General features: G+C 54.9%; 61 protein-coding genes and 1 pseudogene (1 of these 62 only partly in view). 29 read left to right on the top strand and 33 right to left on the bottom strand.

The window, feature by feature from the left end:
* The 15 genes from G5154_RS03730 to G5154_RS03660 form a co-directional block, all read right to left on the bottom strand.
* Positions 1–53, bottom strand: the beginning of a protein-coding gene (locus G5154_RS03730) for a DUF6890 family protein (protein ID WP_421263899.1). It extends 82 nt beyond the left edge of the window; the window shows 53 of its 135 coding nt (coding positions 1–53); its start codon is at positions 51–53; its stop codon lies beyond the left edge, outside the window.
* Positions 54–103: 50 nt separating this feature from the next.
* Complete coding sequence (locus G5154_RS03725; protein WP_029299933.1) at positions 104–367, bottom strand: putative phage tail assembly chaperone; 264 nt, start codon at positions 365–367, stop codon at positions 104–106.
* Entirely contained in the window at positions 364–558 is a 195-nt protein-coding gene (gene lysC, locus G5154_RS03720; RefSeq protein WP_421260259.1) for an Rz1-like lysis system protein LysC, read from the bottom strand. Before lysC ends, G5154_RS03725 begins: the two co-directional genes overlap by 4 nt.
* Positions 491–934: a hypothetical protein gene (locus G5154_RS03715; protein WP_421263876.1), complete on the bottom strand. Its 444-nt coding sequence runs from the start codon at positions 932–934 to the stop codon at positions 491–493. The genes lysC and G5154_RS03715 overlap by 68 nt, the downstream gene beginning before the upstream one ends.
* Positions 931–1392 carry a glycoside hydrolase family 104 protein gene (locus tag G5154_RS03710; RefSeq protein WP_421260261.1) on the bottom strand — a complete coding sequence of 154 codons (462 nt, stop codon included), beginning with the start codon at positions 1390–1392 and terminating at the stop codon, positions 931–933. The genes G5154_RS03715 and G5154_RS03710 overlap by 4 nt, the downstream gene beginning before the upstream one ends.
* Positions 1382–1705 carry a phage holin, lambda family gene (locus G5154_RS03705; RefSeq protein ID WP_421260295.1) on the bottom strand — a complete coding sequence of 108 codons (324 nt, stop codon included), beginning with the start codon at positions 1703–1705 and terminating at the stop codon, positions 1382–1384. The genes G5154_RS03710 and G5154_RS03705 overlap by 11 nt, the downstream gene beginning before the upstream one ends.
* A gap of 21 nt (positions 1706–1726) precedes the next feature.
* Positions 1727–1936: a TraR/DksA family transcriptional regulator gene (locus G5154_RS03700; protein WP_421260262.1), complete on the bottom strand. Its 210-nt coding sequence runs from the start codon at positions 1934–1936 to the stop codon at positions 1727–1729.
* 9 nt (positions 1937–1945) lie between these two features.
* Complete coding sequence (locus G5154_RS03695) at positions 1946–2401, bottom strand: phage protein (protein WP_099358949.1); 456 nt, start codon at positions 2399–2401, stop codon at positions 1946–1948.
* A gap of 3 nt (positions 2402–2404) precedes the next feature.
* The gene (locus G5154_RS03690; protein WP_421263875.1) at positions 2405–3529 is read right to left on the bottom strand and encodes a DUF2586 domain-containing protein; all 1125 of its coding nucleotides are present in this window, start codon (positions 3527–3529) and stop codon (positions 2405–2407) included.
* Positions 3530–3533: 4 nt separating this feature from the next.
* A complete protein-coding gene (locus tag G5154_RS03685; protein WP_421263874.1) occupies positions 3534–4220 on the bottom strand; it encodes a phage virion morphogenesis protein in 687 nt (228 codons plus the stop codon).
* Positions 4217–4729 carry a phage tail protein gene (locus tag G5154_RS03680; RefSeq protein WP_421263873.1) on the bottom strand — a complete coding sequence of 171 codons (513 nt, stop codon included), beginning with the start codon at positions 4727–4729 and terminating at the stop codon, positions 4217–4219. Before G5154_RS03680 ends, G5154_RS03685 begins: the two co-directional genes overlap by 4 nt.
* An 8-nt stretch (positions 4730–4737) precedes the next feature.
* The gene (locus G5154_RS03675) at positions 4738–5199 is read right to left on the bottom strand and encodes a head completion/stabilization protein (RefSeq protein WP_421263872.1); all 462 of its coding nucleotides are present in this window, start codon (positions 5197–5199) and stop codon (positions 4738–4740) included.
* Positions 5200–5315: 116 nt separating this feature from the next.
* Complete coding sequence (locus G5154_RS03670; RefSeq protein WP_421263871.1) at positions 5316–6041, bottom strand: terminase endonuclease subunit; 726 nt, start codon at positions 6039–6041, stop codon at positions 5316–5318.
* A gap of 3 nt (positions 6042–6044) precedes the next feature.
* Complete coding sequence (locus G5154_RS03665) at positions 6045–7142, bottom strand: phage major capsid protein, P2 family (RefSeq protein ID WP_421251942.1); 1098 nt, start codon at positions 7140–7142, stop codon at positions 6045–6047.
* A 9-nt stretch (positions 7143–7151) separates the two neighbouring features.
* Complete coding sequence (locus tag G5154_RS03660; protein WP_421251941.1) at positions 7152–8024, bottom strand: GPO family capsid scaffolding protein; 873 nt, start codon at positions 8022–8024, stop codon at positions 7152–7154.
* Positions 8025–8197: 173 nt separating this feature from the next.
* Here G5154_RS03660 and G5154_RS03655 point away from each other — a divergent pair, with 173 nt between their 5' ends.
* From G5154_RS03655 to G5154_RS03645, 3 genes are read left to right on the top strand one after another with little or no spacing between them, the layout of a single operon-like run.
* Positions 8198–10009 (top strand): terminase large subunit domain-containing protein, encoded by a 1812-nt coding sequence (locus G5154_RS03655; protein ID WP_421263870.1) that lies wholly within the window; start codon positions 8198–8200, stop codon positions 10007–10009.
* The gene (locus tag G5154_RS03650; RefSeq protein ID WP_411623701.1) at positions 10006–11019 is read left to right on the top strand and encodes a phage portal protein; all 1014 of its coding nucleotides are present in this window, start codon (positions 10006–10008) and stop codon (positions 11017–11019) included. Before G5154_RS03655 ends, G5154_RS03650 begins: the two co-directional genes overlap by 4 nt.
* Before the next feature lie 58 nt (positions 11020–11077).
* Positions 11078–11329, top strand: coding sequence for an ogr/Delta-like zinc finger family protein (locus G5154_RS03645; RefSeq protein ID WP_421263869.1), 252 nt, complete (start codon positions 11078–11080; stop codon positions 11327–11329).
* Between the two features lie 7 nt (positions 11330–11336).
* Here the strand turns inward: G5154_RS03645 and G5154_RS03640 are convergent, their stop codons facing one another.
* The 12 genes from G5154_RS03640 to G5154_RS03585 all read right to left on the bottom strand — a co-directional run bounded on the left by G5154_RS03640 (position 11337) and on the right by G5154_RS03585 (position 19290).
* A complete protein-coding gene (locus tag G5154_RS03640; RefSeq protein WP_421263868.1) occupies positions 11337–11708 on the bottom strand; it encodes a DUF6232 family protein in 372 nt (123 codons plus the stop codon).
* Between the two features lie 1224 nt (positions 11709–12932).
* Complete coding sequence (locus G5154_RS03635) at positions 12933–13985, bottom strand: PAAR domain-containing protein (protein ID WP_421263867.1); 1053 nt, start codon at positions 13983–13985, stop codon at positions 12933–12935.
* 184 nt (positions 13986–14169) lie between these two features.
* Positions 14170–16437 carry a replication endonuclease gene (locus G5154_RS03630; RefSeq protein WP_421263866.1) on the bottom strand — a complete coding sequence of 756 codons (2268 nt, stop codon included), beginning with the start codon at positions 16435–16437 and terminating at the stop codon, positions 14170–14172.
* Positions 16438–16440: 3 nt separating this feature from the next.
* Complete coding sequence (locus G5154_RS03625) at positions 16441–16686, bottom strand: hypothetical protein (protein WP_421263865.1); 246 nt, start codon at positions 16684–16686, stop codon at positions 16441–16443.
* A complete protein-coding gene (locus tag G5154_RS03620; protein ID WP_245094329.1) occupies positions 16683–17132 on the bottom strand; it encodes a hypothetical protein in 450 nt (149 codons plus the stop codon). Before G5154_RS03620 ends, G5154_RS03625 begins: the two co-directional genes overlap by 4 nt.
* A complete protein-coding gene (locus G5154_RS03615; RefSeq protein ID WP_245094326.1) occupies positions 17129–17326 on the bottom strand; it encodes a hypothetical protein in 198 nt (65 codons plus the stop codon). Before G5154_RS03615 ends, G5154_RS03620 begins: the two co-directional genes overlap by 4 nt.
* Entirely contained in the window at positions 17323–17583 is a 261-nt protein-coding gene (locus G5154_RS03610) for a helix-turn-helix domain-containing protein (protein WP_024943315.1), read from the bottom strand. Before G5154_RS03610 ends, G5154_RS03615 begins: the two co-directional genes overlap by 4 nt.
* 2 nt (positions 17584–17585) lie before the next feature.
* Positions 17586–17774, bottom strand: coding sequence for a hypothetical protein (locus G5154_RS03605; protein ID WP_041204794.1), 189 nt, complete (start codon positions 17772–17774; stop codon positions 17586–17588).
* Between the two features lie 65 nt (positions 17775–17839).
* Positions 17840–18298: a hypothetical protein gene (locus tag G5154_RS03600; RefSeq protein WP_065402397.1), complete on the bottom strand. Its 459-nt coding sequence runs from the start codon at positions 18296–18298 to the stop codon at positions 17840–17842.
* Positions 18299–18308: 10 nt separating this feature from the next.
* A complete protein-coding gene (locus G5154_RS03595) occupies positions 18309–18818 on the bottom strand; it encodes a phage regulatory CII family protein (RefSeq protein WP_421263864.1) in 510 nt (169 codons plus the stop codon).
* A complete protein-coding gene (locus G5154_RS03590; RefSeq protein ID WP_058056134.1) occupies positions 18811–19080 on the bottom strand; it encodes a hypothetical protein in 270 nt (89 codons plus the stop codon). The genes G5154_RS03595 and G5154_RS03590 overlap by 8 nt, the downstream gene beginning before the upstream one ends.
* A 21-nt stretch (positions 19081–19101) precedes the next feature.
* Positions 19102–19290, bottom strand: coding sequence for a Cro/CI family transcriptional regulator (locus tag G5154_RS03585; RefSeq protein ID WP_041915415.1), 189 nt, complete (start codon positions 19288–19290; stop codon positions 19102–19104).
* A gap of 118 nt (positions 19291–19408) precedes the next feature.
* Here G5154_RS03585 and G5154_RS03580 point away from each other — a divergent pair, with 118 nt between their 5' ends.
* The 14 genes from G5154_RS03580 (at position 19409) to G5154_RS03515 (ending at position 37415) form a co-directional block, all read left to right on the top strand.
* The gene (locus tag G5154_RS03580) at positions 19409–20107 is read left to right on the top strand and encodes a LexA family protein (protein WP_421226825.1); all 699 of its coding nucleotides are present in this window, start codon (positions 19409–19411) and stop codon (positions 20105–20107) included.
* A 51-nt stretch (positions 20108–20158) separates the two neighbouring features.
* A complete protein-coding gene (locus tag G5154_RS03575) occupies positions 20159–21841 on the top strand; it encodes a DUF262 domain-containing protein (RefSeq protein WP_421263863.1) in 1683 nt (560 codons plus the stop codon).
* A gap of 250 nt (positions 21842–22091) precedes the next feature.
* The gene (locus tag G5154_RS03570) at positions 22092–23147 is read left to right on the top strand and encodes a phage integrase (RefSeq protein WP_421263862.1); all 1056 of its coding nucleotides are present in this window, start codon (positions 22092–22094) and stop codon (positions 23145–23147) included.
* Positions 23148–23177: 30 nt separating this feature from the next.
* Positions 23178–23540: a DUF7079 family protein gene (locus tag G5154_RS03565; RefSeq protein ID WP_421263861.1), complete on the top strand. Its 363-nt coding sequence runs from the start codon at positions 23178–23180 to the stop codon at positions 23538–23540.
* Positions 23541–23972: 432 nt separating this feature from the next.
* Positions 23973–25181, top strand: coding sequence for a tyrosine-type recombinase/integrase (locus G5154_RS03560; protein WP_158111200.1), 1209 nt, complete (start codon positions 23973–23975; stop codon positions 25179–25181).
* Positions 25182–25423: 242 nt separating this feature from the next.
* Entirely contained in the window at positions 25424–25633 is a 210-nt protein-coding gene (locus tag G5154_RS03555) for a helix-turn-helix transcriptional regulator (protein WP_016351246.1), read from the top strand.
* Positions 25634–25643: 10 nt separating this feature from the next.
* On the top strand, positions 25644–26057 hold the full coding sequence (locus G5154_RS03550) for a hypothetical protein (protein WP_421250354.1): 414 nt from the start codon (positions 25644–25646) through the stop codon (positions 26055–26057).
* Between the two features lie 14 nt (positions 26058–26071).
* Positions 26072–26611, top strand: a complete 540-nt coding sequence (locus G5154_RS03545) for an ash family protein (RefSeq protein ID WP_421250353.1) — start codon at positions 26072–26074, stop codon at positions 26609–26611.
* Between the two features lie 151 nt (positions 26612–26762).
* Positions 26763–27023, top strand: coding sequence for a hypothetical protein (locus G5154_RS03540; RefSeq protein ID WP_421250352.1), 261 nt, complete (start codon positions 26763–26765; stop codon positions 27021–27023).
* 123 nt (positions 27024–27146) lie between these two features.
* Complete coding sequence (locus G5154_RS03535) at positions 27147–29411, top strand: DUF927 domain-containing protein (RefSeq protein WP_421250351.1); 2265 nt, start codon at positions 27147–27149, stop codon at positions 29409–29411.
* Positions 29412–30124: 713 nt separating this feature from the next.
* Positions 30125–31063 carry a restriction endonuclease gene (locus G5154_RS03530; RefSeq protein ID WP_421250350.1) on the top strand — a complete coding sequence of 313 codons (939 nt, stop codon included), beginning with the start codon at positions 30125–30127 and terminating at the stop codon, positions 31061–31063.
* A gap of 5 nt (positions 31064–31068) precedes the next feature.
* On the top strand, positions 31069–34473 hold the full coding sequence (locus G5154_RS03525) for a DEAD/DEAH box helicase family protein (protein WP_421250349.1): 3405 nt from the start codon (positions 31069–31071) through the stop codon (positions 34471–34473).
* Positions 34474–34605: 132 nt separating this feature from the next.
* Positions 34606–36246 (top strand): type I restriction-modification system subunit M, encoded by a 1641-nt coding sequence (locus G5154_RS03520; protein ID WP_421250348.1) that lies wholly within the window; start codon positions 34606–34608, stop codon positions 36244–36246.
* Entirely contained in the window at positions 36243–37415 is a 1173-nt protein-coding gene (locus tag G5154_RS03515; protein ID WP_421250347.1) for a restriction endonuclease subunit S, read from the top strand. The genes G5154_RS03520 and G5154_RS03515 overlap by 4 nt, the downstream gene beginning before the upstream one ends.
* A 27-nt stretch (positions 37416–37442) precedes the next feature.
* Here G5154_RS03515 and G5154_RS03510 read toward each other — a convergent pair whose 3' ends face one another.
* Both G5154_RS03510 and G5154_RS03505 read right to left on the bottom strand, forming a co-directional pair.
* The gene (locus tag G5154_RS03510) at positions 37443–38645 is read right to left on the bottom strand and encodes an ImmA/IrrE family metallo-endopeptidase (RefSeq protein WP_421250346.1); all 1203 of its coding nucleotides are present in this window, start codon (positions 38643–38645) and stop codon (positions 37443–37445) included.
* 9 nt (positions 38646–38654) lie between these two features.
* Positions 38655–38945, bottom strand: coding sequence for a type II toxin-antitoxin system HigB family toxin (locus G5154_RS03505; RefSeq protein WP_096117733.1), 291 nt, complete (start codon positions 38943–38945; stop codon positions 38655–38657).
* Between the two features lie 335 nt (positions 38946–39280).
* On the opposite strand from G5154_RS03505, the gene G5154_RS03500 reads away from it, so the two are divergent.
* From G5154_RS03500 to G5154_RS03490, 3 genes are all read left to right on the top strand, one after another.
* Positions 39281–39433 carry a hypothetical protein gene (locus tag G5154_RS03500; RefSeq protein WP_265435483.1) on the top strand — a complete coding sequence of 51 codons (153 nt, stop codon included), beginning with the start codon at positions 39281–39283 and terminating at the stop codon, positions 39431–39433.
* A 42-nt stretch (positions 39434–39475) separates the two neighbouring features.
* On the top strand, positions 39476–41020 hold the full coding sequence (locus G5154_RS03495) for a hypothetical protein (RefSeq protein WP_421250345.1): 1545 nt from the start codon (positions 39476–39478) through the stop codon (positions 41018–41020).
* A gap of 115 nt (positions 41021–41135) precedes the next feature.
* Complete coding sequence (locus G5154_RS03490) at positions 41136–41681, top strand: M949_RS01915 family surface polysaccharide biosynthesis protein (protein WP_421250344.1); 546 nt, start codon at positions 41136–41138, stop codon at positions 41679–41681.
* A gap of 367 nt (positions 41682–42048) precedes the next feature.
* On the opposite strand, the gene G5154_RS03485 is transcribed toward G5154_RS03490, so the two are convergent.
* Complete coding sequence (locus G5154_RS03485) at positions 42049–42885, bottom strand: cupin domain-containing protein (RefSeq protein WP_421250343.1); 837 nt, start codon at positions 42883–42885, stop codon at positions 42049–42051.
* A gap of 103 nt (positions 42886–42988) precedes the next feature.
* Between G5154_RS03485 and G5154_RS03480 the strand changes: the two genes are divergently transcribed.
* Complete coding sequence (locus G5154_RS03480; RefSeq protein WP_421250342.1) at positions 42989–43522, top strand: carboxymuconolactone decarboxylase family protein; 534 nt, start codon at positions 42989–42991, stop codon at positions 43520–43522.
* Positions 43523–43535: 13 nt separating this feature from the next.
* Entirely contained in the window at positions 43536–43970 is a 435-nt protein-coding gene (locus G5154_RS03475) for a DUF417 family protein (protein WP_421250341.1), read from the top strand.
* Positions 43971–45824: 1854 nt separating this feature from the next.
* Here the strand turns inward: G5154_RS03475 and G5154_RS03470 are convergent.
* Positions 45825–46019, bottom strand: coding sequence for a hypothetical protein (locus G5154_RS03470; protein ID WP_279490633.1), 195 nt, complete (start codon positions 46017–46019; stop codon positions 45825–45827).
* A 663-nt stretch (positions 46020–46682) separates the two neighbouring features.
* Here G5154_RS03470 and G5154_RS03465 point away from each other — a divergent pair.
* The 3 genes from G5154_RS03465 to drt4 all read left to right on the top strand — a co-directional run bounded on the left by G5154_RS03465 (position 46683) and on the right by drt4 (position 50249).
* Positions 46683–47384 carry a hypothetical protein gene (locus G5154_RS03465; protein WP_005346840.1) on the top strand — a complete coding sequence of 234 codons (702 nt, stop codon included), beginning with the start codon at positions 46683–46685 and terminating at the stop codon, positions 47382–47384.
* A gap of 225 nt (positions 47385–47609) precedes the next feature.
* Entirely contained in the window at positions 47610–48167 is a 558-nt protein-coding gene (locus G5154_RS03460) for a hypothetical protein (RefSeq protein ID WP_421250340.1), read from the top strand.
* Positions 48168–48620: 453 nt separating this feature from the next.
* Complete coding sequence (drt4, locus tag G5154_RS03455; protein WP_421250339.1) at positions 48621–50249, top strand: antiviral reverse transcriptase Drt4; 1629 nt, start codon at positions 48621–48623, stop codon at positions 50247–50249.
* 256 nt (positions 50250–50505) lie between these two features.
* Here the strand turns inward: drt4 and G5154_RS03450 are convergent, their stop codons facing one another.
* Both G5154_RS03450 and cysS read right to left on the bottom strand, forming a co-directional pair.
* The gene (locus G5154_RS03450) at positions 50506–51147 is read right to left on the bottom strand and encodes a hypothetical protein (protein ID WP_421250338.1); all 642 of its coding nucleotides are present in this window, start codon (positions 51145–51147) and stop codon (positions 50506–50508) included.
* A 119-nt stretch (positions 51148–51266) separates the two neighbouring features.
* Positions 51267–52643 carry a cysteine--tRNA ligase gene (gene cysS / locus G5154_RS03445; protein ID WP_041208491.1) on the bottom strand — a complete coding sequence of 459 codons (1377 nt, stop codon included), beginning with the start codon at positions 52641–52643 and terminating at the stop codon, positions 51267–51269.
* Positions 52644–52855: 212 nt separating this feature from the next.
* On the opposite strand from cysS, the gene G5154_RS03440 reads away from it, so the two are divergent.
* The 4 genes and pseudogenes from G5154_RS03440 to G5154_RS03425 form a co-directional block, all read left to right on the top strand.
* A complete protein-coding gene (locus tag G5154_RS03440; protein WP_005337417.1) occupies positions 52856–53353 on the top strand; it encodes a peptidylprolyl isomerase in 498 nt (165 codons plus the stop codon).
* A complete protein-coding gene (locus G5154_RS03435) occupies positions 53343–54140 on the top strand; it encodes a DUF4269 domain-containing protein (protein WP_421250337.1) in 798 nt (265 codons plus the stop codon). Before G5154_RS03440 ends, G5154_RS03435 begins: the two co-directional genes overlap by 11 nt.
* A complete protein-coding gene (gene lpxH / locus G5154_RS03430) occupies positions 54137–54892 on the top strand; it encodes a UDP-2,3-diacylglucosamine diphosphatase (protein WP_421250336.1) in 756 nt (251 codons plus the stop codon). Before G5154_RS03435 ends, lpxH begins: the two co-directional genes overlap by 4 nt.
* A gap of 279 nt (positions 54893–55171) precedes the next feature.
* Positions 55172–55545: pseudogene (locus tag G5154_RS03425) on the top strand (hypothetical protein); the annotation flags it as partial.

The following is a 55545-nucleotide window of genomic DNA, read 5'->3' as shown; positions in this document are numbered from 1 at the left end:
CGGGCCAAGCTGTCGATGTCGTCTTCGTCATGGGGCAGGTAGTGGCGCCGCAGCGCCAGCGCCTGCTCCAGGTGATTGCGCTCGATAGCCTCGGCGCGCGCCGTCAGTTTTTTACGGTGATCTCCAGATCGGGGGCGAACTGCTGGTTAATGGCACCGGCCAGCTGCAGCGCCGCGCCCGGGCGTTTGAGCAGCTCATCGAGCGCCTCTTTGCTCTCCTGGCAGACGATCTTTTTCAGGTAGTTGTGGGCCGGCGCCACCTTGTCGCTTGGCATCATGTCGTTGATAAAGCCGTTGTAGGCCACCATGGTGGGGGCGAACTTCAGCTCTTTGCCGGCGACGTCCAGGGTGATGATGGGAGTGGTCATGGGGTGTTTTCCTCTTGTTCAATCCAATGGTTCAGGGTGTTGATTTGTGTTTGGCAGCGGCGCAGCGCCATCTGCAGGGTGGGGATAAACCGCACGGCATCGCCGTAGGTGCGCCCCTTGAAATCAGGCTCCGGGCAGTGGGGCACCAGTCCCGGCGGTGGTAGCCGCTTTACCAGCTGCGTTTGCACCACGGTTTGGGGCTGGCTGGAGCAGGCGCAGAGCAGCGTCAGGCAGAGGCTCGCGAGCGCAGTCCGGGCGGCCCGCCGGCGGCGTGGCCAGCGCTTGTTGCAGTTCATCGGCGGTTTTCCTCTGTTGTTGGTCGAGCTCGGCCAGGGCGGCGTTCTGGGTATCCAGCAACTTGCGCAGCCCCGCGGCATCGCGCAGCAGTGTCGCCAGCTGACTGGCCTGCAGCTGGTTGGTCTGCTGCAGGGTGTTGATGGTCTCGTTGGCGGTGGCGAGCGCTTTGCCCCGGCTCTCCAGCATTCGGCTGCCAAGAAGCAGGGCGGCGCCCATCACCAACACCAGGATGAGCAGCACATTGGAGAGCAGTGCCTTGAAGGTGTTCATGCCAGTACCCCGCCGAACTCGGTGAATTTGGCCTGCAGGTCGGCCAGCTGGTGCTCGCGCTGACCGTAGCCGGCCCCCGGCAGGCTGGCCCAGATATTGGCGCATTTGGAGATAGCCTCGCGGATACGACCCTTGAGCACATCGTCCAGCGCCTTGCGCTCGCGAATAAGCTGGATTGCCCAGGCATCTTGCGACTCGGGGCCAAAGTCCGGCAGGCCGAGCTGGTCGCGGTAGTGGGCCCAGTGCTTTGACAGGAACTGATAGCGGCCAGCCGCGGTGCTGCTCAGGGTCTTGTTGACCTGCACCAGCACGTTCGGGTGGGTGGTGTAGCTCTCAAAGAACCCCGCCGGATTGACCAGCTTGTTGTACCCGTCATCGCCCCGGCCCTTGGTGCCTTCGGCATAGGCCAGCATGTCGAGAAACGCAGCCACCTGCGGGTGGCAGTGACTACGCGGCATCGTTGCTCCCCCTTTTGCTCAGTACTGTCTTGGCCTTTTCGCGGATGATGTCCACCCCGAGCAGCCCCACCACACCGCCGATAAAGGGGGCCGCCTCATAGGGGACGCCGAGCAGGGTGGTGCCCGACGCCGCGGCCAGGGTAATGAGGCCGCACAGGGTGGACTCGATCAGACGGCGACGCCCGCTGCCGCCGTCATAGGTGATGCGCATGAAAGAGATGCTCAGCGCCAGCAATGCCCCGGACACGGCGGGCCAGTTGTCCATCAGCCAGGCCATCAGGGCGGCCCAGAGGGTGGGGTCTTTGTTCGGCATAGATTTCATATCCCGTTCTCGTTATCGCCCGTGTCGCTCGGCACGGCTCTGGCAGGGGACGCACAGCCGCACCCCCGGCACATGTTGACGGCGTGCTGCCGGGATGGGGTCGTCGCACTCTTCGCAGCGGTGCCGGCTCTCCCCCTGGTAGCGCCCTTTGCCCACCTGGTTGGCCAGATGTACGGCCAGCATTCGGGCGGCGTGACTGTTTGCGCGGTCGATATCGTCCACCTGGCCCCCTTACCCTTTGAGGTGGCGGGTGTCGTCATCCGAGAGGTACGGCACGCCATTGATGTGAACGAAGTCGGGGGAGGTGACGATGCCCTTGAGCTTGTGCACCCCCTTGCTGCCCCCTTTGGGGTCGATGTCGAGCAGGTCGGCGATCTGCAACTTCACCCCGAAGGCCTCCACCTTCATGGTTTCGTCGCCGGTGTCGGCGTAGAACAGCACATCGTCCGGTTTCAGCCCGCGCCAGCTGCCGGCCCGTTTGGCGGCATCACTCAGCAGCTTGAAGTTCTTGGCATCGAGCTCGAACTCGCACTCGGCCGATACCTCGCCATCCACATAGCCGTCAGGGATGCCGCGGGTTTGCGCCACGGCGCTGCTGTCGGTGATGGTGAGGCTGGCCTTCTCGACGTGCACCATGGTGCCCAGTAGTTCAATGTCGAAGCTCTGCCCTGAAATGCGTCTGGTCATGGCTTAGCCCTCCCCATTGGTGAGGCTCAGATCGAGCATGATGTTGATGGTTATCCCCTTGGGGCAGTCCACGGTGCGGATCACCACGTAGATGGAGACGTGGTTTTTGTCGGTCCACTGGATAGCGATATCGCCATCCCGAGGGGAGGTGATCTCGCCCGGGAACGGCTGGCCGTTGATGGTGGTGGTCCTGGCCATCTCGCGCAGGTCTTTGCCAAAGTAGAGAATGGCGGCGGCCGTGCTGCCCGGGGTGGAGTTGAACGAGCGATCGCCGATACGGGCAATGGCGCGTACCCGCATCCGGCGCGCCACCTTGTAGGCCACCCGCAGGTTTTCGATCACCTGGTAGTCGCCGCCCTCGGCGTCCAGAGTGCGGCCGTCGGCCCAATAGATGCCGTCATAGTCCGGGTACCACATCGGCACCGAATAGCGGTTTTGTTCCAGGGTTTGCAGGGTGGCCAGCGGCAGCTCGATCCCGTCCTTGTCCTTGGGCTTGTTGCCAAGGCCGACCAGGGCACCGGTTTTGACCCGGCACGGGGTATCGGCAATGCTCACCGCCCGGTTGCACAGACGTCCGGCGTAGGCGCCGGCGAGGTTGGGCCACAGCTGCGGCAGCAGGGTGACGGATTCGGCCTTGATGCCATCTTGGAGGGTGACCAGGGCGGCCTCGTAGTCGCTCCAGCTCTGGCCATCCTGCTCGGCGGCATTGATCCCCGCGACCGCCAGCAGCATGAACTGCCAGCGACCCCACTTGGCGATCAGCTCCTGGTTCAGCGCGTGGGCGGCGTTGATCTTGGCCTCATCCCACTCTTGCCCCAGTACCACCACCCCTTCAAAGGATTGGGTCTTCTGGGCCTCACGGACTGCATCTTTCCAGTCCATGTCGGTGGGCAGCACATAGGCGGCTGCCGTCCAGTTCTGGCCAGCGTTGGCCATGGCGGCCTGCAGGTTGGTTTTGAGCTCGCTGTCAGCGGCGCCCAGCAGTTGGTCAAAGTCGCTCTGGGTGTTGAGGGAGAGCAGCTTGCCGGTATTGCTTGGCGCCGTGCCGACAAACAGCAGGTGGCGCTCGACCTCGGTCACTGGCCCCTGCATCTGGTTCAAGTTGTTGATCTGTACATAAGGCCACATGGCGTTATTTCCCCTTCATCTCTTGCTTGTTGACGTCCCAGCCGTAGTCGATGCTCTGCAGGGCACGGGCAAAGGCTTGCTCCCGTTGTTTGGCGTTGGCGCCGAGGAACGGGCGGGCAGGGAGCTCAATCTCCCAGCGTGTTTTCACCGGTTCATCCTTGAGCTTCCTGATGAGCAATCCCGCCTGGGCGTAGTTGAGATTGCCGGTGATCCAGCCGAGCGACGCCGAGCGGTATGACCCCTTGCGCGCCCCCGGGCGCTTGAACCCGAGCTCGCGCAGCTTGCGGGCCTGCGCCTTGGTCGCCGGTTTTTGCTTACCGCCTTCACTGGGGGCAATGCGGCGCCGGCTGGCCGCGGTCACCTGATAGGTGTGCCCCTTTTGGTGGGTGTTGGCGATAACCCCCGCGTGGGCGTTCATCGTCCCCCGTTTGAACCCGAGCTCGGCCACGTCCTGATTGGGTGTGTGGATCTCCAGCAGCTTGGGCAGGCCGCGCAGCATCTTGCGTTTGCCCCGCTTGCGCGGTGCCCAGGGCTTGCCGTTGGGGTCCTGCTGCTGGCGCACATGACGAGCCGCCAGCTTTTTGAGCTCGGCCGCGGCGCGCCACACCAGGCGCTTGCGCTTCTGGGGTGGCAGGGCCAGCAGGTTGAGCTGGTCCTGGCTGCGGCGGGCGTCCAGGGTGATGGTGATCATGCCGGGCCACCTACCTGGTGATGGCCGGTGTCACCGACGTTCATGTCGATGTGGTCGGCCACCCAGATCTCATAGGGGGCCACCTGCCAACGCTTGCCGAGCCAGTTGATAGGGCCGCTCGGGTGCTCGATAAGGCGCAGCGGCTCGGTAAAGGCGAGCTGGATCTCGAGATCGGCGCTCTTCTCATCGTTCGGGGTTACCGCATATTCAGGGTCGGCCAGCGCAAACTGTTCGCGAAACGAGTCGTGCTCCTGCACCCAGGCGGCCACGGCGGCCAAGACGATGGCCGGATCCAGCTCACGAAAGGGCAGTTGTTCAACGATGAACACCGCCTGATAGGTGAGCCAGGCCACGTCCACACCGGTGGGGCCCATGTTGCGGGATTCGAGCCGGATCGTTCCGTTCTCCATCCAGCTGTCGAGGGTCTTGCGGCACTTGGCCGGCAGCACCCGGTTGAGCTCGGCGTGGAGGGCGTGCAGGAAATAGCCCTGGGCCTGCTGTTCACTCATCTCTTTACTCATATCAACGAGACCCCCGCCCGATGTTTGCCCTTGATGCTGCGTACCAGTTGCTGGCTCTCGGCCAGCAGTTGGGCCCGTTGCTCCAGCGCCCGCTCGGCCAGGTTGTTGGCTGCCGGCCGCTCGGTGACGCTGGCGAACTCCGGCAAGAGGGCAGCCTTGGCGCGGGCGAACACGGCGGCCAGATACTGCTCGGTTAGCGCATTAGTGCCACCTTCAAGGCTTGGCCCCGGTACCTCGGCGGCACTGGCATAGCCCTCGGCCATCAGCGCAGCCTGGCGCATCGCCAGTTGCAGGTTGATTTCCGAGATGGCCGCCAGTAGCGCGGCGCCGGTGGTTTGCGGGTCAAGGTCGGCAGGCAGGGCGCGGCGGCGCTCAAAATCGGCCACGGCCACATCGGGCCAAAACCCGTCATTGCGGATAGTGGCGGCGCTGTAGTCGATATCCTTGCCTGCAAACATCAGTGACCTCGCTGGTTGAATAGGTGCACCCCTGTTGCCACGCAATTGCCGCTGGATTCACCAAAGGCGCTCCATGGCATTCGCGCCGGGGTGCGACGGCGCGGAGAGTCGGTTGGTTATTCGGGATTGAGCACCCGCAGGCGCATGGCAATCTTCTGGCGCAGGGTGTTGACCCCCACCTTGCTGTGCAGCTTCTCTGCTTGGGCCAGCCAGTGGTCGGCTTGCTCCAGCGTTGCGCTGTCACCCACGGCACTGGGGCGTGGCTGACCGTCCTGGTCACGTAGCAGCAGACAGCCCGCTGCCTTGAACCACTTGGCGGTGAGCTTCTCGTTAAGGCGCCAGTCACCCCGCACCTTGTCGAATACCCGGGAGAACCAGGGCTCGACCGCATGGCCCTCGGCCGCTTGCTTCTCGGCCCACTCCAGCACGGTGTCGGCCACAAAGTGGGCCCAGTCCCGCTTGATGTTGTTCGGGGTGCGCTGGCCTTGAGCGATAGCGAGCTCGGCCCAGGCGATGCCGGTGTCGAAATCGCCCACATCGAAGGCCCAGACGGTGAGCAGCTGAAACAGCTCGTTCTGATAGGGCTGGTTGGACTGCGCGACGCTTGCCAGATAGCGCTCCACATAGGGGCGGTATTTGGGCATCAGCTCGCTGCGCTTCATGTTCACCCGATCGCCAATGCGGGCCAGCTTGCGCAGGCGCACGATGTCCTGCTCCAGGGCAATCATCTGCAGGTGCAGGCTGTCCGCCACCGCGCCGGTGGCCATGCCCGTGCAGGCGGCTTGCGCGGCCCCCTTCATGGCTTGTACCCGTTGCTTGTGGCGTTGACCCGGTGAACTCATGGCTTAGCCTTGCTGCTCTGCAGCATCTTTTTTCTTGGCTGCAGCCTCAGCAGCTGCCGCAACCACTGCCGGATCGGCACCAATCTCGATGTCGGCCTCTTCAAAGCCGCCATAGGCCAGATACTCACCGATGGCGTAGCCTTCCATCCGCCAGTACTGGTTATCGAAGCACTTCTTGTCCTGGTTATCGTCGGCCTTGCGCTTGCGGGTGCCGCGCTGGGTGTAGATGTGCAGGTTGTCGAGGGTGGTGACCACCATCCGCTTGCCCGGGAAGAAGGGCGGGATGTAGGCCTTGCGCCCGGCGATGGACTCGGCCAGCTTCTGGGCGGCGATCTGCTCGGTCGGTTTGGTCGCTTCGCTGTAGAGCTTGGCTTGAGCCGAGGCCACCAGATCGGTACCGACCAGCACGACCAGGCGCGGGTCCTGGCGAAACAGCGGATCGATGGTGTTGTTGATAAGGTCTGAGGCCATTTCGTCCAGGGTCTTGTAGTTCCCCTGGCCGTTCGGGTCGAAGTAAATCTTTTGGCCGTCATCGGCCTTGATGATCTGGCTGCCGTCGTTCCACTCGCGGGCCAGCTGGTGCCAGCCTTTGTTGACGTCTTCACCCAGCGGATGGGCGGTCGGGTCGGTGTCGTCGGCCGCTTCCACGCCGTTCCAGCCGACGCGCAGCATGTCTAGGGCAAACGCCTTGTTGATGAAATCGCCCACCAGGCGCAGGAACTCGCCCTCGCTGCCGGCGTTGGCCCAGACGCACAGGGTGGCCCAGTCGAGCGAGGCACAGGAATCAGTCTCGTTCAGATCGTAGGTGTTGCCGGCGACGCCGATCTTGCCGTTAAAGCGGCCATCCTTCTTGCGGCCGGTAAACAGCTTGCCGATGCCCACTTGCACTACCTGGCCCTTGATCTGGTCTACGTCGAGGCAAGTGATAAGGCCCAAGAACTCGACGGAGGCGAGCAGCGCAGCGCGAAGGCCGGTTTCCACCGGACCGGTGACGCTGAACTGCTTGGCCAGCGCGTTGACGGGGATGCCGTAGGCCTTGGCCAGGGCGTTGCTGTATTGCTCCAGGCGCTGCATGGCCTGGACGGTAAGGGTCTGGCTCACGGTCGCTCCTTAATAGACTGCGGGGGTATCGTCACCGCCGAGGGCGCCCGGGCGCTGGCCCGGCTTCTCGACAGAGAACTGGTCGATCTTGCTGTTCAGCTCGCCGAACTTGTCGGTCAGGCTGGCCAGGGTCTGTTCCAGCTTGCTGAACTGCTCGGTGGTGATGCCGGGTTGCTCGTCCACCTTGGCGGGCTCGGTGACCGGTTGGGTGGTGTCGTCGGTGGCCGGTTTGGCGTCCAGCTTGGCGCTGAAGGCATCGATCTTGGTGCCAAGGCCGTTGAGGGCCCCCAGCATCTGATCGAACTGTTCTGGTTTCATTTCCTCATCCTCGGGTTGGCTGGGGGGAGTCGTGGGCGCTTGCTCGCCATGGCTGGCCAGGAAGCTGAAAAACTTGGCGATCAGGCCATCGGCCTTCTCGTGCTTGGGTAGCTTGAACATGGAGAGGTCCAGCGGCTCGCTGGTGCCAACGGCCTGTCCCTTGTTGCTGTTGCTGAACTTGAGATGGGTGGTCCCGGTGCTGGCAGGCTCGTCGGTGACACCGAGGCCCAGCAGGTAGGTACGCCCCAGATCGGCGAAGTTCTCGAAGGGTTCGATGGAGCAGAACTGATACTGGCCGTTCTGGTTGTAGTAGATAAGGTCGCGATTCGGGCAGAGGATGGCGAACAGTTTGAGCTTGCCATCCACCTCTTCGGTCTTGAGCGCCTGCACCGTGCCATAGCTGGACCAGCGGTCGTGCTCCGGCCAGATGACGGCGGTGTAATAGGTCGGATCGTAGGTCTCGGCCATGTCGGTGAGCCAGTCGCGGGTAATATCCCGCCCATCCACCGCTTTGCCTTCGGTGGCGATACAGACCCAGCCAGTTCTCAAGGTTGATTCGTTCATGCCTGCTCCCAATAGATGCGGGGTCAGGCTATCGGGTCAGCAAGGGGGTTTCATCCAGTTGTGTTCGTGGCGATTCGGATCTGGCAGATATCCGAATTGCGTGGAACATCAGTGAGATAAGCAAGGGGAGGGGCTGGCTATGATGGCGCCATCATTCACCTGATGGAGGCGCCGTGGCGTATCCCGAAGAGATCCGCAATGCCGCGCGGGGACTCTACCTTAAACGATGGACACCCCAGGAGATCAAGGACGAACTGGGGCTCAACTCCTGCCGTGTGGTTTACTTTTGGGCCGAGAAGTACGGTTGGCGCGATCTGCTGACCGAAGAGGCGGTGGAGGATGCCATTGCCCGCCGGGTGCAGTCGCTGCTCGGGCGGGAGAAGAAAACCAGCGCTGAGCTGGACGAACTGGACCGACTTATCGGCCACCATGTCAGCCTCAAAGAGAAGGCCATCAAGTGGGCCGAGCGCCAGCAGGCCATCAAGGCCCAACGTGAAGTAGGAGAGGAACCCGCCCCGCAGCGAACCCCACGGGGGCGGGGTGGCCAGGATGGTGGCCGCAAGGGCGGCAAGAAGTGCAAGAACGAGGTCAGCCACCTGACGGCCGATGACTTTGCCGAGTGGCTGGGTACCCTATTTGGCTATCAGTTGCGCTGCCGGGAGGCGAAGAACGACCCGACGCTACCGCGTACCCGCAACATCCTCAAATCCCGCCAGATCGGCATGACCTACTACTTCGCCGGCGAGGCGCTGGAAGATGCGGTGCTGACCGGCGGCAACCAGATATTCCTGTCCGCCACCCGCGCCCAGGCCGAGGTGTTTCGCTCCTACATCTGCAAGATTGCCCAGACCTTCCTCGGCGTCACCTTGACCGGCAACCCCATTGTCCTGTCGAACGGGGCCGAGCTGCATTTTTGCTCCACCAACTCCAACAGCGCCCAGTCCCGCTCTGGCAACGTCTATATCGACGAGTATTTCTGGATCCCCAACTTCGAGAAGCTCTCCGACGTGGCCAGCGCCATGGCGACCCAATCGCGTTGGCGCAAGACCTACTTCTCGACCCCGTCGAGCAAGGTGCACGAAGCGTACCGGTTCTGGACCGGGGATCGCTGGAAGGGGCAACGCCCGAGCCGGGTGGCCATCGATTTCCCGGGCGAAAATGACCTGCGCGACGGTGGCCGCGTCTGCCCCGATAGGCAGTGGCGTTACGTCATCACCATCGAGGATGCCATTCGCCTTGGCTGTAACCTCATCGACATCGAGGAGCTGAAAGACGAGTACCCGGAGGAGGTGTTCGACAGGCTCTACATGTGCCGCTTTATCGACGATGCGCTGTCGGTGTTCAAGTTCCAGGACATGGAGCGGGCCGGGGTAGACCCCAGCCGGTGGGAGGACTACAAGCCCGGGCGGTCTGACCCGTTCGGCCGGCGCGAGGTGTGGCTGGGCTACGACCCGAGCCGCACCCGCGATAACGCCACCCTGGTGGTGGTCGCACCGCCCATGGTGGCCGGCGAGCGGTTCCGTGTGCTGGAGAAGCACTACTGGCGCGGGCTCAACTTCCAGTACCAGGCGCAGGAGATCGAGCGCATCGCCAAGAAGTTTCGGGTCACCTATCTCGGGGTCGATGTCTCCGGCATCGGCGCCGGGGTGTATGACCTCTTGAAGCCCACCTTCAAAGGGATATGCCACCCCATCAACTACAGCATCGAGAGCAAATCGCGGCTGGTGCTCAAGATGATCGACGTGGTCGAGGCCAACCGCATCGAGTGGGACAGCGCAGATCGGGATATACCGCTGGCGTTCCTCGCCATCAAGCGCAGCACCACTGGCGGCGGCCAGATGACGTTTCGGGCAGCCCGCGACAATGTGACCGGTCACGCCGACGTCTTTTTTGCCATCGCCCACGCCGTGGCTAACGAGCCGCTCGATACCACCCGAAAACGTAAATCCACCTGGGCAACCAGCCAGGAGAGAAAGGCAGCATGACCAAGCGACACAAACCCCAACCGGCCCGGGCGGCCACCCCAGCAAAGAGCGCGGTGGCGTTCAGCATGCCGGAGGCCATCGACCCCACGGCCTGGATGACCGATTACACCGGGGTGTTCTACAACCCCTATGGCGAGTATTACCAGCCGCCCATCGAGCGCAAGGGGCTGGCCAAGGTGGTGCGAGCCAATGCCCACCACGGTGCCATCCTGATGGCACGCCGCAATATGGTGGCGGGGCGCTTTACCAACCAGCGCACCACGGTCACCGCCTTTGCCCACAACTACCTACAGTTTGGGGACGCGGGCCTGCTTAAACTGCGCAACGGCTTTAACCAGGTGGTAGGGCTGTTGCCGCTTTCGAGCGTCTACCTGCGCCGGCGCGAGGATGGCTGCTTTGTCTACCTGCAGCAGGGCAAGCCGAACCTGATTTACCGGCCGGAGGACATCATCTGGCTGGCCCAGTACGACCCCGAGCAGCAGATCTACGGTATGCCCGACTACCTGGGCGGCCTGCAGTCAGCGCTGCTCAATCAGGACGCCACCCTGTTTCGGCGCAAATACTTCCTCAACGGTGCCCATATGGGGTTCATCTTCTACGCAACCGACCCGAACATGGACGACGACACCGAGGAGGAGATGAAGGAGATGATCGCGAGCAGCAAGGGGGTGGGAAACTTCCGCTCGATGTTCGTGAACATCCCGGACGGTAAGCCCGATGGCATCAAGCTGATTCCCGTGGGGGATATTGCCACCAAGGACGAGTTCGCCGCCATTAAGGGGATCACCGCCCAAGATGTACTGACCTCTCACCGCTTCCCGGCGGCGCTTGCCGGCATCATTCCGACCAATGGCGGGGGAGGGCTCGGGGATCCCGAGAAGTACGATGCGACCTATGCCCGCAACGAGGTGCTGCCGCTGTGCGAGCTTATCCAGGATGCCATCAACAGCGCGGGACTCCCCCGATCCCTCTGGGTCGATTTTCGGGAGAATATCGGCTCAGCTGTATAAACAAACAGTGTTTGCTGTGGCAAGATAGGCTGTTGATTTGGATAGAAAAGGGGGCGTAATGCGGGTTTATTGCAAAGTGTGTGGCCAGCGGGGCCGCATTACCAAGACCAACCGACTGAGCGATGATGTCTCGGATCTCTACTGCCAGTGCACCGATGCCGAGTGTGGCCACAGCTGGGTGGCCACACTCTCGTTTAGTCATACCTTGAGCCCATCTTCCCGAACAACCAGCCAGTTAGCATTAAGCCTGATTAGTTCACTGACCCCGGAGGCGCGTCAGATGGTTATTGGTCATTTAGGAATAAAATAATGATGCATTACCCACGACTAACAATTGCATCATTGAGAGAGTTAATAACCGTCCTAATGTAGGATTCGTCTGGGCTTGCTAATGCTTGGTTTTCACCTGAGGATGTATGTAGGAGGACAGTATATTGCTTTTTATTACCCATCCATGAAAGCACTGCAATTACTAACAGGACAAGTCCACCTATAAACACTCCGCCGCTTCCACTCAGCATCATCGCTAAGCCTATGAGTCCCATAATAATTGAACCGAGTCTATTTGGTTTGATAACTCCAGACTTTACGGAGGTAACATTGTTCATTGCGTAAGTTTGCCCATCTACAATGAATCTGCTGTTACTCACACTGACATTTCCCTGATTGAAAAAAATCTTTTCTTCCATTTTCTCCCCCATAACTTGTGACAATATTGTTTACAGCTATAAAACGAATTTTGAACTAGTCGAATAGACGCGATTGGCAATCATTAGATTGCATATTTTAGTTATGGTGGTCAATTGAGTTATGTAAAAACTACGGGTTAAAAGCTGTTTTTACGTTTGGTCATAACTGGTATACAGCAACGATGTTGCTCTGAACTTGGCTTCTTCTATTGTCTTATGCCATCTCGCTCTAAATCGTGTGTGCTGGCGGTGCCATTGCTAGGGGCTTTGAGTGGTTCATGGTTGGCAGGCACGTCTTGGGGGGCGGTTGTATCCCCCTTTCCATCCTGCTGCGGCTTATCCAGAAAGCCCCCCTCTACCAGCTCGCCTTTCACCTGGTACTGTGGCGAACCGAACAGGACACCCACTCCATGACTGGAGGGGGTGATACCTGGTCTTTCCGCCTTCGGTAGGTCTGCCATGGTGTAAAACAAGGTGGCTATGGCCAAGACCCCTACTGTCGCCAGGAGAGTGACAGTCCAGCGAGCTCTCATTTATCTACACCTATCGCCTCGCTCGGCTTGCCCTCATTAGGTACAACTTCTCCATATCGGTTGAGGGTCATCTTTTCCCAGCGGTCCTCTGGGAGAGTCACTTTAAAGTCCGGGCTATCAACTAGCCTCCCTGGCAGTGTGTAATCGGGGTTTGGCTTGCCAAAAAGGACGCCAAATCCATGAGCCGACTCACTGATGACCCGTTCCTCTGGCGGCTTATGGCGCTGTTTCTCCTTGGGCTTGAGTCCATGAGCTACGCAGTCACGAGAGAGAATGCCTTTGCTGAACTTCCATGTGCCTTGGCGTACCTCGCATGATTGCCAGCCCAAACGCTCTGTTGCAGAACTGGCGAGCCACCAGCCAAACAACCCAGCAAGGATGGTCAGTCCAGCGCACACCATGACAATGCGGCTGTTACGTTGAACGGTACTTGCTGATGTGTCGGGCGCTGGCCGGTACTTCCCAAGTGTCAGCCTGGCGCCTAGATATAGGCAGAAAGGTACACCAGCCGCGGTGAATGCGGTTGCAATCCATCCTCGCCAGTCCTGGGTCGCCAAAGGGTCTGGTGGGGTGCCTGTGACTAATGCCAGTAGTTCACAAGTAGCGTTTCCAGCCGACCATGCAAGCAAGGCGCTGGTACATAACATGAAAAGGCCGCCAACCCTTAAAGTTAGCGGCATTGGTTCGCGTGTCATTCCTTAACGTTCTCTCTGATCGTGTCGGTCAGTCTTTCCGTGAGTTTGAACTGGTCATCGAGTTGGTCTATCGCCCAGCCTGCACCTATGGAGCCGGCAACGAAGTAGATCCCACTAGCCATGACTGTGACCGGCAAAACGGACATGGCAAATCCAGTCAGGGCCAGCGCTATGCCAGATGCAATCAGTCCCTTTGTAATGTCGGCCCCAATGTTACCGAATAGCGCCATAGTGTCGCGCTCATCGCTGGCCCAGTATTGGATCAGATTCACCGAGACGGTGAAGTAAATGTCGGCAACGATCCCCATCTTAACCAGGTGTGTGTTTGCCCTGGCCCCAATCCCCAGCCTCAATATGTTCGGATTGCCGGCCTTCCAGATGTTGCCTGGGATGGTTTTTCTTACAAGCTGGTAGTTTTTGACGATGGTGTAAGGCTCACCATTTATCACTTTGGTGTATGCAAGGACCCCAAGGCCGCCCAGTCCTTTGGCGGTGTCATGGGCCAATTTTATGCGCTCGGCGGAGTCTTTGACTGTCTTGATGTTGCCAGCAACCTCTTTGCCGTTGAGCTGGTTCCATAGCTCCCTGGCCTCATCCAGAGTTAGGAATGCGATAACCTGCTCTTTGTGGGTATAGGTAACATCAAGTTTTTTGCCGGTGATCGGGTTGTACGGCGGCCAGAACCCTGGAGCGTTGGCGGGCAACTCAACGGGTGATTGGGTGCTGGCGGGGGCCGCTGCTGCTCTTGCTTTTGTTCCGCCGCCCTGATTGTCACCGACAGTTGTCCCTTGGACGGGCTGAATGGTGTTGCTCATCGGTGGGCAGCCGCAAGCTACATAATCGCCCTGCAGTGCGACCGGCCCGCCCGGGCCGATGATGGAACGGGGGCCGACGGCGACGATAGGGCCCTGTCCGACTTTGCAAGCAGGGCAGGTCGCGATCATCCCGATATACGTGGTTGGGGAGCCTTCGCTGAGCCAGCTGCTGTCCCCGTCTTGGATCGCGCCACCAGTGCTGGTGGGATCGCCTTTCCTTGCAACATTTCTCATATCACTCCTCCATACTGGGATATCCATCGTACCTCAAATGAAGACGTTTTATGCTGAGTGAGGTTGAGTTATGAGCTGTATCCGTCTATTTTCGACACATCAAATTTAGGGATATGAGAAAGGAGCACACTAAATCGCCTTTGAAAGCGGCGGTACTCTTCGCGGCAGATGTTCCGCTTGATGTTCAGGCCCAATCCTCGCTGTAGACGTCCTGTTCTTGCAGCCACTCCGGGGTGTCCAGCTTCTCCAGTTCAGCCCACATGTGTGACTGATAGGGCTCCGGCAGTATCTCGATCCAGCGGTGCGCCCCGGTGTGGCCTTGTGCTTGGTAGATCTCACCGCACAGTTCAACCAGCATCGGCCAGTCCGGATCGCCTTCCGGTACCGCGTACTCATCCGGGTGGTCCTGTTCGGCGGGCCGTAGTCCTTCTGGCTGCCAATCCGGTTCACTTGGTAGCGTTCGGCTCGATTGCACCTGGCCATTCTCCAGCCAAAGGGTGAAACCGTCCGTGCTGACACTGGCGCCAGCCCGCAAACGGTCGATGGAGAAGGGCGATAATCCCCATTGTTCCCTCATGATCTGGTCTGCGAAGGCATCAGGATCCGGTAGCGTACAGTTATTGTCAGAGCTCCAAGGTGCCGGGCTGTCGCCCGTCTTAACCCCAACCCCACTCGCTGCAGCCTGGCCAGCTTTCCTGGCTTCATGAGTACCGGCAGGCACAATTTCCCACCCTTGCAGGCGGGTCTTGATGCCCAGGCGAGCAGAGGTAATGCCCATCAGGCGCTTGATGTCTTCGCCATAGCTGTTGGCCTGCTCCTCGATAAGGTGGGCCAGCTTGATAGGGTGTTCGGCGCGGGTCGCCAGTGCACCGCCCATGGCGTGCAGATAGCAGCGAAAGATGCCGTTATCTGCGGCAAAGCGGGCGGCCTCAAAGCGTGGGTCTTGCAGCACTGGCTTGGGTGGGCCAACCAGTTCGGCATTCTTCTTGGCGTTGCTGATGCGGCGCAGCTCACGCCATACCCCGACCGGGGCGCCGCCGATCTGCTGGAAGGTGCGAATGCCCCACCAACTGGCCCAAGCCACGGCATGCAGGGCGCCCTCATCGGCGGCGGTGCCAGCCTCTTCGTCGTCGTCCAGGTAGGCGCCGTCGATGTTCTTGGCAATGTATTTGGCGATATAGCCCGCGGCATCGCCCTTGGCCGGGTCTATCTCTTTCCAGTCGAAGCGGGGAGTAAAGTCGGTAAAGGGTGGGGCGCCCTTGATATCCCGTACCAATTCTTCATGGTCATCGGTCAGGGCATAGCGTTGCAGGATGCCGATCACCCGGTTGCGATCTTCCGGGCGCATAAATAGCAGCAGATGCCAGTGCGGGGTGCCGTCGTGGTGAGCCTCGCAAACGCGAAATCCATAAACGGGCGCGTTCCACCGTTTGAGGGCGGCCCTGGCGCGGCTCCAGAGTTTAGCCAGATAGGCGCAGGTTTCCCGCGGCGTGGCCCCTTGATAGCGTTTGTTCTCTACCGCTTTGCCGTTGTGCTTTTGTGTCCAGGCATGAAAGCGGCTCGGGGCTGTCCAGGTGAAGAAGACCCCCACATGACCCTGCTCCTCGGCATAGTCATTGAACCCCCGAGCACGCACCATCATTTCGTTGCGGCGGTTCACCGGGTTGGCGTTGCTGGCCTCCCAGCAATCCTTCATCGACACGACCAGGTCATACTGCTCGTTGACCACTTCCGACTCGGCCAGCCAGCGCATCATGGCCCGCTTGCGTTCACGCACCACCTTCATGGTGGCGTTCGATACATAAGCCGACACGCCCTTGCGTACCTTGCCGAGCAGAATGTTGATCTGCTCCTGCAGCCGATCCCAGCAGCGGTTGACGCGCTTCTCCCACCACTTGGCAGAGAGCAGGCGCACCAGCACGCTCAGGATCCAGTTATCCCGCACTTCGTTGGTTTTGAACTTGGGCATCTTGCCGATAAAGCCCCACTGATCGGCCGGTTGACGCATTAGCTCCCAGGTCTGCAGCAGATCCGGCTCTGCGCCGTCTTTGATGTCCTGTTCGATGTTCTTGTAAATGGCTGCGGTCTGGTTGGCGAATTGGTGGGCAACCTTTTTGCGGCCATCTTCATCGCGCATCTCCCTTGGGTTGACCGGGATGGAGTGGAGCTGCTGGCGCACCCAGCGGGTTCGCTCACGCAGCCAGATATTGGCCGCCCGGCAATGGGTGAAGCTGCAATCCTTGCGGCGTCGTGCGTATTGCTTGAACAGGTCGCGGGTTAACTCGGGGGAAAGGCCATCGAGCAACTGGATAGCCCACAGCAGATCGTATTGGCCGCGTGGGCCGCCGAAAACGGCGTCAAAGTTGACGCCGGGCAGAGAGTTGCAAAGGGTGTTGACGCGCTGCAGCTGTGCTTTCCTCGACAGCGGCAGCCGGGTGGTGAGCTTGGTCATGCGTTAAGCGGATAACGTCTTGATGCGAAACAGGCATCCACTGATGCGCTGCTGAGCATGGGTTTTCATTCGACGGGCGGCCGCACACTGGCGCAGCAACAGCTTAATGCTGACGCGGGGGCGTGCAGGTAGCCGGCGCGCATGGGCCAGCTCCCGTTGATAAAGACGCAGCCGCGCTGCGTCCTCCCGATAGGTCTCTTGCCAGCGAACCATCAGGCTGGTCAGTTCCTGCTGCAGGTGATGGGTCACTTGATCACCTCACCTTGCCCATGCAGTGGCGCGCACTCCTGCCACCACTCGCCGATCTCTTTGGCCAGCGCGGTTTCGCCCTGACCCAGTGCCAGCCAATAGACAGAGCGCACCGCACCGAGTGCCAGCAGCTCTCGGGGGATATCCCGATCGCCTCTGGCCTCACCACCGGCGGCGATAAACTCGGCGCGGGCTGCCAGCCAGTGGGTGGTCAGCTGGTTGTGAGCGGGGAGTAGTGCCGCCTCTTCATCGTCTTCATCGCCGTCATCATCGAGCAGATCAGCCGGGTTGCTGGTCGCAACCAGCTGTAGCTGGATGTACTGCTGGCCGGAGTAAACCCCGCCCAGGGCGATGCGGTTGTCTTCGGCATTGGCCGCGAACATATCGGCCAGCAGCCCTTCGACCACCTTGGGTGCCTGGCGGGCAATCTTGATGATGTCGCTCATTGGCAGGCCCTCCGGTTGATGCTGACAAACAGCTGGTGCCAGCGCAGGGCACGCTTGGCCTGGGCTAACAAGGTTTTACCCTCAGTTCCTCTGAGGCATGAGGAGTGACGGGCTTTGGCGGTGAGCCGCTGGCGCAGGCGCGGCAACTCGGCCAGCGCCTCCTGTTCGGATATGGGATGGAAGATTTTGCTCATGCCTGCACCTCCGGCGTGGCGATACCGGTCAGCAGCCAATCGACATGGCGTTTCAGCTCCGGGTGGTTGGCGATCAGCAAGAACAGACCGCCCCCGATCTCGCGGTATCCCAGCTCGTAGTTCTTGAGCGTGGTGGGCGGAATGCCGAGCTGGTCGGCAAACTTGGGGCGGCTCAGCTTCAACTGTTCCCGCAACTGGCGCAGGCGCTTGGCGGCATGGTGGTTGAGCAGATTGATTTGGGTTGGTTGTGCGTTCATGGTCAGGCTCCTTGTTGAGTGGTGCAGGGGTTGATGCGGCTGAACAGAGAAGCCCAAGCCAGTGCGGTTGACCGCTCCATAAGCGCAACCCCGTCGGGGTGTTGGCTAAGACGGGCGCCATAGCGGCCCGTCAGCTTGCGTTGTTGGATGCGAAGGTTGCGCAGGGCGCAGGGGATCGCTAAAGTTGCCATGTCGACTTCCTCATACGTTGTTGATAAGGCCCGCTTGGAGTTGCACCTCCGTAATGCGGGCTTTTTTATTGCCCAATAGGACGTGGGCCTTGCCCGGTCATCTGGCTTGCTGCCAGTACTGCGCGTTTCATGCGCAGCTTTGCTGCTCTCTCTTTCTTCTCCCTCTCGATATCCCTGATAGATCTGGTGACCGGAGCCGGGTGCCACACCTTGGTGTCACAGCCGCCGCGAAATTCGCTTTGGTACTCCAGTGCAATCACCGCAAGGCGGATTGCCTCGCGCTGCGCATGCGGCAATGCCGACAGCGTGGCGCTCATCAGTTCGCCCCGAGGCTGGCGGGCGATGGCACAGATAGCGGCTTTCTTGGCCTGGCCCAGTGCCAGCCAGTCGGTGTCGAGGCTCGAGCGCTTCTTGCCGAACATCTCGCGCAGCAACATGCAGCCGGCGGTGTTCATGGCCACCTGTTCTTCTGGCGTCAGGCCAGCCAGATTGCGTTGTTGATGGTCAATGCGTTGGGTTTGCATGGGTTCCCCCTTACATGGTCATGGTTTGCATCAGGATGTCTGACGCACAGGCCAGGGTCGGGACCGCTTGAAAGCGGGCCTCAATGTCGTGGATCAGGATGGCGAGTGACCCCATGGCCGAAGTGGCCACACTCACAAGGGTGTTGCGCTCAGAGCGGGTGATCCTGCCGCGGTCGGTCAGCTCCAGTGCTCGCTGGCCAATGCTGGCGATCTTGGCGTTCAGATCGATGGCCTGGTGGGGTAGGGAAGGGGCTCGATCAGCCTTGGGAATAGCCACTGCAGTGAGGCCACACTCCAACAACAGACCATCGAACAGGGTCTCGTCCCCCTCGGTGGCGTGATAAATAGCTACCAGTTCCCGAGCGGTGAGTTGATGCGGTTGTGCCGGGTTCAGCTTGTTGCGCAGTACCTGCTCACCGATACCTGCAGCGCGGGCCACTTCGGCCAAAGAATGGCTGGCGGCAAAGCGCGAGCATGCAGAGTCAAAGTGATTATGTTTGCTGCAAGTTTGCTCAAACATGGCTTTCATCCCTCTGCTTGCGCGACACTCTGGGACGACGCACTGGCGCCGTTGCAGGTGCCAGGCCCGGCTGATTCATGGCTTGCTGGGTGTAGAGCACTAAGTTGATCAGCACTTTTTCCGCGCGGCCTTGTTTGGGCATGATGGGAATGCGCCCGGCACGCACGTAGTTCTCGATCGTGCGCTGGGTCAAACCGGTCCGTTCGGAGAAGCTCTCGACCGTGCAAACCGGGGTGTCTATGTGGATAGGGGCTATGATCATGAGTGCCTCCTGTTGCTTAAGTTACGCGCTTCCTTGCGCAGTTTGAGTCTGTTCGGCTTTCAATTTGCCGCCAGTCAGTACTTCGATTTGGTAGGCTCGGCCCTTCGGGATTTTTTCAGCCCACTTGCTGACAGCTACATGTGAAATTCCCAGTGCTTTCGCGGTTGCTGTTACCGTGCCGAAGTGCTCTATCACTTCAGATTTTTGCATTACTCACCTCTCTTTCCGTTCCATAAGTGTCGGGATGAGGTGAATGTAACTTAAGGGTCGATTTGAGATCAAGCGGTTTCGTTGCTTTAGTTACGGTACAGGGTGGTAACTTAGGTTTATGGAAACTATCAATGACCGGATATCTGCACGCAGACGCGCGCAGAAAATGAGCCAAGACGAACTTGCTAAGCGAATCGGGATTACCCGCGTTTCAATCAGTAAGTGGGAATCTGGCCTGAACCAGCCTAAAGGCCGTTATCTGAACGATTTGGCCGAAGCGCTGGGGGTAACTGTTGACTGGCTTTTGACAGGGAGTGGGGATACACCTGAGCTAGCTGAAGAACAGCCTATTCCTGGTTATCACAACGTCGAACCGGCGGTAATGCTGCCTGGCAAACGGATCCCGATACTAAGCTATGTCCAAGCGGGCAACTGGCGCGAGATGTGTGAGCAGGCCACTACCTTCGATGGCAATGTTGAGTTCGTATCTGCAAGCGGTGAGATCGGCCCCTTTGGCTTTGGTCTTTGGTTGCGTGGTGACTCCATGTTGCCGCAGTTCAAAGAGGGGGATCTGATCATCGTTGATCCCGACGAAGCTCCGCAACCAGGGGATTACGTCGTCGCCAAGAATGGCAGCAACGAGGCAACTTTCAAAAAGTACCGACCCCGCGGCATCGACGAGAACGGCCAAGAGGTGTTTGAACTGGTCCCCCTCAACGATGATTACCCCACCATGCACTCCGATCGGCAACACATCCAGATCATCGGTGTGATGGTAGAACACCGTATCTTTAGAAAAAAACATATTGGACGTTAGACTTGGCTAATAGCGGAGTGTTTATATATCACTTATACGGGGGAGGTATTTGTGGCTAAGCAATTTCTCTTAATGGAACCGAAAAATGAAAATTTTAATGAGTTAATAGGCGGGTCAAGTAAATATCTAGTTCCAAGGTTTCAGCGTGATTACGCATGGGATATTGAGCAATGGGAAGACCTTTGGAACGATATAGCTGTTCTTGATGATGAAGGCTTCCATTATATGGGTTATATTGTTCTGCAACAGAAAGAACAATATCAATATGAAATAATTGATGGTCAGCAAAGGTTAGTTACTTTATCTATCATTGTTTTGGCAGCAATGAAAGCAATCAAAGATATGATAGATAAAGGCGAGGATAAGCTTGAAAATGAAGAACGTCTTTCAGAAATAACTAAAAAGTTTGTTGGTAATAAAAACCTCGTTTCACTAAAGCTTACAAGTAAGCTGGAATTGAATAGAAACAATAATAGGTTTTTCCAGAAGATATGTGGTGATTTGGCGATCCCAAATAGCAGAGGGATAACTTCGACAAACAAACTAATTAGAAAATGCTTTACCTATTTCTGTAAAAAAGACTTTGGAAAAACCGGTGCTGAAGTTGCTCAGTTTATTGTGAATTTTTCATCATCAATGGTTTTTACAAAAATCATTGTTCAGGATGATCTTAATGCATATAAGGTATTTGAGACATTAAACGCCCGCGGTGTTCAGTTATCAACACCAGATTTACTTAAAAACTATTTGTTCTCCATTGTTACAAAAGATGAAAGCATTGATGATGAAGAACTGGATGAGTTAGATGAGCAATGGTCTGAAATGATTTCTGATGTAGGAGAAAATAACGTTTCTGACTATGTTCGGTATCATTATAATTCTCAGCGTAAAATGGTTACCAAAAATGAACTATATTCTGCAATGAGAAAGGTTGTTCAAACACCAGAAGAGGCATACAAGTATCTAAAATCATTAATCGAGTATGCACCAATATACTCATCGCTAATAAACCCCAATGATTCTTGGTGGGCTGATCAAGACCCATTGTATAGAGATGCTAGAGAGTACTTGTCAGGTATAAGATTATTTAATATCAAGCAGCCTCTAGCTGTACTTTTACCTGCATTTAAGATGTTTACTCCTTCTGAATTTGTTAAAGTGGTAAAATATCTTTACGTTATGTCTATCAGATATAATGTAATATGCCATTTATCTCCGAGTGAACAGGAATCAGTATATAATTTAATAGCGATTAATGTATCAAATGGTACATACAAAAGAGCGAGCAATGTAAAAAATTCAGATGAATTTCATAGGCTTTATCCAAATGATAATACGTTTTTTAATTCGTTTGAGTTTCATAAAATGCCCAGTCGCCAGACAGCCAGAAAAATAAGATATTTACTTGCTGAAATTGAAGGGTATCTTGGAAATAAGTGTGATTATGATAAGTTAACATTAGAGCATATATGCCCCTATCATCCTGAACAGATATGGGTTGATAGCTTTGGTGAAGGAGTAAGTGATGTCAAAGATCGCCTTGGTAATATGTTACTTCTGGACAAAGATAATTTAAAAAGAGCCAGTTTTTTAGAAAAAAAGAAAGCATATGCAGAATCCAAATTTAAAATTGCCAATAAGGTCTCTCTTTATAATGAGTGGAACCAAGATAATGTTAATGATTTACAAAAGTGGATGTCTGAAGTTGCGACTAAGGTATGGCGAGTTGATTAGATTTTGATTTGTTTTGGCCCCGAGTATGTATTTACATAGTAGGGGCATTTTCAACTGAATTTTTTCAGGTAAAGCGCAATGAAATAATTATCAGTTTGCATTGTTGTCAATATATAATTTGATTTGGATGGATTAGACTTCACTTTATATAAGTTACTAGCCCTGTGCAATGTATATCATTCCTCCACTTAAATACTGTTAACCATGCAGCTTTGCTGTATATAATTACAGTATTTTTGGCGGAGGGCGTATGGCAGTAAGAAAACAGACATCCGGCAAGTGGTTGGCCGAGATTTACCCAGAAGGGCGACCAAGTAAGGAAAACCCCAACGCCCCCCGGATCCGCAAACAGTTCGCTACGAAGGGTGAGGCACTGGCGTTCGAACGCTTTGTACTGGACCCAGACAAGGGCAAGCCTTGGCGAGAAGGGCAGGGGGAACCAACCGATGGCCGGCATATCTCCGATCTGGTCGAACTCTGGTTTGGTCGCCATGGCCAGAGCCTGCGCGATGGTGAGGCTCGTAAGTCCAAGCTGCTGACCGTTTGCCATTCCCTGGGAGATCCGCTGGCGGTCAATTTTTCCGCCCGTGACTTTGCCGCCTACCGTGAAGCTCGCCTCTCAGGCGATATTACCGACCGACGCGCCATCAACCAGGAGAAGCAGGGCGTCACTCCCAATACCGTTAACCGCGAACATGCCTACCTGCGTGCGGTCTTCAATGAACTGAAAAGGCTAGGGGAGTGGCAGGGAGAAAACCCCCTTGATGGTTTGCGAGCCTACAAGGTGGCCGAGGCCGAGCTGGCCTTCCTCTATCCCGACGAACTCAAGCGCCTGCTGGCCGCCTGTGCCGAGAGCCCAAACCCCGACCTGTTGTTGGTGGTGAAGCTGTGCCTGGCCACCGGTGCCCGTTGGTCTGAGGTGGAGGAGCTGACCCAGTCCCAGGTATCCCCCAATCGCATCACTTTCACCCGTACCAAGAGCAAGAAAAGCCGCAGCGTACCCATCAGCCCCGAGCTCTATGCCCAGTTGCCCAGAAAGCGTGGCCGCCTGTTCGGTGACTGCTATCGCGCTTTCGAAATGGTGGTCGAACGGGCAGGGTTGGAACTGCCACCCGGGCAGAATACTCACGTTCTGCGCCACACCTTCGCCAGCCACTTTATGATGAATGGCGGTAACATCCTGGTACTGCAGAAGATCCTGGGCCACTCTACCATCGCCATGACCATGCGGTATGCACACTTTGCCCCTGATCACTTGGAGGATGCTATTCGTCTAAATCCTCTTTCTGTTTGTGGTTTAGAATAATTCGGGTGGGGTTGAGGCTGAGGGGTTCTGATGAAGGGAACTAGGTCTGATATCGAGTTGTGTGAAGCCCTCTCAGGGTTTTTCGTGGATAACGAAGTGGACTATCGCTACATAGCCAAAGTAGCCAAGGCATTTCCCATAGAGCATGTGGAAAAAGCGTTATTCGAATGGGTTGCCCCTGTCTGTTACACCAACATGTTGACCCCTGTCCCTGAGATTTGGAGCGGCTTTGAAAGGGATCGGCTTTGGCTTGATATCCAGACCCTGCTGAAAGAAGAATCCGAGGCAGGTCTTCTTAAGAAAACCACCATCAACTTGCGGCAGTTTTATCTGCGTCGGGAGTATGCCGAGGAGTGGGGAAAGCTGCAGAGAATGCTGGCCGGTGGGGGTTGAAAGTGGCGACAGAGTGGCGACAAAATTTTAAATGGGTGGTCATTTTTAGCTGTCATTGGTTCACTAACTCTTTGATTTTTATGTAAGTGCTTGTTTTCTCATGGGGCTGAATCAGATTTAAAATCCCTCGACGTTCGCGTCGTGCCGGTTCGATTCCGGCCTCGGGCACCAAACTATAGTTTCATACAGTATCAAGACATACCATAAACCCGCATAGCTAAAGGCTTTGCGGGTTTTTTGTTGTCTCTCGTCGTATCATAAGGCCTCATGACATCCCCCCGAGTTTGGGGGTACTTTTGGGGGTACATGTTCCCACTGGGATAAAAAGTACCCCCACATGCCCGCAATCCCACGCCATTCCTGGCCTGTGAGGTGGAGGCTTATAACCCCAGCGTCTGTCATGTACCCCCAATTGAATCGGGAGATACCCCCATGCCGCTATCTGATACCGCAGCTCGACAAGCCAAGTTCACTGGTAAGCAGCAGAAGCTGTCTGATGAAAAGGGACTCTTTTTACTTATAACTTCATCGGGGAAGTACTGGCGCCTCAAGTTCCGCTTTGGTGGAAAGGAGAAGGTTCTGGCGCTAGGTGTCTATCCAGAGGTCTCCTTGAAAGAAGCAAGGGTTAAGAGAGAGGAAGCACGAAGGCTGCTGGCTGATGGCATCGATCCAAGTCTTGCCCGAAAGCAGAGCAAGGTGGCCAGCCGGCTTGCCAGCGAGAACAGCTTTGAGGTCATTGCTAGGGAGTGGCACCAGAGTCAGCTAGCTCGCTGGAGTCCAATCCATGCCCAGCGGGTTATAGAGTCTTTGGAAGCTGATGCTTTTCCTGATCTTGGGCTAGTTCCGGTAGCAGAGCTAACAGCGCCGATCATGTTGGATGCTCTGCGCAAGATAGAGGCTAGGGGAGCTACAGAAACTGCTGGGCGGGTGCTGCAACGGATCAGTTCCGTCATGCGGTACGCCATCCAGACTGGGCGGGTCAGCTACAACCCAGCCCAAGACCTGAAAGGAGCGCTAAGGGCTACCAAGCAAGAACACCGTCCAGCACTTCCACGTGCTGACTTACCGGAGTTTTACCGGCGCTTGGCTGCTGAGCCACTGAACCCTGCAACCCGTCTAGCTATCCACCTATTGATGTTGACGATGACTCGCCCTGGTGAGGTGCGCTTTGCTCGCTGGGATGAGTTCGACTTGGCGCGAGCAGAATGGCGGATCCCTGCTGAACGTATGAAGATGCGGGTACCTCATATCGTACCTCTTTCCCGTCAGGCTCTTGCTGTGCTTGAGGAGTTACGTCAGATATCAGGACATTGTGAGCTGTTGTTCCCGAGTGAACGGAAGTTGACCAATCCCATCAGCGAAAACACTCTGAGTTATGCTATGGGACGAATGGGTTACAAAGGAATTGCCACACCACACGGTTTTAGGGCCTTGGCATCCACCATCCTCAATGAGGAGGGCTTTGACCCTGATGTGATCGAACGCCAGCTTGCCCATGCTGAGCGTAACAAGGTTCGGGCGGCCTATCACCGGGCTGAGTACCTTGATGACCGCCGTAAGCTATTGCAGTGGCTGGCTGATTTCTATGAGTCACAACAGGGCAGCAATGTTCGTCCTGTGAACTTCAATAGAGTAGGGTAGGTAGTAGGAGGATGTGACACGTTACGCGACTGCTTGACTCGTTATCACACCAGCGTTACGATTTCCCCATCATGGCCCATTCTCTCGAGATTGGGCCTTTTTCATATCCAAACCCGGCCATCGTGCCGGGTTTTTGCATTGGAGGAGACGAAACCAAAACTGACCCCATTCATTATCGATAACTGTTTACCCCCCTTAAGCCCGACCACTGTGTTGGGCTTTTTCATTTCAGGAGAGCACACATGAAAATTCCAGAAACAGGGTTTATTCGAGAGGCACAACTGGTAACGACGGCCAGCAAGGTGGGTCCATTGCCGTTCAGCAAGTCCACGTTGTGGAGGATGGTTGGTGAAGGAAAATTCCCTAAGCCAATCAAGTTGGGTGCGCGAGTCACTGCCTGGCGCTGTGAAGATGTTCATGAGTGGATCAATGCTCAAGGCAAAGCTGCCTAAGGAGGGGAAGATGCAAAAAGAAAAAGGCCGCATCATGAATGGTACGACCCAGCTTGAACAGGGTCAGCATATCACCAAGTACGAATTGGTTGCTCTCCACCTGCTGGAACAGGGAGCTCAGGGTGTCAGCGCCTTGTCTGGTCTGGCTGGACTCCATGATCTCAACTTGCGCAATAGCATTGGCCTGCTCCGTCGAAACCACGGGATAGACATCACAGATGCGTTTTTCGAACACCAGCACTGCGGCGGCGGGACCACCCGCTTCAAGCGCTATTGGCTAGCCGACCGAGATCAAGCCTATAAGCTGGTGGCCCTGGTCAACCACTGGCGATACCAGAGGCAAGCAACCCCTTTGGACGATGACTACGCAGCCATTCTGTGTGCTCGTACACCTGTGTCCAACCACCTCCCTCCTGCAGCTTAATTCCGAGGTATGCCATGAAAAAACAATATGGGCTCACTGCCCAGGGCGAAGCGTTGCCCAAATCCCAAGAGGTGGGCTTGTTCCTCAATGTTCAAGAGGGTACGATTCGCCCTGCAACGGCAAAATCCGTTGCCGAGATTGGCGTCTCGGGAATTAATATGGAGCCGACCCACGCTCTTGCGTGGTTTTTTGTCGGTACTCGACCCTCATCTCTTGGGGCTGCTTTGCTATATGCGCTTGGCAGCTTCAGCTGTGTTATGGCGGTTCGGGCGAGGGCCTCGCAAGAGGCGCTGGGTTCCATATTGACCAGTTACGCCAACCTTGTCCGGGCTGCCACCATACTTAGATTGGCGTCTTCTGGTGGCAGAGAAAATCTGACCAATATGGAGGCTGCCACTATGGCTACTGTCCCCACCCAGGCTTTATCTAGCCGACTCAGATCCCTGATTGTTCATCCGTGTCACTCGGCCGCACTTTGGCGCCTTTGCACTCCCCCTCCCTGTTGCATGACCACCTACCGGGTTACCCCACCTGATGGGGGGCTCATCGTATGAACCTCATTTATCCACTCCCTCTTTACGCCTTGCTCGACCAGTTTGAGGCGCTGCTAGAACAAACCGACCTCAGCATCCAGGAGCGAACACAGTTTCTGTTTCTGCTTGATGCCTTGCGTAGCGAGGCAGCTATCTGCCAAAGGAGGTTGTCATGACTTACTTCGCATGGGCCAATGGCACGAATCCACCGACCTTTATTGGTCCACCTAATCCCAGAACAGGGAAGCGTACACAGCGGGGCACCCTGAGTGCTTTCCTTTGCCGAAATGACCGTGATCGTTTTATTGCCCAGACCCAGGGCGCTGCGGTGGCTATCACCGCGAAGGAGGCTCGGGAGCTGAAAGCCGGCTTGGATGAGCGGGCGTTCAAGGAGCTGGTTACCGTTTTGCTGGGAGGGACAGGCCATGAGTAAGCGACTGCTCAATACCCTAAATCGCCGCATGTGGTGCGAATTATCGCGTCATCCACTTCGACCCGCGGTGCTACGAGAACTCTTCAAGCGGCTGACCAAGGAGAGCAAGCGGAGGGCGATGCAATGACAACGGTATTCCAAAGAACAGTTGGTTCCGGGGATCGTAGTAGCCCTCCATCCCGGACCGGTGCCTTCCTCAAGTTTGCAGATCTGGATGACCTGCAGGTTGTCGTGATCCACACCGGTGAACAAGCCAGCAGGGATGCAGGTATCAGGGCGACCCTGCAGCGTGCTCACAATGACGCGATAGCAGCAGACAACCCGATTGACCCGGAGCTCGAACCGGAGCAAGTGCTGTACGTGGGGCCGGCCCAACTAGACGAAGGGGGCAAGCTTTACAAAATGGCAGATCGTGATGCCACCAAGCGGGTCATCGTTCACCAGCATGGCAATCTGCACTCTAAGAAAGCCAAACGATTGATCATGGCTCTACGTGAGCAAGCTCCGAGGGCTGAGATCTATCGTGGCTACCAAGGGCAGAATGCTGAGCCTTGGCCGCTGGTGGATATCGTTGCTTTCGAACAGACATTGGAGGTGACCCCAAACACCGATGAAGCGCCCTGGATGGTTAATGTGGCCCCACTTCATCTGGTGAAAGGTGAGCCAGAGGAGGGGCAAGCATTACCGGCTGGATTTGAGGTGAGAGGCTCGCGTTTGTGTGCCCTGACGACGGTCGGTAGAGGGGAGGATGCCCGGCAAGAGTGGCTCCCAATAGCCAGCCCAATCCACGTGTTGGCTGAGACCTCCGATGAGCAAGGCCGAGGCTATGGCCGCTTGCTAGAGTGGCGAGACAGTGCCGGGCGCGTGCGCCAGTGGGCCATGCCTGTGCGCTCCCTGGTCCCGCGCAATGGTGAAGAGGTGTTTGCCGCACTACTGGATGCGGGGCTGCCCTTTATCGAGCTCAGCCATAAACGCAGGCTGGCGGCCTACCTGATGAGCTGCCAACCAAAGCGGCGTATCACCTGTGTCGAACGCACAGGATGGCATGGTAAGGCTTATGTGCTGCCAGGGGGCGCTATCGGGCCGGATGCCGAGCGGGTCATTCTGCAGACTGCCGGCTACACCAGCAGCGACTTTACTGAGCACGGTACCCTGGCCGGCTGGCAACAGGGGGTCGCAGGGCTGGCCGTGGGCAACTCTCGGCTCTGCTTTGCGCTGTCCCTGGCCTTTGCGGCCCCTCTGCTCTCCTTGGTCGGCATGGAGGGCGGAGGCTTTCACCTCAAGGGGGAGAGTACCGACGGCAAAACCACCGTGATGAAGGCGGCCGCCAGTGTCTATGGTCACCCGGACCGCTATGCCCAAACCTGGCGGGCTACCGGCAACGCCATCGAGGGGATCGCCAGCCGGCGCAATGATGCCCTGCTCTGTCTGGATGAACTGGGCGAGCTGGACGGGCGGGAGGCTGGTCAGACTGCCTACATGCTGGCCAACGGCCAAGGGAAGGGCCGCAGTAAACAGGATGGCGAGCTGAGAGAGCGGAAAGCCTGGCGGTTGCTATTCCTCTCCACCGGTGAGCTGAGCCTTGAGGACCATGCCGCCAGTGCTGGGAAGAGTACCCAGGCCGGAATGGAGGTGCGGACTATCCAGATCCCCAGTGATACCGGGCACCATGGCGCCTTTGAGTGGCTTCATGGCATGGATGGCGGCCGCAGTTTTGCCGATACCCTCAAAACCAACTCAGAAGAGCATCATGGCATTGCCTTTCGCACTTATGCGCAAGCCCTGACCTTGGCGATAGATGAACACAGTGAGCGGTTGAGGGCTGAGATTAAGCAATTGGCTGCCGAGCTGACACCCAAGGGGGCGGGTAATCAAGTAGGGCGAGCCATCAACCGGTTTGCGTTGGTAGCTGCGGCCGGGGAGCTGGCTACCAGATTGGGTGTGACCGGCTGGCCAGAGGGAGAAGCCATCAGGGCGGTGAGGGTCTGCCTCAAGGCTTGGCTGGCAGAACGTGGGCACCTGGGAAATCAGGAGGACGCAGCCACCCTGATGCAGGTACGTGGTTTTGTCTTTGCCCACCAGTTCACACGTTTTGCTGACTGGTTCGACGCCAACCACCGGCCAGCCAATATGGTGGGCTACCGCAAGGTGGAGTCGGATTGCGTGAGCTTCTTTGTGCTGCCCCAAGGCTGGCTTGAGATCACTAAAGGGAGAGACCCCAAACGAGCGGCCATCTTGTGCCTTGAGGCCGGCTATCTTCTCACTGGCAAAGACAAGAAGCGGTTACAGCGACAGGTCAGATTGCCGGGTATGGGGAAGGGAATGAGGGTCTATGTGCTGGGAGAGAAAGTACTGGGTGATGAAGGAGATGGCTTAGAGGATGATTAACCCCAGTTAGCCGGAGCCAAGGGCCACCTAGTGTGGTCCTTTCCATTTCGGCCTCGTGCGCGCGCGTGAAAGAACAAGCAAAAATGGTGGCTACAGTGGCTACACCACAACAAAACACCGCTGTGTGCCTTATGTATCAAGGGATAGAGGTGTAGCCACTAGGCTTATTTTTAGTGGCTACACAATGGCTACAGTGGCTACAAAAAGGGGCTGTAGCCACCAAGTAAAAGGTGTGTAGCCACCTGTAGCCACCACTTTTTTGAGTAGTGGCTACACGACAAACCTAGCAATGGCGCGGTCTATAAGGGAGTTGTAGCCGCGTAGCCGCTGTAGCCACCATATTTTTCATATATACAATGCAATAAGTTGATCAAGATCACAATTTTGGTCAAAGACATTGATATCGGAATTGTGCATATCGGTTAAGAGTACAAGGTCAGAGTCACCTAATATCCTCCCCCGGCAGCTCACGCTAGAGGCAATTGCAGCTCTGCGCCAAGATATGCCATTGCTAATTTGAAGGTGCTCGAGGTCATGGATCTTTGCCTGCTATCACTCAAGGAATAACCTGTTCATGATAATTCGCTCACATAGTCAGCAGTTGGTATTGTCGAGCGGATTTTTTGAGACCTTTTGAGTCCTAATTCAAACAAATTGGCAGGGTTTTATGGGATGATTACATCCCATGTCGTGTCGAACCCTGCTAATCCTCCATGAGTGACTCCATACCAAGCTATGAGCGCATGATGCCCGTGGTACTTTCAGTACTGCAAAGTGGCGAAAGCCTTCCACTGCGTCAGGTCTATCAGGCCGTCTGCGATCATTACGCTTTCACCCCTGAGCAGTTGGCTCACACCCTGCCGAGCGGGCGGCAAACCACGGTTCGCTCCCGGGTCGGCTGGGCCAAGACCTATCTGGTCAAGGCAGGACTCATCGAGCAACCCAAGCGGGGCGTCTGCCTTATTACCGAACGGGGTAAGGTTGCTTTGGCATCGGGCCAGACCATCGACAACCATTATCTGGCTCAGTTCAAGGAGTTCGTGACCTTTACTCTGGCGTCCAGTGAAAGCACAGGTAAGCTGCAACAAGGCACAACCGATGCCGCGGACGAGCCACATAACGTGCAAGCCAGCACACCACAAGAGCAAATTGAGCAAGCGCTGGCCGCCATCAATCAATCCCTTGCCGATGACCTGCTTGCCGAGATCCTTGGCCTTTCCCCTCGCTTCTTCGAACAGCTGGTCGTCGATTTGATGGTGGCTATGGGCTATGGCGGCAGCCAGCAAGATGCTGCCCGCACCACTCGCTACAGCAGCGATGGCGGGATTGACGGCATCATCAAGGAAGACCGATTGGGGCTCGACTCCATCTACCTGCAAGCCAAGCGCTACACCGACAAAACCGTCGGGCGTCCCGAGATCCAATCCTTCGCTGGTGCCCTGGATCTGCACAAGGCCCGCAAGGGAGTCTTTATCACCACCTCCTGCTTTAGCCGTGAGGCGCATGAATATGTGGGGTTGATTGAGAAACGTATCGTGCTGATTGACGGAGCGCATCTGGCCGCCCTGATGATCGAATATGGGGTTGGCGTCACCATTCGCCAAACCCTCACCATCAAGACCCTGGATTCGGATTACTTTCTGGAAGATTGACCGTTATGCCAAACAAGTCTTTGAACTTCGAAATGCTGCGCCGCAAGTGGCCTGAAATGGCCGACCTGGGGGCCATGGCTGAAGGATACGTTTACACCGACCCCGAGACCGCGCTGGTCAAGCTTCGCAACATGGTCGAGCTGATCGTGCGCTGGCTCTACCGGGAGGAACGCCTGCCCCAAGGCTACCGACCCAATCTGTTCGACCTCATCAAAGGCGACTCCTTTGTCCAGGTGATGCCAAAGCCCATCGTCGAAAAGCTCGATATTCTGCGCCAATACGGCAATAAGGCCGCTCATGGCGAAAAATGCGAGCAGAAGCACTCTCTCTGGCTGCTCAAAGAGAGTTGGCTGGTCTCGGCTTGGCTCTATATTCGCTACGACAGTGGCAACCAGCAGGAGTGCGGCAGCTTCACCCTCCCTCCTCAGCAAGCGGTTGAACTCACCACCGACGCCCTGAAGAAGAAGGCCCAGGAACTGGAAAAAGCCTGCGCCGCCCTCAAGGCCGCCGAAGAGCGCGAGATAGCCATCCTGCGCGACTTGCAGCAGGCCAAAGAGCAAGCCGACGAACTCAAGGCCCGTCTTGAGCAATCCCGCCAGAAGAACCAGCAGGCCATCAACCTGCTCGACATGAATGAGGCCGAGACCCGTCGGCGCCTGATTGACGCGCGCCTGCTCGATGCCAACTGGGATATCTCGGACGACGGCAGTGACACCGACCAGGTCACCCAGGAAGAGGCAACCCTAAACCAACCGACCAAGACAGGCCATGGGCGCGCCGACTATGTACTGTGGGATGATAACCACAAGCCGCTTGCCGTCATCGAGGCCAAAAGCACCCAGGTCGATGCCGAAGCGGGCCGCCATCAGGCCAAACTCTATGCCGACTGGCTGGAAGAGAAGTATGGCCAGCGCCCGGTCATCTTCTACACCAACGGCTACGACATCTATATCTGGGATGATCACCCGGCCCACGCCTACCCGCCGCGCCGCCTGTTTGGCTTTTACAGCAAGGCGAGCCTGCAGCACCTGATTTTGCAGCGCTCCAGTAAAAAAGATCTGCTGCAAACCGATATCGACACCAATATCGCCGGTGGTGGCACCCGACTCTACCAACTCGAGTCGATTCGCCGGGTGGCCGAATCCTTTAGCCACAAGAAGCGCAGTGCCCTGATCGTGCAGGCCACCGGCACCGGAAAAACCCGCGTCTCCATCGCCCTGACCAAGTTGCTGCTCGATGCCCGCTGGGTAAAACGGGTGCTCTTTTTGTGCGATCGCAAAGAGCTACGCAAACAGGCCCGCAACGCCTTCAACGAATTTATTAGCGATCCCATCTGTGTCGTCGGCTCCAGTGACAAGGCCACCAGACAGACGGCCCGCATCTTTATCGCCACCTACCCGGGCATGCTCAACATCATGGAGCAGTTCGATGTGGGTCACTTCGACCTCATCATTGCCGACGAGTCCCATCGCTCCATCTACAACGTCTACGGGGATCTGTTCAAATACTTCGACTGCCTACAGGTGGGGCTGACCGCCACACCGGTCGAAATGGTCAGCCGCTCCACATGTCAGCTGTTTGGCTGCGACTACAAGATGCCCACTGCCGAGTACTCGCTGGAAAAAGCCATCGAGGACGATCACCTGGTGCCCTACGAGGTGGTGACCCACACCACCAAGTTCCTGCGTGAAGGGATCAAACGCGACAACCTGACCGACGCGCAAATCGCCCAGTTGGAGGATGACGGCATCGACCCCAACTTGCTCGACTTTGACGCCGAAAGTATCGACAAGGCCATCTACAATAAGCCGACCAACGCCGCCATCATGCGCAACCTGATGGAAAACGGCATCAAAGACAAAGACGGGCAACTGCCCGGCAAGTCCATCGTGTTTGCCCGCAATCACAGGCACGCCCTCTTGCTGCAAGAGGTGTTCGATGCCCAATATCCCCAGTTCGCAGGCAAGTTCTGCCAGGTGATCGACAACTACGATCCACGCGCCGAGCAGCTAATCGACGACTTCAAGGGGGAAGGGAAAAACCACGATCTCACCATCGCCATCTCGGTCGATATGCTCGACACCGGTATCGATGTGCCAGAGGTGGTCAACCTGGTCTTTGCCAAACCCCTGCGATCCAAGGTGAAGTTCTGGCAGATGATCGGGCGCGGCACACGCCTTCGCAAAGATCTGTTCGGACCGGGCAAACACAAAGAGAAGTTCCGCATCTTCGATCACTGGGGCGTGTTCGACTACTTCGAGCAAGAGCCCGAAGAGGCAGAACCCTCCCTTAGCAAGTCACTTGCTCAGCAGCGCTTCGAAGCCTGGTTGCAACTGGGGCGCAGCGCCTTGAAGAAATTTGACCGGGATGCGCTCGACAAGGTGACCCTGATGCTGCGTGCCCAACTCGATGCGCTGGATGACAGATCCATCTCGGTACAGGAGCGCTGGAAAGAGAAGGCCCGCTTGAGCGATCCCAAGGTGCTGCGGCAGTTCTCACCGGCTACCCAGCAGGCGCTGCTCACCGAGATGGCCCCCCTGATGCAATGGCTCGATGTACGCGGCCAGGGTGACGCCTTGCGCTTCGATATGGACATGATCGCCGCCCAGCAGGCTCTCTACGACAACCCCGAACAGTTGATGAAGAGCTACCACCTGGTGGCCGAGAAGATGGACCGTCTGCCTCCCCATCTGGCGCAGGTTCAGCAACACGGCGATCTCATTAACCAACTGCGCGATCAGAGCTGGTGGCAACAGGTCAACTTCGACCAGCTCGAGCATGCCCGCTTCACCTTGCGCGACATCATGCATCTGATGGAGAAAAACATCGTACCCCCGCAGCCGCCGCTTATCACCAACATTGCCGAAGATGAGGCCGACTATCAGCGCGCCCAGCGCAAGACCAACCTCAAGTCGGTTGACTTCAAGCTCTATCGCAAGCAGGTGCAAGGGGCGCTGGAGCCTCTCTTTAGCAGTAACCCTGTGCTGCAGAAGATCCGCCGTGGTCAACCGGTAAATGAGAGAGAACTCGATGAGCTGCGCAAGTTGGTGCTAATCCAAAACCCCAACGTCGATATCAAGGTGCTGAGCGACTTCTACCCCGAGGCCAGTGCCGGGCTCGACAAGATATTGCGCACCCTGGTGGGGATGGAGAGCGAAGCGGTGGCCGAACGCTTTACTGCCTTTGCCGCCGCCCATCGTCTCAATGCCACCCAGATGCGGTTTCTCGATCTGCTGAAAAACCATATCCGCGACTTTGGTGCGATCGAGATGAAGCAACTCTTCGAGCAGCCCTTCACCTCGGTCAACAGCCAGGGGGTAACCGGTGTCTTCCCCGATATGGCGCAGGTGGTGGCCCTCAAGGCCATCGTCGATGGCTTTAGCGTCGATACCGGCACCCCATCGCGCTAAGCACCTGCCCCAGGCGGGGAAAATCGCGCTACAATCCCCGCCACATCAAAGCCCGCTCCAGGCGGGCCCCTTCTTGTCGGCCCCTTGGCGGCGTACTGAGTCGCCAGAGGGCCACCCTAGTGTGGAACAACCATGATCACCGGTGAACTGAAAAGCAATATCGATAAACTGTGGGAAGAGTTTTGGGTCGGTGGCATCACCAACCCGCTGACCGTGATCGAGCAGATCACCTTCCTGATGTACTCGCGCATGCTCGACCTACAAGAGAGCCGTGACGAGCAAAAAGAGATGCTGGCCGGCGTCCCCTTCAAGCGTCGCTTTGCCGAATTTGAGCAAGACCTGCGCTTCTCCCGCTACTGCCACCTCGGCGCCGACGAGATGCTGGAAGTCGTGCGCGATGGGGTGTTTGACCACTTTCGCAGCCTCAACCACGAAGGCTCTATCCTGAGCCACTTTATGAAAAATGCCCGGCTCGAGATCGTCAAACCAAGCCTCCTGGTCAACGCCGTCGAGATGATCGTCAACCTCCCCATCGAGCGCGGCGACACCAAGGGCGATCTTTACGAATACCTGCTCTCCAAGCTCACCACCGCCGGCATCAACGGCCAGTTCCGCACCCCGCGCCATATCATCCGCGCCATGGTCGAGATGATGGAGCCGAACCCCGCTCGCCACGAACGCCTCTGCGATCCCGCCTGCGGTACCGCCGGTTTCCTCTCCAACAGCTACGAATATATCGTCGAGCGCTACACCTCGGCCGACAACGTCCACCGTGAGCTGGTGGCCAACGAGCGCGGCGAACTCGAAGAGCAGCTGGTCTTTGCTGGCGATCTGCTCGGCGACTATCGCCACCATGTCGATACCGACATGTTCCACGGCTACGACTTCGACGCCACCATGCTGCGCATCGCCGCCATGAACCTCATCATGCACGGGGTCGAGCAGCCCGATATCCATTATCAGGACACCCTGAGCCAGGGCTTTAGCGACCGCTACCCCAACGCTAGTCATGATGGCTTTCACCTGATCCTGGCCAACCCCCCCTTCACCGGCACCCTGGATGAAGAGGACATCGACCCCAAGCTCACCGCCAAGGTCAAAACCAAGAAGACCGAACTGCTCTTTATCGCCCGCATCCTGCAGATGCTCAAAATCGGCGGCCGCAGCGCCACCGTCGTGCCGCAGGGGGTGCTGTTCGGATCATCCAAGGCCCATGTCCAACTGCGCGAGCTGCTGGTGGAACACAACCAGCTCGAGGCGGTGATCAACCTTCCCTCAGGCGTCTTCAAGCCCTATGCCGGGGTCGCCACCGCCATCCTTATCTTCACCAAGGGCGGCGCCACCGATGACGTCTGGTTCTACGATCTGGCAAGCGACGGCTATAGCCTGGATGACAAGCGCAACCCGATTGCCGCCAACGATCTGCCTCATCTGGTCTCAAGCTGGCAGCACTACCGCCGCCAACAGCGGCTGCCAGTCGGCAACTTTATCGGCCACCAGCTTAGCCGCCAGCTGGCCGAGCAGTTTCCCAATAACGAGCACCTGAAAGACGAGGCTGGCGCAGAGCGGGATTATCAGGATCGCACCCAGAAAGCCTTTATCGTGCCCAAGGCCGAGATCGCCGCCCAGAAATACGATCTCTCCATCAACCGCTATAAAGAGGTGGTCTATCAGGAGGAGAGCTATGAAGATCCCAAGGTGATTTTGGCCAAGCTAAAGGTGTTGGAAACGGACATTCTGGCCGATCTGGCAGAGCTGGAGAAAATGCTATGAAGTGGCCAATGGAAAAGCTAGGGGTTGTCGCACCAGCTAAACCAATAAAAAAACCAAAAATAGCCGATCCAAATTCTGTCTGGTTGCTTAACCTGGATATGGTTGAATCACATACAGGTAGAGTGATAGAAAAACTCTTTTGCTCACCAAATGAGGCTGGGACATCAACGCATTGGTTTGATGAAAACTATGTCCTCTATTCAAAACTGCGGCCATATCTGAACAAAGTTGTAGTTCCTGATGGACTTGGTTTGGCGACGACAGAGCTGGTACCAATGTTGCCTGACCCCGAGCGGTTGGATAAAAAATACCTCGCTTACTATTTACGCTCCGAGCAATTTGTTCGCTGGGTAAATGAGCAGGTCGCAGGAGCTAAGATGCCCCGCGTCTCTATGAAAATTTTCTGGGAGCACGAAATCCCTCTTCCTCCACTCGAAGAGCAAAAACGTATTGTCGCTATTCTGGATAAGGCCGACGCCATCTGCCAGAAGCGCCAGCAAGCCATCTCCCTCACCGATGACTTCCTGCGCAGCGTTTTCCTCGATATGTTTGGCGACCCCATTACCAATCCTAAAAAATGGGGTATGCAATCAATAGGAAAGCTATTGCAGATAAAGCATGGCTTCGCCTTCAAGAGTGAGTTTTTTACCTCTAAAGGCGAGTATATACTCATGACGCCAGGTAATTTCTTTGAAAGTGGTGGTTACCGAAATAGACAGGAAAAACAGAATTACTATAACGGAAAAATACCAGAGGGTTATGTTTTAAATGCAGGAGATCTTCTTATAGCGATGACGGAGCAAACGACTGGTTTACTGGGTAGTTGCTTGGTTGTTCCCGATGCAGGGAAATTCTTACATAATCAACGGCTGGGACTATTGAAATTCAATCAAGACGCATTAACACCTGAATACTTGTATTATCTATTTAATAACAAGTCAGTTCGACAAGCAATACAAGTGTCAGCTACTGGAACTAAGGTTAGACATACATCACCTAACAAGATTGAAGAAATTATTTCTATAGTGCCAGATATTGAAACACAGGTACGCTTCAGTGAAATAGTGCAATTTATAACTGAAATTAAAAACAACCTAGAGCCATCAGAATCTGAGATCAAAAAACTGTTCAATTCACTTTCTCAAAAAGCCTTCTCCGGCCAGTTATAAAATTGAGGGAGGTCATAGACCTCCCCATTAAGCCATCCCTAATACCATTTTCACCTTATCCCTGAATTGGCGACTAAACAGGGTGTGGTCGCCAGTTTCATGCCGTATCCGCCCGGCGACGATGCAGGGTGAAATCGACAGCGTTTGCGCCAGCGCGGTAACGGCGGCCGGAGTCGTTAAGGCCACCGCAGACCAGTTGCTCGCCGGGATCAGGCTCTCTTGGGCCAGCGCATCGGCCTGCTGTTCAATCTCATCACCGCCCTCGGCATCCAGATCATCCAGATACCAGGTCTGATTGCCGTCCATATGCAATGCGATATGCGCCAGTTCATGGAGCAGGGTGAACCAGAAGTTATCCAGCCTGTCATAGCGCAGGGTTAACGCCACTACGGGGGCGCCGTTGTGCCCTACGCAAACTGCGCCATCCAGATAGGTTTTGGGCAGATGGGGTTCAAACACCAGATGAATACCCGCCCGGTTCAGGTACTCCTTGGCGAGGTGTGGTCCCTGTTCTGACCACGAAAGCTGCGCCAGTTGGCGCATCCAATCCGCGGTTACCGTTCCAGGCGTGTAGAGAGTAGTAAGCGGTTCAGCTTGAGCTTTACGCAACACCTGAGCTTGCCACGCCCACACTGCATAGCTGTCGGTCTGCTTATCATTCGAACGCAGATGTGCCGTGGTGCGGAGCATGGCCGGTTTCAGTGTAAAGCCGTTAATAGGGGCCATAAAACGGGTGATATGCTCGGCCACATACTCTTTAAGCTCGGCCAAAGAGCCTGTGAAATCAGGGAAGTACCCTCGTTGGCGCATCTGTGTCAGCGGAAATGCCAGCCAGTCGATCTCCATATCGCTCACCTGCTGCTGAACTGGCTCCCGGATCAACACGTCGGCAGGAATACCCAGCCCTTGGCTCAGTTGCCGGATCATATTCAGGCTCAGTGGCCGTTTGCGATTGAGCACCTCAGAGACCTTGGAGGGAGAGCCGATATAGGGCACCAGATCCTTATTTTTTAGCCCCATCTGCTCCATGCGAAAACAGATGGCATCAATGGGATCTGGCGGGTCGATCGGGTAGTGTTCGGCCTCAAACTGTTCGATAAGCAGCGCCAGCACTTCCAGTTCATCCGCTTCAAGAGATCCCTCCTGCGGATTGGCATCCATCAAAGCCATCAGTCGAGCCAAAGCCTGCTCGTGCTCATGTTCAGATTTAATCACTTTGACAGTGTACATTGCGTCACCTTAGAAAGACTGCTTGTCATATTCGGCATGGGTTCCGAGCCACTCGATCACCACCAGCCCGTTCTGATAACGAACCTTGACCACCAGGCGGTAGCTGTTCCCTTTGATATTGAAAATCACCCGATTATCCGCAAGAAAACTTGCCGATGCGTATCGCTGCTTGATGTCTTGAGGGGTTTGCCAGAGGCAGCTTTTGCTGGAAACTTCGCTAAACCAGGCATCCAGAGAGGGTTTGGCGTCCGCATGTTTGGTGCTGAATTTTTCCAGCTTATCTCGTCCTAAGACCTGCATAGCCGCTCCAAGTTCCCAATATGGGAATTTTAGATGCGTTACACAAAAAAGGGAATCTAATTTTCCAACCCTCAGATCGAGCCTTCGGTGGTGATGATGAGATCCACACTCAAGGGTAAGAGCGTTGGTGCGCCTAGCGAAGCGTTACCGGACGCACAACAAGCCGCGGCCAGGTTGCCTTGTGATACTGGTGTCGGCTCTTTTAAAACGGTATGAAATCAATCTTATCGCCAGATAGATTGGCCGAAAATCTTCGTCGCCAACTCTCCGAAAGACAGAGTATCGAGCCCTAGATAGACTTAAGGCTCCACTGAAACAAGCAGGAGCATCTTATTATGTCAAAGTCTGGAAAAGGCGTTCAAAATCAACACAATGCCAACCATCACGCCAATCAGCTTAACCCCAACAAAGGTAGCAATGGCACCAATCAGGCCAATGCCAAGGTACATGGCCATCGCGGCAAACAACTGAACCCCAACCAGAAATAAAAGGAGCGCCTGGCAAGCCAGGCGCTTATCAGGAGATTCAATATGACGTCCGGTTTTCCAACCCTGGGTGAAGTTGTCAAGTATTCCTTCAGGGCTACAGGGATCATTCCAAGCAAGTATGAACATGCCCACTCATTAAGTGATAAAGAGAAAAAGAAATATCAGAAAGCGTTGGAAAGGCTTGCAGCAGAAGAGGGAAATATCAATAAGAGCTTTCAAGAGCTGGGCGATGTATTTATTAAAATCCTCTCTGCCAGTATAAAGAATCGCAAGGTATTGCAGGTTATTTCAGATGTTATCGGAGACCTTGTTCTGGTCTATGGTAATGTTATTACCGATGATGGCACCTATCAGGACACAAAAGGAAGCCTGCGCTGGATATTGTCTTCATATTTTATTCCCAGATTGGTAGTCTCTCTTCACAAACATCCGGCACGCATCAATCTTGCCAGTGAGGCTCTTATTTCCCCTACAGAGCCATACTGGTTTTTGCCTACGATTGACGATAACTCGGTCACTTGGCCGCTCGGCAAGGCGATGACATGGGTATATCAGCTAAGTGGCGTGAATCAGACCCAGTTTCACTATCCCTCCGAGAGGGCTAAGAGTAATGATCACTTGAAGGCCAATCAACTGGATAGTGCCCAGAACTGGCTCACCGGCAAACATATTCCCAGCTGGGAAGCGTTGCAGCGCAATTTCACGCAAGCGCTGGAGGCTTATCCTCATCTGGCTGAGCAGAAAGAGAGCATATTGCTGACCCTATTTGTGGCAAGGGTCGCCACCATCATTAGTCAGGACATTGATGAACTCTATGGCCGCGACTATCTGAATAAGTTGCTTGCCCAGTTCAAACGTCACACCGACTGGCTCAAAGGTCCAATGGAGACGCTTTCTCATTTTTTTGACGAGATGGCACATCACCCCCAAATCCCGTCTGAAATGCTGGACAGTATCCATGCTGACTATACAGAGCGTTTCTGGCTCGAAAGAGCCGATATCATGGTTGATGCCGCCAATCACATTCAGTCCATTATTATGGAAGCCCCCCATAACTTGTCCGCTGAACAACAGGTGTGGTTTTTGAGCCACTATGGTGAAGATGTAGTGGGGCCTATCTTCGATTTTTTTGATAGGCAACAAGAGCAAAGAAAACATATCCCGGAAGGATTCATCGAGTGCCTTGCCGAATTTCTTGAGCTTAAAAAAACCAACTGCGAGCCATCCGATGTGAACAGGTTTATCGCAAAGCTAGAGAGCTACCAGTTATCATCTGTCTGTGCCTGGATGGTGCCCTGGTTGCGAGCCGAGACCCTTTTTCATGCCAACGATTGGCCTGGCATTTATCGGGAACTGTCGAGCGCATTTGATGCAGCGAAATATGCAGCAGGCCAAAATCAGCGCCCTCTGCTCAATCACTATCTGGAGGCATGTGCCAAAAATAATAAATGGCGTGAATTTAAAAAGGGGGTCGCCTGGGCTCAATATCTGGGTATCAAGGTGCGCTTTCTGGGGCAGGATGAACCTAGCGATGACAATATGCGTTATGTGTTCGACATGATGCAGCGAGCTTATATTGCCTGGTAAGGTCTAACTGGTTGCCAATTAGGCTCACTTGGCCTCTAATGGCGGGCATCGTCGATGATGCGCCCTTTGTGCAGCCCAAGACAGTGAACAATGAGAAATACAGAGGTTAGTGGCAATGAAATGGATATTGCTTGCCGGGTTGCTTAGCGCAGCACCGGCTTATAGCAGCGAACAGCTATACAAGGCATTGTGGCTTGATACCAAGGGCAAGCATGAGGTCACTCTGTCTGTCGATGAGATCCCGGCTACGGAGGAAGACAGTCGCTCTCTGGCTATTACCGGATTGGGCACCCTGAACGGTGAGCAGGAGTGGGTCCTGTATGACAGTGTCACCAACTGCAACCTCGATATGTTCATCAATATCAACCCAGCCGGATTTGAGGTCGTCGAGCTCACTGGCAAGGGGGATTATTATCTGCTGCTCTCTTATTCAATGGCCTGTCGCGGAGGGCTCGATCCCGGTGATGTGAAATATTTTGCTTACAGAAATGGCAAAAAGTTTGCTCTGCGTGGAGTTGAATATTTTGTCGCTGATAGCAAACCCATTTACCCAGAGGAAAAACCTAAGCCTGTTGCTGGAGAAAATCTTAAAAAGCACCCAGAACTCTACCGCTACATGATGAAGAAATGGCCTCAACTTTCCACCGTTGTGATCGAGTAAAAGGCATCAAAACGGCTCAGCACACATAACAGCTTTAGAACAAGGCCGATAAGTTGTGGCACCGGATCGCCCGACGCCAGATACATCTCTATTTTTAAGGTCAGCCATGAGCAAGCTTGGCGGGAAAATCCCTCATGTTTTCAACCAAAGTCCGTTATGCTTCCTGCCGCCACCTGGTGGACTCTGTTCATGCGGCGCCATTCCCTGGCCATTAGCTGTGTTCACCAGGTGGTTCTCTTTATCGACAGCATCGTAGTTTCTCCAACGCTGTCCGACAAATCCTCACAACTATTCCTAATGTATTCAGCAAACGGCCCAGATGTGATTTCTGCAAAAGCCAGAAAGCTCAAGCACTCAAGCATGCTTGTTAGGCAGGAATTACCGACTGCTGAGCTTTGAGCCAACGTCCCGGGCTCACACCAAACTCTCGCTCGAATGCTCTACTGAACGCGACGCTACCACTGTATCCTGCACCCAGCGCAACCTGAGTAATTGATTCCCCCTCCAACAGTTGCTGGCATGCCAACAACATCCGCCATTGGGTCAGGTAGCCTAAGGGCGATAACCCTGTTTGAGCCTGAAAATGGGCTGCAAAGCGGGCTCTGGACATGCCGGCTTCCTGTGCCAATGTCGCCACCGTCCACCCTTCTTCTGAACGTAAATGCATGGCTGCAATCGCACGGGCCAGCCGCGGATCAGACAGACCAGACAACATCCCCTGTTGGCAGAGACCATGCTCCACCAAATGACGCAACAACAAGATCAGTACGGTCTCAAGCAGCCGGGTCAGGATGGGCTCCTGGCCATAGCGATGAGTGAATGCCTCGTCAAACAACAGCGTCAGTAAAGGGACCAGCGTTGGCAAGTCGCTCAGTGGCAGCACTAACGCATCAGGGAGTGCCAGTTGTAATGGTGATGCGGTTTTCTGGCCAAAAGTGATAGAAGCACACACCAAGTCACATCCCCCCAGTTGACGCGGCTCCATACGGTGGGGAAGCCCTCCGGGAAAGAGGATCAGGGTCTGCTCCGTGAGGATGCGCGGCTCAGACCCCTCGTGATAAAGAGTGAGCTCACCGCTTCGCAGCAAATGAAGATGACCCCCCGCCGGATAATCCTGGCTATGGGAGTGCTGGCACAAGTTGCCAGCAAAAAATAGATTGGCTCGTGGAGTGGTATGCGCCAGAAGAACGGAAAGAGGGTCCATATTTGAGACGAATAGTAAGTTATTAGGGACTATGGGTGATAAACCATATCACGATGCGCGGCAAACTACCTCTGTACCTCAATGAACCCACAGGAGTATTACCATGAGCCGCATTCAACCCGTAACCCAACCTTTGCCGTCCGTCGCCCCCAGCTTTGCCGCCATGAAGCGCAATCTGGGTATGGTACCCAACCTTTATGCCACGCTGGCCCATTCACCAGCCCTATTCAATGGTTTCCTGGCATTTGCTGACGCACTGAGCAAAGGGAGGCTGACAGCTCGTCAGCGTGAGTTACTTGCTCTCGCGATCGGCCAGGCCAACAGCTGCCAATACTGCTTATCTGCGCATACCTTGCTGGCAGGCAAGACTGGCTTTTCACACGAAGCAATCAAAGCTGCTCGTCAGGGCAATGCCTCAGACCCTATCGATCATGCCTTGCTGCAATTGGCGACTTTGCTGGTCAATCAGCGTGGAGTTATCAGTGACGAGCAATTGCGCAATGCCTACAGTGCCGGGCTGGATGACGAACTGGTGCTGGAGGTACTTGGTCAGGTTGTGGTCAATACCATGACCAACTACGGCAACCATCTTGCAGGCACCGAGATCGACTTTCCGATCGTCACCCTGACCCCATAAGCAAGGAGTCATTATGCAGCGATACGATAAAGGCTTTCTGGTTGCCCTTGGTGGCGTTGTTCTGACTCTGCACTGGATTGGCGTATTCAAATTTACGCCAACCGAAGCTGCAGCGATCCGCCCTTTGGTGGCAAGCCATCCTCTGATGAACTGGCTCTATAGCCTGCTGTCGGAGCAAGGGGTATCCAACCTCATCGGCTTGGTTGAGATAGTTATCGCCACTGGGTTGGTAGTCGGACTCTGGCAGCCACGCATTGGCTATTGGAGTGGCTGGGGAGCTGTAGTCACCTTCGTGGCGACCCTGAGCTTTCTGTTGACCGTACCGGGTGTTTGGAAACTGGTTGATGGTGTTCCAGTTACAGAGTTTTTCATCTTTAAGGACTTGGTGCTACTCGGCGTGGTATGGCACTACCTCAATATGAGTCGTGCTCAACTTGCCAGCCAATAATTCCAATGCCTTTGGCACCCTTATCGGGTGCCTTTTTTCATCGTGCCATGGTGACTGACGCAACGATGCTCATGAACATACAAGGGGGCTCTCAATTCGTCTCGTCACACATCAACGTGCGTAACGAATTGCGCACTTCCCACAAGAATGCGCAAATTGCGCACTTATTTGCGCACTTATTTGCGCATTGGAACTGCGCATAATCGAAATACAAAGGACTGCGCAATTCTAATCAACCCCTTATGTGGCAAGCCTTTGGAGGGAAACCTAGGGAGCGGGAGATTGCGCAATTGCGCAGAAGTGCGCAAAACGAAATACAACGGTGTGAAAAACAACTCGGTGGGTGTGAAGGGAGGAAAGTGGGAGCAATAGGGAGCTGCTTGCCAGTTGGTTTTTTGGTTACGCTGGTGACCTGACCCGATATTTCGCAGGGTCAGATCGGTACGCCGGTGTTGGTCAATAGGGAGCTGACCGGCTCGACACTTTACTTTCCCTCCAACAAGACAATTTCCTCGAGATAGAGCCGGGGCTTAATCTTGAAATATCCCCTAATGCTCCAGAGGTACAGATGCCACCGCCACTGTGGTGGGGGTACTTTTGGGGGTATAAGTAATATTCACATTATTGATTTTCATTTTAAATCATGTAGATAGGTTGATGTTTCGAGAGAGGCCTCGGCACCATATTAGAGTCTTAAAAATACCAAAACCCGCATAGCCAAAGGCTTTGCGGGTTTTTTGTTGTATCTAGTCGACTAATCTGGCCTTGTGATATTCCTCCGTGATTAGGGGACGCGTGTTCCGGCAGGGGAAAAAAGCCCTCCATATGCTTGCTATGCCTGGCTGTGAGGTGGTGGATTATCCTCCCTGCACTTGTCATCTACTCCCAATTGAAACGGGAGAGCCCTCCATTTCGCCATCCGACTCCATGGGGTCACAAGTAAGGGGCGCTGGTCAGCAGCAGAGGCTGCCTGATGAAATAGGCCCTCCCTATCGGGGGAAGTACAGGCGCCTCAGGTTCTGCCCCGGTAGAAAGGAGAGGGGCTGGTACCAGTTGTCTATCCAGAGGTTTCTTTGAAAGAGGCAAGGGCCAAGAGAGAGGAAGCTGCAGGCTGCGGGCGGATGTTATCGGCCCAAGTCTTGCCCGAAAGCAGAGCAAGGTGATCCGCGGCTCATCAGTGAGACCCGCTTTGCGGTTATTGCCAGAGTAGCACCAGAGTCGGCTAGCCATGCACCAGCGCCGCGGCGGACAACTGGTGGCGGCGATAAGCTGTTCGACATCGAGCCCCGCTATGGCGACATCCACCTCATTCCACTTACCGCCCATAACCGCTGCAGTTCGAGCGTCTGAGGGGCCTCCTTCGTCAGACTCGAGGTATCGTTGGGGGCACCCCATCCACCCCCAGTCCCACCGGCCGCCCAAAACCCAGTTAGTCATCAACTAATCGTCAGTTAATAAAAGTTTGTGCCAGCGCAAAAAATCACTCTTTTCTGATAGTTAGCCCATTAAAACCATAGATAAGACCACTCTGGCTCCGTAATATGGCGACGGGCGTCTGTTGGCCCCTTTTCCGAGATCAATGGTCAACGGCGCAATCTGGTAGCGAGAGTCAGGGGCGGTAGCCACTTTAGCGTAGGGTCGATTAGCGAAGCGTAATCGTCCGCGGTCACCATCTTTACCTTCATATGGGTGAGGCGCATGTCGCAATCCACAAAGCCTGTTGCCACAAGCAAACCTGCGCCGAATAGAGGTGCAATTCACTTCCTTCGTTGCATCCTGCGGTATGGGTCACTGGCTGGTCAGCATATTGATGCCGTTTGGCCCAACGCCCGTCGCTACTGAGCATGCTCAGCGTTATTTGACCCGCATCAGGCGATGGCGGATGTCGCCCAGCTCGAACTGGATTACCTGGGATCGCTGCATGGCATCTACCCGCTGCAGCATGTCGGCGTTGTACTGTTTGCGCCGCATCCACTGCATAGGCTCTTCGAAGCTGCCTTCATTGACGATAAAGGTATCCGTGTAGTTGTCGTTCGTTATGCTGACCACCCAGATGCGCTGCTGAAACTCCGAGATTTCTGCGAAGAGCGCTGCGCCGCGAGTTGCGAGCCAGCGTACTGCCCGAGTGATCCTGTTTTTACTCTCGACGAGCCGGTTTGCCATAAGTGATAAGGGTTGGATAAGAAAACGGTTGGGCATCCTAGCACTCCAGTGGATGGGTCACCAAGCAGCGGGAGTGCGCCTCTCCCACCACGGGATGAGGCGCAGGGTGCAATAAGCCTGTAGGGTCGATTAGCGAAGCGTAATCGTCCGCGGTAACCATCCCCTCTCCCCTTGCGGGAGAGGGTTAGGGGTTCGGTAACATCTTTGCATGGCGGAATATCATCTCCCTAAATGGCATGCCTTCGCCATGCAGGACACGAGGACTCCGTCCTCGACGGGGTTTCGCCGCCGCTGCGCGGCTTGGCGAGTGACTTTTCTTTGCGTGGCCAAATAAAAATCTCTCTGCAACCGGTTAATAGTACCTCGTGTATTCGAAGTTATGATGTGGAAAATCCTAGATACCCACCCATTTGGCATCTTAAATATATTTATACAGAGTAGTCATACTTACGCAGGTAATAACATGCCTAGGAGAAACAAACTTAATCTTAGAGATCGAATAAGGCAATAAAATACGAACAATATATTAAATTTAAAATAGGTGACAAGATGACAAAAAGACATAGTTCTAATCGTGCAATATTAATTCTAGAATCACCATGGGAACTTGATTATAGTGACTCTAATAGAACAAGCGTCCTTCCTTTTGTTGAAGGTGTGGGTAAGCTTGCTGGTGACACAGAGGTTTATCATGCTAACTTTTATGATAAAAGTAGTTTTGTAAAAGCTTTAGACTGTTTGTGCAAAAGAAAATTCACAAATACCACTGTCTATATTGCTGCTCATGGCTACAAGAAAAAAGTCGGCAATGTATCAATTTCAGACCTCATCTGGGCGGTGGGGTTACGCTCAAAAGAATGCAATATCACAGGGTTGATGATAGGTTCATGTTTTGTTGGCGAAAACACAAGCACAATGGAAGCTTATTTAGAAGGTACTAATCTTAAATGGTGTGCGGGATATTCCTCTACTTCTTTATGGCTGGAGGGAACATTGATTGACTGCGCGATATTATCCAGAATGACCGATTTAGATGAAACTGACTATGCAGACAAAGACAATATGATTCATCACTTCGCAAGTTCCATCGCAGCATTTTCTGACTCTTTTAGGATTGGTCGAGACTACAAAGAAGAGCCAGTTCCTTTAAATCGGTCCCTTCAATTTGTCATACAACCAAGTGGAAAAGGAAAGCGAGCTAAATGTGTTAGTGAAGAGGTTTTTGAAGTAAGGGAATCACTACAGCTTTAATTTAAGACTAAAGCCCCCATGAAAGCAATCATTTTATTCATTTTGAAAAATCACGGCAAAGCTATTCACTGGGGGCATTAGCATTGCCATTCTCTCACATAAAATAATTAACCATCTAGCTCTGTGAATTATATGGACGTTGACATAATTTCAAACTTGAAATCATTTAACCGCAAAGAGCGGTTTTACCTAATTGGCCAAATGCTGGGAAACCCAGAATTTCGCATGGATGAAAACCAGCTTGATAAGATATCCAAGCTAATCAAGGTAAAAATACCTAGTGAATACTTTGCTGCTATGGATTATCACCTTGACTGGATCTATGCCAGCTTGTTTCTCACCCAAGAGCATGGTGAAAAAATATTTCAACGAAACTTCATCGATAATAATAAAAAGGTTGATTTGCAAATATCAGGCACTCAAGAGGATGTAGATTTTCTCCTTGCCTTCATTGATCCCGAAAATAAAACCCATATAGTGATGATTGAAGCTAAAGGCGATAGCTACTTTAGTAATGGTCAGCTAGATAGCAAAAATAAACGATTTAAGGCTATTTTTGGTAACGAAAACACATGGCCAAATGTAAGGCCTCACTTCATAATTTGCAGTCCTAAAAAGCCACAAAAGATAAAGATAGAAGAGCCTGCCTACTTTATATTTAAATACTCTAAATTACCTTGGCTTGAACTTGATATGGGAGAAGGGAAAAATAAGGTTACTCGATGTGATGATGAAGGTGAACCATATAATAATGGTGAGTATTGGACTGTTGAAAATCGATGATGGTGTTTTACCGCCACGTGATCGACATCCTTCCTAGCGACCTAGACAAACGAGCTCACTCCGGCGAACAACAGGGGGCAACACCCAACCCGCCGCCCCGAGGCCGCTTAAAAGGCGTAGGGTGCAACAAGCGCAGCGCATTGCACAGCGGTAACACACCCCAGCCTATTCGGGGCAAAGATCGGGCGGGTTGTTAGCTCAGAGTCAGCCCCTCGCCCACCCCATGGAGAGAGCAGATTGTCGCACCTATGCAACAAGAGCCATCGACATGGTTGCATAGGTGAAAAAATCATGGCGGGTATAACGGCAAGCGGTGCCCATCCCTATCGGGAAACGGTTTTATATTAAAGGCCCGATAGTGAGTATTTCACCGTAATAACACCTTATTTCTCGAACGTCCGATTATGCTTCGCTAATCGAACCTACGTCCCTTATTTATACAGGAAATTCAATATGTTTATTGAAGGTGGCCAAGAAGAAAAAAGATTACTTATTGAAGCTCTTTCTAGATACAATTACTTCCCGAATCAACGATTAGGGTTAAGTGAACTACCTCCATCATTTGACTCGAGACAGTTTACTCCAGAAGTCCTGACATCCCTCGTTAAATTACAAGCAGCAAAAGTAAGAAAAACTTTAGGGTATAGTCTTACAGAGTATCGCTCAACAAGATTCAATAACATTCCTAGATTACTTGGAATTATTCATCCAAAAGCTTACTCACATCTTGCAAGCTGTATTCACGAGAATTGGGATGAAATAAGAAAAATAACAAAAAACCATTGCAGCCAAATAAAACCAACTTTTCATCACAATGAAAAGCGCCTACTTGTCATGAATTACGACGATCCATCAGAAAAAATTAGACGAGCCCTATGTGCTGAGTTTACAAAGCGTTTTAGAGTACATGCAGATATTAGCAATTGTTTTCACAGCATATACACACATGCAATTCCATGGGCCATTGTTGGTGTTGAAGAATCTAAAAGACGACTCAAAGAAAACGAGAAAAAATCTTGGCCTGAAGATTTAGATTTTCATCAAAGAAGAACAAAAAGAAATGAAACACAAGGTATACCAATTGGCCCTGCCACATCAAGTATCTTGGTAGAGGTTATTTTACAATCCGTAGATGAAGCGCTAAATCGAAAAGGATATCACTTCATAAGGTATATCGATGACTACACATGCTATTGTGATACAAATGAACATGCTAATGACTTCATCTTGGATCTAGAAAATTACTTATCTATCTACAAACTCACTCTGAACTTAAAGAAAACATGGATTGAGACATTACCAGCGCCAACAGAAGATGAGTGGATATTAACATTAATTTCATTCCTCCCTAGCAGATTGGCCAATGAACATGACGGTGAAAATAAATTAACAACATCAGAAACGTTGACATTCATAAATCAAGCAATTCGTTTAAATAAAACAACGCCTGATGGTAGCGTGTTGAAATATGCCATAAGCATCATTCTTAATCACATTGATGATTATGCTGCAATCAACTTACTGGATTCTGTTATAAATTTATCTTGGCACTACCCCGTTTTAGTCCCCTTAATTGATAGAATCATTGACCTAACAAATTATCCTGCTGAACAGATACTAGAGCAACTGAATAAGATAATCGATATCAATGCACTTTCAAGACGGTCAGATGGTATGTGCTGGCCATTACACATAATGTTGAAACATAATTTAACATGCGATGAATCAACTGCAGATAAAATTATAAAAAGCCAAGACTGTGCCGCATTATCTCTATTGTTAGAGCAAAATGAACACAACAATAAAATTATTGACTTTACAAACGAAATAGTATCGTCAGATATATACACTAAAGATAACTATTGGCTATTGCTATATCAAATGTATTACAAGGGAATAATTGATGCACCCTACCAAGAAATAGAGGAAAATGCTGTCTTTAAGACTTTAAAACAACATGACGTAAATTTCATACCTAGAAACTCTAAAACTAAACATGAAGAAAAATGTGATGAAATTCTCAGAGAGATACAAGCTGAACAGCTCAAAGATATTTTTTCAAACACACCTGTTGAGTTTTAATTATTTCCCCCTCAATCATAGATTTCACATTTATCTATTCGGTACCTACGTGTGATAGGCACTAAAGATTAGAACGGAAACCAACAAAATATTTTCCGTTGGCTAATTCTGTTTGGCTTCAAAAAATCACTTGCCAAGCAGCGCTTGCAGCGGCGAAACACCATCGAGAATGGTATTTTCACCCCAAAAAAACCGCAGCCTTGAGCTGCGGTTTTTATTTCTATTCCCCCAACACTTTTTCACTCAGGCTAAAAGACTACTTCCCCAACCCCTTGCACTGCTCTCCCCCTGCGGCGGGATAGGCGGTGAGCGTCTCATAGAGAGCGGCGCGCAGGCTGCCGGATTGGCAGAAATCACAGCTGCCGCCGGCGTCAATATCGGTGATACGGGCGCCTTGCGGCCCATCCAGTACCAGATAGGTGCTGACAAAACGGTAGGTGCCGCTGGGGGCGTCGAGCGGGGTGCCCGGCTCGCCAAAGGTGAAGCGCACCTTGACCTCGCTGCGATCCCGGCTGCCGGCGATGGCGCGCGACGAGAGGATCTCCGAGCCCAGCAGGTTATCCCAGGCGTTGGGCAGGAAGGGGTTGCCCTCGACAAAGGGGGGCTTCTCGTCGGGGGCCTCACGGGTGGCTATTTCGCGCGCCTTGGAGGCGGCATTGAGCAGGCAGAGCAGCTCGGGGGAGACGATAGTGGGCAGCGCGCCGCCAAGATCGCTCTGATAGAGGCCGCTCGGTTTGACTTGGCGCTCCCAGTCGAGAAACTGGGCCACCTTAGCCTTGGCGCGGGCACTGGCGGCCGGATCGAGTTTGCCGCTGGTGGTGGTGCCCGCATAGGCCGGGGCGATCAGGGCCACCGCAGAGAGGGCCAGTGCCAGCACGGGCCAGCTGGATATCTTCATGGTGCCATCTTCCTTATGTTCGCTTGCATGGGCCGCGCCTTGAAAAAAGCGCCGGTCCCTGAAAAAAAAGAGCGCAGCCCAAGGGCTGCGCTCTGCGTCAGATCGTCAACCGGCGGCCCTTAGGCACGGCGCCAGCTGGTCTTGCCGGCGCTGTCTTCCAGCACGATACCCATCTCGGTGAGACGGTTACGGGCGGCATCGGCAGCAGCCCAGTTCTTGTCGGCACGGGCCTGATTGCGCTCGGCGATCAGGCGCTCGATCTCGGCAACCTCTTCGTCCGCTTCGTCACCCTTGAGGAAGGCTTCGGGATCTTGCTGCAGGATGCCGAGCACGGCGCCCAGCTCGCGCAGACGGGCGCCCAGCGCGGCGGCAACAGCCATGTCTTCACCCTTCTGGCGGTTGATCTCGCGCACCAGATCGAACAGGGCGGAGTAGGCTTCCGGGGTGTTGAAGTCGTCGTCCATCGCTTCCTTGAAGCGAGCCACCTGCTCGTCGCCACCGGCAGCAGCGGCTACCGGCAGATCGCGCAGGGCGGTGTACATGCGCTCCAACGCGGCGCGGGCTTGCTTCAGGTTATCTTCCGAGTAGTTGAGCTGGCTGCGGTAGTGGCCAGACATCAGGAAGTAACGGACGGTTTCGGCGTCGTAGTGGGCCAGCACATCGCGGATGGTGAAGAAGTTGCCAAGGGATTTGGACATCTTCTCTTTATCTACCATCACCATGCCGCTGTGCATCCAGGTGTTGACGTAGTCGCCACCGTGGGCGCAGCAGGACTGGGCAATTTCGTTCTCGTGGTGCGGGAACTGCAGATCGGAGCCGCCGCCGTGGATGTCGAAGTGGTTGCCAAGGTGCTTGGAGTTCATGGCGGAGCACTCGATGTGCCAGCCAGGACGGCCCGGGCCCCAAGGGCTTTCCCAGGTCGGCTCGCCCGGCTTGGACATCTTCCACAGCACGAAGTCGAGCGGGTTGCGCTTGGCATCGACCACGTCAACGCGGGCACCGGCTTGCAGCTGCTCCAGATCCTGGCCGGAGAGTTTGCCGTAGTCGGCATAGGATTCGACGATAAACATCACATCGCCGTTGTCCGCCACGTAGGCGTGCTCTTTTTCCAGCAGGGATTGCACCAGCTCGATGATCTCTTCGATGTGCTGGGTGGCGCGCGGTTCGATATCCGGGCGCACCATGCCGAGGGCGTCAAAGTCGGCGTGCATGTCGCCAATCAGACGCTCGGTCAGCTCGTCGCAGGTCACTTGGGTCTCGGCGGCACGCTTGATGATCTTGTCATCCACGTCGGTGATGTTGCGCACGTAGGTGAGGTCGTAACCGGCGTAACGCAGGTAGCGAGCGACCACATCAAAGGCGACGAATGTGCGGCCGTGGCCGATATGACAGTGATCGTAGATGGTGACACCACACACATACATGCCCACCTTGCCCGGGTGGATAGGTTTGAATTCTTCTTTTTGACGAGTGAGTGTGTTGTATATCTTCAGCATCTTCTAACCACTGCCTGTGAGTAAAATGGTTGGTCATAATACCCCGTTCAGGGGCAGAAAACGAGGCAGAAAAGAGGGCCAATCCCGCCTGCCAGCACGGTTACGGCGCCTGAGAGACTATGCCGCCAGCCCCTGATGGGCTAGAATTGCCACCACTTTATGCCATACACCTGCGGGCACTTCGTCGCTCGCATCAAATGAAAGGACATATCATGGTCACTCTGCACACCAATCACGGCGACATCACCCTCACCCTGAACGCTGAAAAAGCCCCGGAAACCGTGGCCAACTTCCTGCAATACTGCCGTGACGGTCACTACGACAACACCATTTTCCACCGCGTCATCGACGGCTTCATGATCCAGGGCGGCGGCTATGCCCCGGGCTTTGAAGAGAAAGACACCCGCGCGCCCATCAAAAACGAAGCGGCCAACGGCCTGTCCAACAAGATCGGCACCATCGCCATGGCTCGCACCATGGAGCCGCACTCTGCCAGCGCCCAGTTCTTCATCAACGTGAACAACAACGACTTCCTCGACTTCAAATCCGCCACCACCCAGGGCTTCGGCTACTGCGTATTCGGTGAAGTGACTGCCGGCATGGACGTGGTCAACAAGATCAAAGGCGTCAAGACCGGTAACTACGGCCGCATCCACCAGGACGTGCCGGTAGAAGACGTGGTGATCACCAAGGTGACCCTTGCTGACTGATCTCTGCCGACTCGGCACTGACAAAACTGCGGCCCCGGCCGCAGTTTTTCCATCTGTCTCTTCCACTGCCAGTCCGAACTGGCGCCGCCTCGACTATCTGGCCCACGGCAACCCGCGCCAGCGCTCGGCCCATGCCCTGCTCACCGCCGGTGTGTGGGATGAGCTGGCCACGCAGTGCAGCGATATGGCGCTGGTGAGCACGCTCGCCATCGGCCTCGATCGGCCGGGCAGCGATCTCGATATTCTCTGCCAGCATGCTGATCCCGCCGAGTTTGCCGCTACTTTTGCAGAGCAAGGGTGGCAGGCGAGCGCCAAGGGCGACAATATCTGGCTGCTGGAGCGCACCTTTTCCTGCCTCGACCAGAGCTGTGCTAATAGCGGTTCTGACAAGGGCGATGTCTGCTGGCTGCTTGAGCTCTATGTCACCCCAGCTCCCATCGAGACGCTGAACGGCTGGCGCCACCTCACCCTGATGGCGGTTTTGCTGCAACGCTTTGGCGATGCTTTCTATCAGGAAGTCTTGCGCCTGCGCCTTGAAGAGGGTCTGAAAGGGGAAGCAGCCATGTGCCGGTTGCTGGGGCTGGCGGGCGATCCTTATGCTGCGCTGCTGACGCTGGAGGAACGAAATCTGGCCGAGTTGTCATGGCAGCCGCCATCCCGTGACGGTATGCATACATCCACTGATGCGATGGTGCCCGCAGCGCACTGTTCGTCCCCTGTTGTTTCTACTATCTCTGCCACCCCCGTTTGCCCTGTTTCGACCGAGAGCCCGATCCCCACATCATGAGCACCCTCTTTATCAGTGACATTCACCTCTCTGCCCAGCGGCCCGATATGACCGCGGCACTGGTGCGCTTTCTCGAGCACGACGCCCCCGGCGCCGATGCCCTCTATGTGCTGGGGGATCTCTTCGAATTCTGGATTGGCGATGATGACCCCAATCCGCTCCATCAACAGATGGCCGACGCCTTCTTGGCCCTGAGCCAGCAGAACGTGCCCATCTACTTTATCCACGGCAACCGCGACTTTCTGCTGGGCCAGCAGTTTGCCAAGCGCGCGGGGATGACATTGCTGGGTGACCCTTGTGTTATCGACCTCTATGGAGAGCGGGTAGTGCTGAGCCACGGCGATCTACTCTGCACCCTGGATGAGGGGTATCAGAAGTTTCGTCGCATCACCCAGCTCAAGTGGCTGCGCTGGCTCTTTTTGCGGCTGCCGCTCGCCCGCCGTCAGGCCATCGCCTGCAAGATGCGCGGCCAAAGCCAGATGGAAAATGCCCACAAGAGCCAGATCATCATGGATGTAACGCCCGCGGCGGTGGACGAGATGCTGCGCCAGCAAGACTGCCGGATGATGATCCACGGCCACACCCACAGACCCGCCATCCACGACTTCACCCTCGACGGCCAGCCGGCGCGGCGCATCGTGCTGGGAGACTGGTTCGAACAAGGCTCGGTGCTGATCTGCCGCCCCGGCGAGCAGCGGCTGGAAATGCGGGCGCTGGCAACGATCGAACCTGCTGCTAACCCATCCGCCTGACATCCCCCTGTTCGGGTTGCAGGCAAAACCTGCGGCCCGGCATCCCACGCCTGTACACCCGGTGAACCGACGTAGAACGGCGAGTTCGGTATGCCGATGCGCTGTTCGGCCCATCTGTAGCGGTTCTGCTGCACCAGCAACGGCAACAATCGACCAAAAAGCATGCAAGATGCTGAAAATAAAGATAATTAACCATTCAATCAACGTTGAAATAAGCAAGGTCGCTCATTAGACTACCGACTCCTCCCACCCGTCGTAACACAAGGAATGTACCAAACAATGAAAAAGACGGTTCTCACCCCCTTACTCGTGCTGTTGATCACAGGCTGTGGTGGCGGTGATGGCGAACAGGAAGAGAGTCCTATTGCTCCCCCTACTGAAACGCACTATTTCGAGGTGTCCAGCCTGAGCAGCCAGGGGGGGCAGTTAACTCCCACCCGCCTGAGGCTGGGGGAGGGGGAACAGGGGCGCTTCTCGGTACAGGCTGACAGCGGTTACGTGCTGACCGGGATAACCGGATGTGATGGCTCCCTGGACGGCCTCACCTATACCACCGGCCCCATGCGTGCTGATTGTCAAATCTCGGCCAGCTTCACTCAGGAGAGTGCCGCCGTCTATTTCAACGCCACCACCCAAGCTTCTCTGGGGGGCGC

Origin of the sequence: Aeromonas sp. 600527, assembly GCF_049175415.1 — a bacterium.
Lineage (GTDB): Bacteria > Pseudomonadota > Gammaproteobacteria > Enterobacterales > Aeromonadaceae > Aeromonas > Aeromonas veronii_A.
The sequence above is the reverse complement of the archived record's forward strand: the minus strand, read 5'-3'. Positions and strand labels throughout refer to the sequence as shown.

Excerpts from the sequence above, each read along its gene's own strand:
- G5154_RS03725 (WP_029299933.1), bottom strand. The coding sequence starts at position 367 with ATGACCACTCCCATCATCACCCTGGACGTCGCCGGCAAAGAGCTGAAG.
- G5154_RS03715 (WP_421263876.1), bottom strand. The coding sequence starts at position 934 with ATGAACACCTTCAAGGCACTGCTCTCCAATGTGCTGCTCATCCTGGTG.
- G5154_RS03710 (WP_421260261.1), bottom strand. The coding sequence starts at position 1,392 with ATGCCGCGTAGTCACTGCCACCCGCAGGTGGCTGCGTTTCTCGACATG.
- G5154_RS03705 (WP_421260295.1), bottom strand. The coding sequence starts at position 1,705 with ATGCCGAACAAAGACCCCACCCTCTGGGCCGCCCTGATGGCCTGGCTG.
- G5154_RS03695 (WP_099358949.1), bottom strand. The coding sequence starts at position 2,401 with ATGACCAGACGCATTTCAGGGCAGAGCTTCGACATTGAACTACTGGGC.
- G5154_RS03690 (WP_421263875.1), bottom strand. The coding sequence starts at position 3,529 with ATGTGGCCTTATGTACAGATCAACAACTTGAACCAGATGCAGGGGCCA.
- G5154_RS03685 (WP_421263874.1), bottom strand. The coding sequence starts at position 4,220 with ATGATCACCATCACCCTGGACGCCCGCCGCAGCCAGGACCAGCTCAAC.
- G5154_RS03680 (WP_421263873.1), bottom strand. The coding sequence starts at position 4,729 with ATGAGTGAACAGCAGGCCCAGGGCTATTTCCTGCACGCCCTCCACGCC.
- G5154_RS03675 (WP_421263872.1), bottom strand. The coding sequence starts at position 5,199 with ATGTTTGCAGGCAAGGATATCGACTACAGCGCCGCCACTATCCGCAAT.
- G5154_RS03670 (WP_421263871.1), bottom strand. The coding sequence starts at position 6,041 with ATGAGTTCACCGGGTCAACGCCACAAGCAACGGGTACAAGCCATGAAG.
- G5154_RS03660 (WP_421251941.1), bottom strand. The coding sequence starts at position 8,024 with ATGAACGAATCAACCTTGAGAACTGGCTGGGTCTGTATCGCCACCGAA.
- G5154_RS03650 (WP_411623701.1), top strand. The coding sequence starts at position 10,006 with ATGACCAAGCGACACAAACCCCAACCGGCCCGGGCGGCCACCCCAGCA.
- G5154_RS03645 (WP_421263869.1), top strand. The coding sequence starts at position 11,078 with ATGCGGGTTTATTGCAAAGTGTGTGGCCAGCGGGGCCGCATTACCAAG.
- G5154_RS03640 (WP_421263868.1), bottom strand. The coding sequence starts at position 11,708 with ATGGAAGAAAAGATTTTTTTCAATCAGGGAAATGTCAGTGTGAGTAAC.
- G5154_RS03635 (WP_421263867.1), bottom strand. The coding sequence starts at position 13,985 with ATGAGAAATGTTGCAAGGAAAGGCGATCCCACCAGCACTGGTGGCGCG.
- G5154_RS03630 (WP_421263866.1), bottom strand. The coding sequence starts at position 16,437 with ATGACCAAGCTCACCACCCGGCTGCCGCTGTCGAGGAAAGCACAGCTG.
- G5154_RS03620 (WP_245094329.1), bottom strand. The coding sequence starts at position 17,132 with ATGAGCGACATCATCAAGATTGCCCGCCAGGCACCCAAGGTGGTCGAA.
- G5154_RS03615 (WP_245094326.1), bottom strand. The coding sequence starts at position 17,326 with ATGAGCAAAATCTTCCATCCCATATCCGAACAGGAGGCGCTGGCCGAG.
- G5154_RS03610 (WP_024943315.1), bottom strand. The coding sequence starts at position 17,583 with ATGAACGCACAACCAACCCAAATCAATCTGCTCAACCACCATGCCGCC.
- G5154_RS03605 (WP_041204794.1), bottom strand. The coding sequence starts at position 17,774 with ATGGCAACTTTAGCGATCCCCTGCGCCCTGCGCAACCTTCGCATCCAA.
- G5154_RS03600 (WP_065402397.1), bottom strand. The coding sequence starts at position 18,298 with ATGCAAACCCAACGCATTGACCATCAACAACGCAATCTGGCTGGCCTG.
- G5154_RS03595 (WP_421263864.1), bottom strand. The coding sequence starts at position 18,818 with ATGTTTGAGCAAACTTGCAGCAAACATAATCACTTTGACTCTGCATGC.
- G5154_RS03590 (WP_058056134.1), bottom strand. The coding sequence starts at position 19,080 with ATGATCATAGCCCCTATCCACATAGACACCCCGGTTTGCACGGTCGAG.
- G5154_RS03585 (WP_041915415.1), bottom strand. The coding sequence starts at position 19,290 with ATGCAAAAATCTGAAGTGATAGAGCACTTCGGCACGGTAACAGCAACC.
- G5154_RS03580 (WP_421226825.1), top strand. The coding sequence starts at position 19,409 with ATGGAAACTATCAATGACCGGATATCTGCACGCAGACGCGCGCAGAAA.
- G5154_RS03570 (WP_421263862.1), top strand. The coding sequence starts at position 22,092 with ATGGCAGTAAGAAAACAGACATCCGGCAAGTGGTTGGCCGAGATTTAC.
- G5154_RS03565 (WP_421263861.1), top strand. The coding sequence starts at position 23,178 with ATGAAGGGAACTAGGTCTGATATCGAGTTGTGTGAAGCCCTCTCAGGG.
- G5154_RS03560 (WP_158111200.1), top strand. The coding sequence starts at position 23,973 with ATGCCGCTATCTGATACCGCAGCTCGACAAGCCAAGTTCACTGGTAAG.
- G5154_RS03555 (WP_016351246.1), top strand. The coding sequence starts at position 25,424 with ATGAAAATTCCAGAAACAGGGTTTATTCGAGAGGCACAACTGGTAACG.
- G5154_RS03550 (WP_421250354.1), top strand. The coding sequence starts at position 25,644 with ATGCAAAAAGAAAAAGGCCGCATCATGAATGGTACGACCCAGCTTGAA.
- G5154_RS03545 (WP_421250353.1), top strand. The coding sequence starts at position 26,072 with ATGAAAAAACAATATGGGCTCACTGCCCAGGGCGAAGCGTTGCCCAAA.
- G5154_RS03540 (WP_421250352.1), top strand. The coding sequence starts at position 26,763 with ATGACTTACTTCGCATGGGCCAATGGCACGAATCCACCGACCTTTATT.
- G5154_RS03535 (WP_421250351.1), top strand. The coding sequence starts at position 27,147 with ATGACAACGGTATTCCAAAGAACAGTTGGTTCCGGGGATCGTAGTAGC.
- G5154_RS03530 (WP_421250350.1), top strand. The coding sequence starts at position 30,125 with ATGAGTGACTCCATACCAAGCTATGAGCGCATGATGCCCGTGGTACTT.
- G5154_RS03525 (WP_421250349.1), top strand. The coding sequence starts at position 31,069 with ATGCCAAACAAGTCTTTGAACTTCGAAATGCTGCGCCGCAAGTGGCCT.
- G5154_RS03520 (WP_421250348.1), top strand. The coding sequence starts at position 34,606 with ATGATCACCGGTGAACTGAAAAGCAATATCGATAAACTGTGGGAAGAG.
- G5154_RS03515 (WP_421250347.1), top strand. The coding sequence starts at position 36,243 with ATGAAGTGGCCAATGGAAAAGCTAGGGGTTGTCGCACCAGCTAAACCA.
- G5154_RS03510 (WP_421250346.1), bottom strand. The coding sequence starts at position 38,645 with ATGTACACTGTCAAAGTGATTAAATCTGAACATGAGCACGAGCAGGCT.
- G5154_RS03505 (WP_096117733.1), bottom strand. The coding sequence starts at position 38,945 with ATGCAGGTCTTAGGACGAGATAAGCTGGAAAAATTCAGCACCAAACAT.
- G5154_RS03500 (WP_265435483.1), top strand. The coding sequence starts at position 39,281 with ATGTCAAAGTCTGGAAAAGGCGTTCAAAATCAACACAATGCCAACCAT.
- G5154_RS03495 (WP_421250345.1), top strand. The coding sequence starts at position 39,476 with ATGACGTCCGGTTTTCCAACCCTGGGTGAAGTTGTCAAGTATTCCTTC.
- G5154_RS03490 (WP_421250344.1), top strand. The coding sequence starts at position 41,136 with ATGAAATGGATATTGCTTGCCGGGTTGCTTAGCGCAGCACCGGCTTAT.
- G5154_RS03485 (WP_421250343.1), bottom strand. The coding sequence starts at position 42,885 with ATGGACCCTCTTTCCGTTCTTCTGGCGCATACCACTCCACGAGCCAAT.
- G5154_RS03480 (WP_421250342.1), top strand. The coding sequence starts at position 42,989 with ATGAGCCGCATTCAACCCGTAACCCAACCTTTGCCGTCCGTCGCCCCC.
- G5154_RS03475 (WP_421250341.1), top strand. The coding sequence starts at position 43,536 with ATGCAGCGATACGATAAAGGCTTTCTGGTTGCCCTTGGTGGCGTTGTT.
- G5154_RS03465 (WP_005346840.1), top strand. The coding sequence starts at position 46,683 with ATGACAAAAAGACATAGTTCTAATCGTGCAATATTAATTCTAGAATCA.
- G5154_RS03460 (WP_421250340.1), top strand. The coding sequence starts at position 47,610 with ATGGATGAAAACCAGCTTGATAAGATATCCAAGCTAATCAAGGTAAAA.
- drt4 (WP_421250339.1), top strand. The coding sequence starts at position 48,621 with ATGTTTATTGAAGGTGGCCAAGAAGAAAAAAGATTACTTATTGAAGCT.
- G5154_RS03450 (WP_421250338.1), bottom strand. The coding sequence starts at position 51,147 with ATGAAGATATCCAGCTGGCCCGTGCTGGCACTGGCCCTCTCTGCGGTG.
- cysS (WP_041208491.1), bottom strand. The coding sequence starts at position 52,643 with ATGCTGAAGATATACAACACACTCACTCGTCAAAAAGAAGAATTCAAA.
- G5154_RS03440 (WP_005337417.1), top strand. The coding sequence starts at position 52,856 with ATGGTCACTCTGCACACCAATCACGGCGACATCACCCTCACCCTGAAC.
- lpxH (WP_421250336.1), top strand. The coding sequence starts at position 54,137 with ATGAGCACCCTCTTTATCAGTGACATTCACCTCTCTGCCCAGCGGCCC.